This is a genomic window from Arthrobacter sp. 9AX (genome assembly GCF_902506095.1).
Taxonomy (GTDB): domain Bacteria; phylum Actinomycetota; class Actinomycetes; order Actinomycetales; family Micrococcaceae; genus Arthrobacter.
Genome location: NZ_LR733293.1, coordinates 1,588,221 through 1,645,891, shown reverse-complemented (window position 1 = coordinate 1,645,891; position 57,671 = coordinate 1,588,221). Strand labels below are relative to the sequence as shown.

At 67.4% G+C, this 57,671-nt stretch carries 35 protein-coding genes (2 of these 35 cut by a window edge); 16 read left to right on the top strand and 19 right to left on the bottom strand.

Going from position 1 to position 57,671, the window contains the following annotated elements:
* The 15 genes from BACI348_RS07460 to BACI348_RS07390 all read right to left on the bottom strand — a co-directional run.
* A protein-coding gene (locus tag BACI348_RS07460) for a type VII secretion EssC family protein (protein ID WP_159824639.1) crosses the window boundary here: on the bottom strand, window positions 1-1,606 show its beginning. The gene continues 2,837 nt to the left of window position 1, outside the view; only the first 1,606 of its 4,443 coding nucleotides appear in the window; it begins with the start codon at window positions 1,604-1,606; the stop codon falls past the left edge of the window.
* Window positions 1,603-2,307 (bottom strand): hypothetical protein, encoded by a 705-nt coding sequence (locus tag BACI348_RS07455; protein ID WP_159824638.1) that lies wholly within the window; start codon window positions 2,305-2,307, stop codon window positions 1,603-1,605. The genes BACI348_RS07460 and BACI348_RS07455 overlap by 4 nt, the downstream gene beginning before the upstream one ends.
* A gap of 82 nt (window positions 2,308-2,389) precedes the next feature.
* On the bottom strand, window positions 2,390-4,072 hold the full coding sequence (locus tag BACI348_RS07450; RefSeq protein WP_159824637.1) for a serine/threonine-protein kinase: 1,683 nt from the start codon (window positions 4,070-4,072) through the stop codon (window positions 2,390-2,392).
* On the bottom strand, window positions 4,069-6,270 hold the full coding sequence (locus BACI348_RS07445) for an FHA domain-containing protein (protein WP_159824636.1): 2,202 nt from the start codon (window positions 6,268-6,270) through the stop codon (window positions 4,069-4,071). The genes BACI348_RS07450 and BACI348_RS07445 overlap by 4 nt, the downstream gene beginning before the upstream one ends.
* Window positions 6,257-7,219 carry a PP2C family protein-serine/threonine phosphatase gene (locus tag BACI348_RS07440; protein WP_236557488.1) on the bottom strand — a complete coding sequence of 321 codons (963 nt, stop codon included), beginning with the start codon at window positions 7,217-7,219 and terminating at the stop codon, window positions 6,257-6,259. Before BACI348_RS07440 ends, BACI348_RS07445 begins: the two co-directional genes overlap by 14 nt.
* Window positions 7,216-8,760 (bottom strand): RDD family protein, encoded by a 1,545-nt coding sequence (locus BACI348_RS07435; protein ID WP_503487626.1) that lies wholly within the window; start codon window positions 8,758-8,760, stop codon window positions 7,216-7,218. Before BACI348_RS07435 ends, BACI348_RS07440 begins: the two co-directional genes overlap by 4 nt.
* A complete protein-coding gene (locus BACI348_RS07430; RefSeq protein WP_236557487.1) occupies window positions 8,757-11,285 on the bottom strand; it encodes a transglutaminase-like domain-containing protein in 2,529 nt (842 codons plus the stop codon). The genes BACI348_RS07435 and BACI348_RS07430 overlap by 4 nt, the downstream gene beginning before the upstream one ends.
* On the bottom strand, window positions 11,282-12,613 hold the full coding sequence (locus BACI348_RS07425) for a DUF58 domain-containing protein (RefSeq protein ID WP_159824634.1): 1,332 nt from the start codon (window positions 12,611-12,613) through the stop codon (window positions 11,282-11,284). The genes BACI348_RS07430 and BACI348_RS07425 overlap by 4 nt, the downstream gene beginning before the upstream one ends.
* A gap of 58 nt (window positions 12,614-12,671) precedes the next feature.
* A complete protein-coding gene (locus BACI348_RS07420) occupies window positions 12,672-13,643 on the bottom strand; it encodes an AAA family ATPase (protein ID WP_159824633.1) in 972 nt (323 codons plus the stop codon).
* Window positions 13,644-13,728: 85 nt separating this feature from the next.
* Window positions 13,729-19,836 carry an Ig-like domain-containing protein gene (locus BACI348_RS07415; RefSeq protein WP_159824632.1) on the bottom strand — a complete coding sequence of 2,036 codons (6,108 nt, stop codon included), beginning with the start codon at window positions 19,834-19,836 and terminating at the stop codon, window positions 13,729-13,731.
* A gap of 156 nt (window positions 19,837-19,992) precedes the next feature.
* Window positions 19,993-25,665, bottom strand: a complete 5,673-nt coding sequence (locus BACI348_RS07410; RefSeq protein WP_159829899.1) for an Ig-like domain-containing protein — start codon at window positions 25,663-25,665, stop codon at window positions 19,993-19,995.
* A gap of 620 nt (window positions 25,666-26,285) precedes the next feature.
* On the bottom strand, window positions 26,286-27,410 hold the full coding sequence (locus BACI348_RS07405) for an adenylate/guanylate cyclase domain-containing protein (protein WP_159824631.1): 1,125 nt from the start codon (window positions 27,408-27,410) through the stop codon (window positions 26,286-26,288).
* Window positions 27,400-27,999: a PH domain-containing protein gene (locus BACI348_RS07400; protein ID WP_159824630.1), complete on the bottom strand. Its 600-nt coding sequence runs from the start codon at window positions 27,997-27,999 to the stop codon at window positions 27,400-27,402. Before BACI348_RS07400 ends, BACI348_RS07405 begins: the two co-directional genes overlap by 11 nt.
* Window positions 27,992-28,900 carry a biotin--[acetyl-CoA-carboxylase] ligase gene (locus tag BACI348_RS07395; RefSeq protein WP_159824629.1) on the bottom strand — a complete coding sequence of 303 codons (909 nt, stop codon included), beginning with the start codon at window positions 28,898-28,900 and terminating at the stop codon, window positions 27,992-27,994. Before BACI348_RS07395 ends, BACI348_RS07400 begins: the two co-directional genes overlap by 8 nt.
* Before the next feature lie 49 nt (window positions 28,901-28,949).
* Entirely contained in the window at window positions 28,950-29,837 is an 888-nt protein-coding gene (locus BACI348_RS07390) for an SDR family oxidoreductase (protein ID WP_159824628.1), read from the bottom strand.
* Window positions 29,838-30,058: 221 nt separating this feature from the next.
* On the opposite strand from BACI348_RS07390, the gene BACI348_RS07385 reads away from it, so the two are divergent.
* From BACI348_RS07385 to BACI348_RS07370, 4 genes are all read left to right on the top strand, one after another.
* Window positions 30,059-31,642 (top strand): acyl-CoA carboxylase subunit beta, encoded by a 1,584-nt coding sequence (locus tag BACI348_RS07385; RefSeq protein ID WP_159824627.1) that lies wholly within the window; start codon window positions 30,059-30,061, stop codon window positions 31,640-31,642.
* On the top strand, window positions 31,639-31,887 hold the full coding sequence (locus BACI348_RS07380) for an acyl-CoA carboxylase subunit epsilon (RefSeq protein WP_159824626.1): 249 nt from the start codon (window positions 31,639-31,641) through the stop codon (window positions 31,885-31,887). The genes BACI348_RS07385 and BACI348_RS07380 overlap by 4 nt, the downstream gene beginning before the upstream one ends.
* 14 nt (window positions 31,888-31,901) lie before the next feature.
* Entirely contained in the window at window positions 31,902-33,587 is a 1,686-nt protein-coding gene (locus BACI348_RS07375) for a DUF885 domain-containing protein (RefSeq protein ID WP_159824625.1), read from the top strand.
* 197 nt (window positions 33,588-33,784) lie between these two features.
* Window positions 33,785-35,218, top strand: coding sequence for a dicarboxylate/amino acid:cation symporter (locus BACI348_RS07370; protein ID WP_159824624.1), 1,434 nt, complete (start codon window positions 33,785-33,787; stop codon window positions 35,216-35,218).
* 78 nt (window positions 35,219-35,296) lie between these two features.
* Here the strand turns inward: BACI348_RS07370 and BACI348_RS07365 are convergent, their stop codons facing one another.
* Window positions 35,297-35,863, bottom strand: coding sequence for a hypothetical protein (locus BACI348_RS07365; RefSeq protein WP_159824623.1), 567 nt, complete (start codon window positions 35,861-35,863; stop codon window positions 35,297-35,299).
* A 175-nt stretch (window positions 35,864-36,038) separates the two neighbouring features.
* Between BACI348_RS07365 and BACI348_RS07360 the strand changes: the two genes are divergently transcribed.
* The 6 genes from BACI348_RS07360 to BACI348_RS07335 all read left to right on the top strand — a co-directional run bounded on the left by BACI348_RS07360 (window position 36,039) and on the right by BACI348_RS07335 (window position 43,133).
* Window positions 36,039-36,728 carry a TetR/AcrR family transcriptional regulator gene (locus BACI348_RS07360; RefSeq protein WP_159824622.1) on the top strand — a complete coding sequence of 230 codons (690 nt, stop codon included), beginning with the start codon at window positions 36,039-36,041 and terminating at the stop codon, window positions 36,726-36,728.
* An 18-nt stretch (window positions 36,729-36,746) separates the two neighbouring features.
* Window positions 36,747-39,287, top strand: a complete 2,541-nt coding sequence (locus BACI348_RS07355) for an MMPL family transporter (RefSeq protein ID WP_159824621.1) — start codon at window positions 36,747-36,749, stop codon at window positions 39,285-39,287.
* A gap of 9 nt (window positions 39,288-39,296) precedes the next feature.
* A complete protein-coding gene (locus BACI348_RS07350; RefSeq protein ID WP_159824620.1) occupies window positions 39,297-39,941 on the top strand; it encodes a Maf family protein in 645 nt (214 codons plus the stop codon).
* A 130-nt stretch (window positions 39,942-40,071) separates the two neighbouring features.
* Window positions 40,072-41,886 (top strand): acetyl/propionyl/methylcrotonyl-CoA carboxylase subunit alpha, encoded by a 1,815-nt coding sequence (locus tag BACI348_RS07345; protein ID WP_159824619.1) that lies wholly within the window; start codon window positions 40,072-40,074, stop codon window positions 41,884-41,886.
* Between the two features lie 18 nt (window positions 41,887-41,904).
* Window positions 41,905-42,345 (top strand): YybH family protein, encoded by a 441-nt coding sequence (locus BACI348_RS07340; protein ID WP_159824618.1) that lies wholly within the window; start codon window positions 41,905-41,907, stop codon window positions 42,343-42,345.
* Between the two features lie 56 nt (window positions 42,346-42,401).
* Entirely contained in the window at window positions 42,402-43,133 is a 732-nt protein-coding gene (locus tag BACI348_RS07335; RefSeq protein WP_159824617.1) for a glutamine amidotransferase, read from the top strand.
* 158 nt (window positions 43,134-43,291) lie between these two features.
* On the opposite strand, the gene BACI348_RS07330 is transcribed toward BACI348_RS07335, so the two are convergent.
* Window positions 43,292-44,695 carry an MFS transporter gene (locus BACI348_RS07330; RefSeq protein ID WP_159824616.1) on the bottom strand — a complete coding sequence of 468 codons (1,404 nt, stop codon included), beginning with the start codon at window positions 44,693-44,695 and terminating at the stop codon, window positions 43,292-43,294.
* A 279-nt stretch (window positions 44,696-44,974) separates the two neighbouring features.
* Here BACI348_RS07330 and BACI348_RS07325 point away from each other — a divergent pair, with 279 nt between their 5' ends.
* From BACI348_RS07325 to BACI348_RS07315, 3 genes are read left to right on the top strand one after another with little or no spacing between them, the layout of a single operon-like run.
* On the top strand, window positions 44,975-46,450 hold the full coding sequence (locus tag BACI348_RS07325; RefSeq protein ID WP_159824615.1) for an MFS transporter: 1,476 nt from the start codon (window positions 44,975-44,977) through the stop codon (window positions 46,448-46,450).
* 1 nt (window position 46,451) lies between these two features.
* Window positions 46,452-48,665, top strand: coding sequence for a molybdopterin oxidoreductase family protein (locus BACI348_RS07320; protein WP_159824614.1), 2,214 nt, complete (start codon window positions 46,452-46,454; stop codon window positions 48,663-48,665).
* Window positions 48,662-50,218 (top strand): FAD-dependent oxidoreductase, encoded by a 1,557-nt coding sequence (locus BACI348_RS07315; protein ID WP_159824613.1) that lies wholly within the window; start codon window positions 48,662-48,664, stop codon window positions 50,216-50,218. The genes BACI348_RS07320 and BACI348_RS07315 overlap by 4 nt, the downstream gene beginning before the upstream one ends.
* Before the next feature lie 209 nt (window positions 50,219-50,427).
* On the opposite strand, the gene BACI348_RS07310 is transcribed toward BACI348_RS07315, so the two are convergent.
* A complete protein-coding gene (locus BACI348_RS07310; protein ID WP_159824612.1) occupies window positions 50,428-51,843 on the bottom strand; it encodes an NAD(P)H-quinone dehydrogenase in 1,416 nt (471 codons plus the stop codon).
* A 106-nt stretch (window positions 51,844-51,949) separates the two neighbouring features.
* On the opposite strand from BACI348_RS07310, the gene BACI348_RS07305 reads away from it, so the two are divergent.
* A complete protein-coding gene (locus tag BACI348_RS07305) occupies window positions 51,950-52,768 on the top strand; it encodes a purine-nucleoside phosphorylase (protein WP_159824611.1) in 819 nt (272 codons plus the stop codon).
* A gap of 55 nt (window positions 52,769-52,823) precedes the next feature.
* A complete protein-coding gene (locus tag BACI348_RS07300; RefSeq protein WP_201298395.1) occupies window positions 52,824-54,575 on the top strand; it encodes a phospho-sugar mutase in 1,752 nt (583 codons plus the stop codon).
* Between the two features lie 5 nt (window positions 54,576-54,580).
* On the opposite strand, the gene nirD is transcribed toward BACI348_RS07300, so the two are convergent.
* On the bottom strand, window positions 54,581-54,967 hold the full coding sequence (nirD, locus tag BACI348_RS07295) for a nitrite reductase small subunit NirD (protein ID WP_159824610.1): 387 nt from the start codon (window positions 54,965-54,967) through the stop codon (window positions 54,581-54,583).
* A 272-nt stretch (window positions 54,968-55,239) separates the two neighbouring features.
* On the opposite strand from nirD, the gene nirB reads away from it, so the two are divergent.
* Window positions 55,240-57,671, top strand: partial view of a nitrite reductase large subunit NirB gene (nirB, locus tag BACI348_RS07290; protein WP_159824609.1) — the 5' portion only. 199 nt of this gene lie beyond the right edge of the window; only the first 2,432 of its 2,631 coding nucleotides appear in the window; its start codon is at window positions 55,240-55,242; its stop codon lies off the right edge, out of view.

Genomic DNA, 57,671 nt, shown 5'->3' with positions numbered 1-57,671 from the left:
CCCGGTCCACCGGCGCGTCGTCCTCCACGACCACCAGAACCGCCGGCACCACCGGGGCGTCCACCTCCTCCTTCCGGGGATCCAGCCCCGGGCGGAGTTCCGGACCGGACCGCTTGCCGGCGGCCTCCCGGGCTTCCACCAGGTCTTCGAGGCGGGCCACCAGGGAGGCACCGCCGGCAGAACCGGCGGCCAGGTGGTCCCCGGACAGGGGGCTGTGCCCGGAGCCGACGTGGGGCAGCCATTGGAGCCAGTTCCACCGTTCCCGGGACTGGGCGGACGTGATGGCCGTGAGGACCACTTCGGCCGGCGAGTGGAGCCCCGCCAGCTGGAGGACCATGCCGCGCGCCACGTCATCCACCAGTCCGCGGGCACCGGCGATGCCCAGCGAGCCCGCTGACCGGAACCGGGAGACCACCGGAACGCCTTCAATGTCCCGGAACTGCTTGATGCAGTCCTGGATTTCGCGGGCGTATTCCACTTCCGTGTCGTTGTTCGCCGGTTCCTCCAGGAGGACACGCGACGGCACCGTGCCCAGGCCGAAGCGCAGGCCCAGGAAGCCGCTGTGTTCGGGGCGGTGGGTCCACAGCAGCGGACCCAGCTTGTAGATGGCGTTAACGGTGTCGCTGACGGAGGGTGCCTCCTGCAGCCGGACGGCACGCTCCACGTGCTGGAGTTCGGTGATGTCCTCCCGGAAGGCAGCCATGGAGGCCCGGAAATGCTTGAGCTGTTCCTTCTGCTGGCGCTTGGTCCGCATCCGCTGGTCCACGTAATGGCCCACCACGAACAACGGCATCATCAGGATAAACACCGCCGAGAGCGGGTTGTTGCTGATCGAAAAAATGACCGCGCCCATCAGCAGCGGGATGAGCAGCATGATGAAGGGGAAGGGCTGGTCCTCGGGCCGTTTGGGCCCTGCGGGCAGGACGCGCTTCGGTTCCTCAAACCGGGGAACCACCCGGGGTGAGCGGTTGAAGTCCACCAGGGGCGAGGTGGGTGCGGCCGCCCGGTTGTGTCCCAGGGGAACCACCGTAATGGTGGTATCGCCGAGGGTAACGGTGTCCGAGGAGTTCAGTGTGGCGCGGGTGACGGGCAGGCCATCCATCAGGAGCCCGTTGGCGGAGTTGGTGTCCACGATTTCCACGCCCTCCCCCACGCTGATGCGGGCGTGGCGTTTGGACGTCAGCGGATCGGAGAGCCGGATGTCCACGTCCCGGTCCCGGCCGATGTAGCTGGTGCCGGAAGGCAGTGAAAATTCGCGGCCGACGTCGGGCCCTGAGAGCACGCGGAGGGTGGCAGCAGCGGGGCCGCGGCCCGCGTCAGGATCACCGAAATGGGCACTGACGTGGGTCAGGGACACCACGGAGCCGGGCCGGAGGCCGGATTCGAGGAGGTTGTCCTCCCGCGCGAGGACGTTGCCGCGCATGGCCCCCACGAACGCCTCGTCGATCTTCAAGGAGAGGTTGTCCGGGGCGGGCGTGCCTTTGCGGGCAGGGTCGGCGGCCCAGAGCGTCGTGGCTACGTCGGCTACGGATGCGAGGCCGTCAACGGTAATGGCCAGGTCCTTGGCTTCGGCCGGGTCGCGGCGGAGCGTTAGCCGGATCCTCATCCTTCGTCCACGCCCCTCATCTTCTCGAGCAGGTACAGGTCATCGGCTGTGACCAGGTGCGAGGTGACGGCGTGCTCCACCAGCCGGGCGCGGCGGTTGGTGGCGAGTTTGCCGCCGCCGCCGCGCAGGCCAACGACGCCCACGCGGTCAAGTTTGTCGCAGACGTTATCCAGTTTCCGGTTGAAGCGGGTAAGCGCCCAGCCCAGCGTTTTGGCGGCGGCGGCGGAGGACGGGATGGCACTGAAACCGGTCCCTTCGCGCCTGAGCATCGGCTCGGCGAGCGCCACGATGAGTGCCTTCTGCGAGTCGGTGAACACCACCGGTCCAATGGTGGTGTCCCCGTTGCTGTCCTCCTCCCGCGACTCCTGCCGGAAGGACGGGGTCTTCAGGTGCACCGCGAATTCATACGTAGTGGGGCCCGCCGTAAAAATGATGTTGGTGTGGCTGAACACCAGCGGGATGCGGGCGCCGGGCGAGAGCCACGCCTGCATGCCGCCGGATCCGTCCGCTACCGTGGCGGAGAGCATGCTGCCCACGTTGCTGAGCCACCAGATCCCGTCGTAGCGGGCCACCTGCAGGAACTGCCGGTGGAGGTAGGGGTTGTCGTCGACTTCGAGGTCGCCTTCGCGGCCGATGTTGAAGACGTCCTCGTCTGAGGGCTCGTACCATTCACCACAGAAATCTATTGCTAGATCCCCCATGTTCTGTGCCTCCTCGTTGGGCATAACTCTGCGTATCGTTCGTGTGCTGCTGCCTGGAATGTTGTGCCTGATGCGCTGCCGGTCATGGGCCGGTGCAGGCAATGGACGCCTGCTCCATGGGCGAGAAAGCACCGTCGGTGCGGACGATCATCACCTGGACGCAGGTTTGCCCTGACGGGTTCGGTTTCACCTGGACAGGCGGCTGGTCGATGGACTGGTATTCCCCGGCGCCGCCAATCGTATAGACCCGCCACTTATAGGTGTCGCCCGGCTTGGGCTGCGGGTTGGTCCAGGTGAAGGACGCATCGCCGCCGGGAGCCAGGGTCCCGGTGAGGCCTTCGACGTCGGGCACGGTGCCGTTGTCGAGGGCATCGGCCGGCGGTTTGCTGGCTTCCAGGCTCTGCGGCGCCCTTGGTGTCTCCGGCGCGGCGTTGGCGACCACGATGCCCACCACCGCGGCGAGGGCCAGCAGAGTGCCGCCGGAGATGGCCAACCAGAGGTTGCGTTTCCCGTGGTCCGTGCCGGCCGGGGCGTCTTCGATGGGTTCGGCCACGCGCGCCGGCCGGTGGATGGTGGTGTCTGCGGCATCGCCGCCGTCGGGAGGCCCGGCACCCCTGGATGGGCCCAAGGTGTCCGGCGCGCTGCCGGCGTTGCCGCGGAGCACGGTGGACTGGCCCCAGTCCTGGGGCTGAGATGCGGGAGGGGTGGCCGGCGGTGTTGACGCTGCAGGCGGGGTAAAGCGCGGCGACGGTGCCTCCGCAGCAGGGACCTGCGGCCGGGTGCGTGCCGGGAAAGTGGGAGCGCTGCCGGTCCGCTCCGGGTCGATGGCCGCGATGCTCCGCACGCGGGTTTCTTCGGCGTCGCCGTCCGGGTGGCTGTCCTCCTGGTGCGGTTCCTCGAGTACTTCGAAGGGCGTGACCGAAAGGTTGAGCTCAGCCTGGATGCGCTGCAGGGCCAGGGCGAAGGCGTGGGCAGACGAGTACCGTGACTGCGGGGACTTGGCCATGGCCGTGGACAGGGCCAGCTCCAGGGATTCCGGGACATCGGCACGGCCAAGGCGGGGCACCGGCATGTTGCTGATCCGGCTGATCAGCCCGCGCTGGGAGTTGTCCGCGCCGGGCATCACAAACGGTGACCTGCCGGCCAGCAGCGTGTAGAGCGTTGCGCCGAGCGCCCACACGTCCACCATCACGCCGTCCACGGTGCCGTCGGTGAACTGTTCCGGCGGGGACCACGGGATGGACATGCCGGAGTCCTCGTCGCCGCCGCCGGCCAGGGTGCCGGAGATGCCGAAGTCCGTCAGGGCCGGACGGTTGTAGTCTGTCACCAGGATGTTGGCGGGTTTGATGTCGCGGTGGGCGATGCCGGCGCGGTGGGCCGTTTCGACGGCGGACGCCACCTGGATGCCGACGGCAAGGACTTCGTCCACGCTGAACCGCTGCCGGCGGTACCGGACGTCCAGGCTGGGCCGGGAGCAGTACTCCATGGCCAGGTAGGAATGCCCGGCGTCGGTGACTTCCGCCTCGAAGATGGTGACGATGTAGGGGTGCGAGGACAGCTGGGCCATGAGGTTGGCCTCGGACTCGAACCTGCGGCGGGCGCCTTCGGTCTTCAGGTCCGAAAGCAGCACCTTGACGGCCACCTTCCGCTTGGGCCTGTCCTGTTCGTAAAGGTAGACGTCGGAGAACCCGCCGGATCCAAGCGGGCTGATGTAGGTGAACCCCGGGATATGGGGTGGCGGCGCTGCCGGCCGTTTGGAACTCACGGAATCTCCTCAAAGCGCAGCGAGATGTTGTCGCCCAGTTCTGCGATGTCGCCATCGAGCAGGATGGCCATCTCGTTTTGGGCCAGCCGGCGCGGCGGCTGCCCTTCGCGCACCAGGATGGTGCCGTTGGTGGCCTTGAGATCGCAGAGCATCACGTGCCAGCCCTCCAGCCGGACTTCCACGTGGGAGCGGGAGATATCCCCGCCGGGACTGGCCACCTGGACCAGCCGGGGCATCTCCCCACCCTGCACCCGGGATACGGAGGGTTGCCGGCCGATCACCAGCGACTGTTCGAGGTCCACCACGTCCCCCGTGGAGATGCGCATCCGTCCGAGGCGTGGACGGGCCACCTGGACGGCGTCCGGAAGCAGGCCCGCGCCGCAGGTGGCGCAGGCGGGATTGGTGGGCGGGTTGGCGTGGTCCCGCGGGCACAGCCGCGCCAGCACCAGCGGCCCGGCGGCAGCGGCAGTGTCTTTCGTCCCGCGGACCGGCGCCGGTGCCATCCTGCCCAGGCTGCCCTTCATCACCGTCTGGCCGTCGTGGTCGCCGTCGTATTCTGCGGGGCCGGTTCCGGGCGTGGGCATGGCCGCTGTGGCGGCGGTTGGGGCCGGTTCGGCGGGTACGGCTGACAACATCGGCGAGGGCACCGCAGGGGGTGCGGCCGGCGTCCGCCAGGGCACGGAGTCGATGAGGCCGCCGGGCGCGGGTGCGGACGGAACGGGTGCGGACGGAACGGGTGCGGACGGAACGGGTGCGGGCCCTGATGGTGCGGGCGGACCGTCCTGCGCGACGGCGGGTGGCGTCTCCGTGATCCCCTTCCCCTTGCGGTCCACCGAGTCAGCCCCTGCCGGGGATTGGTCCAGGCCGTCAAGGGTGGCGGGTGCACCCGCTACTGCAGGGCCGCCGTCCGCATGCTCTCCGCCGGCGCCCTTAGCAGTCCTCTCCTCTTCGGTGGCCCGCTGCCCAGTGGTCCCGTGGCCCGGACCAGGGGTTTGCGCATGTGCTGTTTCCGGGTCTTCGCGGACGGCAGCGTCTTCGATGCTGCGGACCACTGTCCGCTCCCAGAGGTGGTCGTAGGAGCTGGTCATTTCGGCTGCCGCAACCTGGTCGGCTGTACTCGGCGTGGCGGGCTCCGGTGCCGCGGTGGGGGTTGTCGCCCCGGCAGCGGTTTGAGCTTCGGTGCCGGTTGCTGGCTCCGCGGCACTTCCCTCCGCGGCACTTCCCGCGTCGGTGCCTGTCCCTGCCTCGGTGTCCGTTTCTGCCGCCGCGCCAGTCCCTGTGCCGGTGCGGGTTCCTGCCAGAGCGTCGACGTCGAAGTCCTCATCGGTGACCGCGTAAACGGTCTCGGCGGAGGCCCCATGCTCGGGGGCCACGGTGATCCCGGGAGGATCCGGCTGCCGGGCCTCTTCGCCGGCGGGCGCCGGAACCGGCACGGACGCGGCGGAAGTGGCTTCCGCACCGGACGATGGTTCGATCACCGCCGGGGCAGCGGTTGCTGACGTCGGCGGCGCCGCGGCAAGAGGGACTGCGGCAAGAGGGACTGCGGCGGCTGCCGACCCCAGCGGGGCTGCGGCAGTAGGGGCTGCGGCCGCGGCCACCGGCGAAGAAACACCCGCCCGGTCTGCTGCGGGACCAGGCTCCGCAGCGGCTTTGGTCCCTGGGCCGAGGGTGAGTGCCAGGGACTGCAGCAGCACCACGCCTTCCCCGAGCGGCAATTCCGGCAGGTCACCCTGTGGCTGATCAGGACTTGGCTGGTGGACACCCGGCTGGTTGGTTCCCGGCCGGTCGACACCCGGCCGGGCCCACTCCTGCGGATAGCCAAACCCACCGGCCGCTGCGGGGATGGTCAGCCGGCACAGCCCCGGATCATTGAGCCGCCGCTCGGTCCAGGTAGTCACGTCCCGGCCGTTCAGCTCCAGCGGGCCGCCGGAGGACTGGACCGTTACATCAAGGTCACCCCGCAGGAAGACCCGGAGCGGGCCGTCGAAATCAAGGATGCCAAAGGATGGGATGTTGGCAAGGGATCCGCCGGAACTGCTGGTCACCATGTGGAGAACCTCGTGCACCTCCGGCCGGCTTTCCAACAGGTCCCAGACCGCGGCAATAAGGGCCGGCCGGGTGCCCGGCCCCAGGAGGACAGCCGTGCGGGAGCGCAGTATGCCCAGCCAGGTCCCGGGGATGTAGCTAGCGGCGCTCATCGTCCGGTTCCCCGCTCTCATCCGCCGTCCCGGTTGCCGCTGTGCCAGTTTCCGGGGTGCCTGCTTCCGGGGTTCCTGCTTCCGGCGTTGCTGGTTCGGCCGGAACAGTGCGGGGCAGTGTGATCCCGTCTTCTGCCGGTTCGGGGCGCGGTGCCGTGGTGGCTGCACCGGCGTCGTTCAGGACGTTCCGGACGTCCACCACAATGACGGTGACGTTGTCCCTGCCGCCGCTGCGGAGCGCTGCCTGGATCAGGGCGTCGACGGCGTCCTGGGGATGGCCCACGGTGCTGAGGATCCGGTGGATATGTTCATCCGTGAGTTCGCCCGTGAGTCCGTCGGAGCAGACCAGGACCCGGTCCCCCTCCTCCACCGGCAGCAGCCAGTAGTCTGCCTCGGTCTCATCGCCGGTGCCAAGTGCGCGGGTGACCACATGCCGGCGTGGATGGATGGTGGCCTGCTCCGCCGTGATCTCCCCGGCGTCAACGAGTTCCTGGACCTCGGAGTGGTCCACGCTGATCTGTTCGAACCGGCCCTGGCTCAGGCGGTAGGTCCGGGAGTCGCCGATGTTCATCACCAGCCAGTAGGGCATGCCCATCTGCTCCACGATGACGGCACCGGCCAGGGTGGTGCCGGCACGGGCACCGGTTGCTTCGCGGATCGAGTCGTCCGCCTTCACCAGGTACTGCTGCAGTACAGCTGCGGTGACGGTCCGTTCGCCGGTGGTGAGCTGGGGAATCGATGCCAAGGCCCGGACACACATCCCGCTGGCGACCTCGCCGGCTTCGTGGCCGCCCATCCCGTCTGCCACGGCGAAGACGGGATCGGAGGCGATGTACGAATCCTCATTCAACTCCCGGCGGAGTCCCCGGTCCGTCCCGTGGCCGACGCTCAGGCTGAGCTCTGCCCCCGGTTTGATGCTGGAGGGAACGCTTGCGGGCTGTTGGTTCATGCCTGTCCTAGGTAAAAGGTGCGGTCTCCAAAATGGACACTGGATCCCGGGGTGACAAATGCGGGCACACCCGGCTGCAGGGGCGTGCGGTGGCCGTCGGGGGTGGTGACGGCGCTGCCGTTGGTGGAGTTCCGGTCCGTCACCCAGATCCCGGCTCCGTCGGTCAGCAGGTGGAGGTGGGTTTTGGAGATGGACCGGCCGGGGTCGTCGACGGCGAGCAGCTGGGCCTGCTGCTCGCCGGCCTGGCCCACGGGGTTCCTGCCCACCAGCACGCTGCGGTCCAGCTGGAAGTCGCGGCCGTCGTCGAGCCTGATCCGCAGTACTGCGACCGGTGCCGGCGCAGCCGGCCCGCCGCGCACCTGGGTGCGGTCCACGTCGTCGTCCGCATGCCATTGCTGGACGCGCGGTTCCGGAACGGTCCGGACCGGAGCTGCCGCCGGCACAGCCCCGGAATGAGCGGTCCCAAACGGAACGGCCATCACAGGAGCAGCTGCAGGCCCGGCGGGGCCGGGGACCGGCGGAACCGGGTGCGGCGCAGGGTTGGGGGCGGGCGGTTGAGCGCGCATGATTTTGGGCGCGTTGGCGCCGGCCACCGGGGACACCACCTGCTGCACCGGGGGCAGGTCAAGCGGGGCGAAGCTGTAGGGCCCCTGGATGCCGCCGCTGGTGATGGGGTTCCGGCCCGCCTTGACGTCAAACGCGAGGGTTTTCGCGGCAGCATCGTGCCAGCCGCGGAGCCGGCCGTTTTTGTCCCAGCTGTTGGACACCACCACCACCACAGCCCAGGCCGCGCCCACCAGCACCAGCGGGCCGAGGACAATGAAAGCGGCGGCGAACCACTGGAACACCACCACCAGGATCGCGGCCAGCAGCGTCAGCAGGATGCCGGCACCGGTGATCAGGCCGCGCAGGAAGAGTGGAGCGGCACCTGGGGCGTAGCCGTCGTTGTCTGCACTGCGGATGCCCATCAGCACGTTGCCGGGGGTCTTGCCCGTCCGCGCTTCCCAGCCCATCACCACGAAAAGGTACACGAGGGTCAGGCCCAGTCCGATGCCGCCGAACAGCACCAGGGACCCGGTGTCGTAGATGATGAAGCCGCCGCTGCGGGTCCGCGTGATGCCGGCGAAACCGAGGGCAAACGTGATCACCAGCACTGCCAGGGGCGGAAGCCAGTCAATGACGGCAGCACCGAGGCGCTTGCCCGCGGCAGCCGGAACAAGCTGAAGATTCACTGCCATTCCCGTTCCTCCCCCTGGACCGGCACCCACCTGCGTGGTGGACCCGCCGGCGCTCCCCCGGCCTGTGCCCGCGTTGACGCCCCCGGCGGCAAATGCCTGGGGCCTTTCTACTATCGGGATAGTACCGGGAATCCCCGGCAGGTGCGCGGCATGGGAACCGGGGCGGGGATCAGCACCCGGACGGGGCTGGCCGAGGCTGCGCGCCGCCCGGTTGGGCTGCGGCGCCCCGCAGGCTGCACAAAAGGCAGCCCCGGCGCGGAGCGGTTGCCGGCAATGGGGGCAGTGCCCGGCGTCGTCTCTCACTGGCTATTGGGTCCTTGCGTCGTGGTGTCCTGTGTGGTGGTGTCCTGCGTGATTGTTCCAGGACGACGGCGGCCGAAGCCCTTCAAGGAGGACAGCGCCGGGAGTGCCGGCCCGGCGCCGCCCCGGCGCAGGAGGGTGCGCGCGTCGGAGAGCAGCGAGCGGGGCGAGAACCTCGCCTGCTGCCGGCGCCAGAATCCCACGGTGGCGGTCATTTCCTTCAGCGACCCGTCAACGATGGTCCAGTACTCCCGGACCTCGTCCTCGCTGGGCTGGCCGGCGCCGAAAATTGATGCGTCTGCCCGGCTGGCCAGCATGGTGGTGGTGCCGCCGCTGGCAGGGAACGCTTCGGCCAGTACCGCCGCGCTTTCGCGCCGCGTGGAACGTGTGTCGACGGCGGCCCCCATGTCGGTGGCGAGGCTCACCACCTCGCTCCAGCCTCCGCTGACCCGCTGCGCAGGGTCACCGTCGCGGAAACGCGACTTCCGTCGTCGTGATTTCAGCAGCGCAATCAGCAGGAGCGGCAGCGCGAGGATGGACAGCGGAATCAGGGCGACACCCAAGGCACCCAACAGGGCTCCCCAGAACAGCCAGGGGTTGTTCTTTTTCTGGTCCGCGTCCAGGGCGTCCGGCGAAGAGTCCGGCGGCAGGTCCGCGGGTTCCTGCGGCGGGGGCGGCGGCTGCAGGACCTGGGGTTTGGGCTTGGATTTGTTCTCGGGATCCGGCGGGATGGGGACGTTGTCCTTGGGCGGGGTGGGGTCGAAGCTGACCCAGCCCACCCGCTCGAACGCCACCTCAACCCAGGCGTGGACATCCTTGCCGGTGATCTTCACTTCGCCGGCCCCGTTTTCCGGGCTGGTGGGCTCGGGGTAGAAACCCATCACCACGCGGGACGGGATGCCCAGGTGGCGGAGCATCAGGGACATCGCCACGGCGTACTGTTCGTCGTCGCCCAGCATCTGCTTGGCGGTCAGGAGGTTCCTGATGCGCGCCGACCCGTGGCCGGAGACGCTGGGCAGCTGCCCCTCACTGACCAGGCCGTTGCTGAACGCGCCGGTCTTCTGGAAGTGGGCCTCGATCTGGCGGACCCGGTCGATGGCCGTGGGGGCATCCGCCGAGAGGTCGTTGGCCTGCGAGCCAACCACCGGCGGCACCTCGATGGGGGCCGGCAGGGACACCTTGGCGAAGTCGTACTGCGTCAGCTGGCCGTGTTCGAGCTTGACGGGGTCGGAGACCTGCACGCTGTAGGAGTCGCCTTTGGACAGCCCGTTGGTGGTGACTGCGGTATCGGTGCCCGAGTTGAAGTAGAGCCCGGAAGCGGCCGGGGAGGCACTTTGGGCAAAGCTGATGCCGGTGGTCTTGCGGCCGCCGGGAACAAAGAAGCCCTGGTAGTCCTCGATGGTGATGCCGATGGAGTAGTCGTTGGTGGGGACCACTCCGGAGGTGTCGGCGAGCGTGTTGATGGACTCGGTATCCCCCACCTTGCTGAAGTTGCCGGAACCGTTGGGGTCCATGGCGTAGTTGGTGCCGTTGAAGGCGTCCAGGGCGCCCAGCCGGACCCTGCCGTCGCGCGGCAGCCCCGTGACCACAAACAGGGTGTCGTCCTTTTTGTCCTTGACGAACGTGCGGAAACTCGCAAGCGGGGTGATGTAGTCCCTGGGATCGAACGGCGGGACCACCACGTTCCGGAGGACCTTCCGGTCTCCCCCGGCGGTCACCAGCGGTGCGGACACCGCGGTAACAGCCACGCTCGCGGCGATCACCCCGGCCGCCATTCCCAGCCTGCGCAGCCGGGCCCGCTGGACGCTGGCGGAGTCCGTTTGCGGGGTGTTGACGGCCACCTTCCGGGTGCTGCCCATCCGCAGGGCGTCCCGGCGGAACGTTGCCCAGGCGATGCCCAGTACTGTCAGGCCGATGCCGCGCTCGAGGGTGAGGAAGGCGGCATTGGTGCTGAAGGCGATGCCGGTGACGAAGAGGACCAGCACAGGGATCAGCGGCAAGTACGGGGTCCTGGCCCGCCAGGTCAGGATTGCTGCCACCAGTGCCGTGATCAGGGAACTGAAGAACGGGACGATCAACACGCCGCCGGCGGTTCCCACCGGCACCCCGACGGTCAGCATGTCCTTCCAGGCGAACACGATGCCCAGGAGGAGGATCCGGAGCGAGTCCAGGGTGGGCACAAAGCCGGCGATGGCCGAATCCGGTACTGCGAGCAGCGTCCCGAACACGAGGTAGGCGCCGAGGGCCAGGGCCGAGGTGATGAGCAGTCCCAGGCGCAGGTGCGCGTTGAGGACGCCGGTGGCCAGGCCCAGGATGATTCCGCCGAAGCCGGACAGGAGGTAGTACGGATCGCCGCCGAAGCTGAGCCCGAAGCCCAGCAGGCCCAGCCCCAGGAGTACGGTGAGGGCGCCGGCGTCGAGCAGGAAATGCCAGAGCGGCTGGCCGTCCTCGAAGCCGGATGGCCGGCCGCTGCGGGCCGGTTGCCGGGCGGATGTGGGGCGCGGGCGCAGGCCGGGTGCGGAGGTCATGCTGCCGCCTTCCGAAGAACGATGCCGAGGTCGGCGAGGTCGCCCAGGGTGAGCACTGTCAGGTCGGCGATGTTCGCCCTGCTGGACGCGGCGCCGGCCTCCACCCGGACCGCGAGGCTGCGCACCCCGGGCGGAACGGAGGCGGCGGCGGACCTGAGCTGGGTGGCGGTGACGTTACTGCCCACCACAAAGAACACCACGGAGGCGTTGGGAACTGTATCGGCCAGCGTCCTGGCGAGGTCGACGGCGGTGCGCCGCATGGGTGCCCCCACGATCCTGGTCATATCGTCAAGCATGTTCCGGCCGGTTTCGCAGCGCAGCGGGCCCTTCTGGGTGAGGACGTCCAGCTCGCGTTGCTCGCGGATGGCCTGCCGCCCGATGGAGGCGGCGGCGGAGATCGCCATTTCGAACTCCTCTTCCGAGGCGTATTCGTCCGTGTTGATGGACAGGGAAATGGCGAGGTGGGCGCGGCGGGTCTCTTCGAACTGGCGGACCATCAGCTTGTTGGTCCGTGCCGTTGTTTTCCAGTGGATGTGCCGTCGGTCATCCCCGGGGACGTAGTCCCGCAGGGCATGGAAGGAGACGTCGGCGCTGGACAGCTCGGTGGTGGGCATGCCTTCAAGGTCGCGGATGAAGCCGGCTGCGGATCCGGTGAGGGCCACTGTGCGGGGATGGACGAACAGGTCCTCGGGCTCGGTCCACAGGACCTGGCGGCGCAGCAGGTGCAGCGGGTCCGCGCGGACTGAGCGCACCGGTCCCACGACGATCACCGCACGGCGTGCGGTGGGGATGGTGAAGAGGTCCTCGTGGACCTGCCGGGGTTTCATCCGTGGCAGGTGGAAGACCGCGGTGACGTTGCCCACCGGGAGTTCGACGGCGGCGGGCAGCAGTGGGCGGTTGGAGGTGTTGGTGACGGCGATGCTGCCCACGGCGTTGTCGCCCACGGCGACGCGGGTCCGGGCCAGGTCGAGGACCACGCCGTAGGTGGAGCGGCCGAGGATGAAGCCGACGGCAATGACAAACATCACGAAGGCCGCCACGGCGGCGGCCTTCGCCTCCTGCCAGCCGTAAGCCTGGCCCGCGGTCCAGAGCAGGACGGCTGCTGCCAGGACCGACCAGCCCAGCACGCTGACCACCGAAAGGACGGGCCAGGCGTGCTTGAGCCAGGCCGCCTTGGCGGTTCGCCAGGCAGGGGCCAGGGCAAGGCCTGCGGTGCTGCTGGCCTCAGCCCAGACGGCGGAAGGGTGCAGGCGGGTGGGCCGGCCGTTCCGGCGGAAGGGTTGCCTGAGGTGCTCGGCGATCCGGGTCAACGGGGTGCCGGTGGACATATGTAAGCCTTCATTATGCGCTGGTGGATGGAACTTGGTGGCCGTGCGGGTATGGCGGTCAGGCGTTGGTGCGCTGCTGCGGCGCCGCCACGTCCGCCAGGATGCGGGTCAGGACCGCGTCGGCGGTGGCGCCGGAGAACTCCGCTTCGGGATCCATCACAAAGCGGTGCGTCCACACCACGGGGGCGAGTTCCTTGACGTCGTCGGGCAGGACGAAGTTCCGGCCCTGGGCGGCTGCCCAGACCTTCGCGGCGCGCACCATGGCCAGGGCGCCCCGGACCGAGACGCCAAGCCGGGTTTCGGGGGCGTTGCGGGTCTCCTCGCAGAGCCGGGAAATGTATTCCAGGACGGCGGTGTCAACGTGGGCGGTGGCGGCAAGGTCGGCCATGTCCGCCACGGCCTGGGTGGTAATGACGGCGGTGAGGTCCTGGGAGCGGTCCTTCAGGTTGGAACCGCCCAGGAGCCGGACTGTGGACGCGTGGTCCGGGTAGCCGATGGACGTCTTGATCAGGAAGCGGTCAAGCTGCGCCTCCGGCAGCCGGTAGGTGCCGGCCTGTTCGATCGGGTTCTGGGTGGCCATCACCATGAACGGGCGCCCGGCGGAGTAGGTGACACCGTCCACCGTCACACGGGATTCCTCCATGACCTCCAGCAGCGCAGATTGGGTCTTGGGCGAGGCGCGGTTGATTTCGTCGGCCAGGACGATGTTGTTGAAGATCGGTCCCTTGTGGAACTCGAACTTCTGGGTCTTCTGGTCGTAGATGGTGACACCGGTGACGTCCGAGGGCAGCAGGTCCGGGGTGAACTGGATGCGGTTGTTCGAGCCCTGCACCGTGGCTGCCAAGGCCCGGGCCAGGGACGTCTTGCCCGTGCCGGGGGCGTCCTCGAACAGGACGTGCCCTTCGGCCAGCATGGCGGTGAAGGTCAGCCGGATGACGTGTTCCTTGCCCAGGACGGCCTGCCCCACATTGGCGACGAGCTTTTCAAAGGTGTCTGCAAACCAGGCGGCCTGCTCGGTGGTCATGGTCATGGGCTTGCTCTTCCTTCTGTGGTGTTCAGGTTGGTGTGCGGGGCCCGGAGAAACCGGGCCCCGCTGGTGCGCCGGCGGTGCCGGGTCAGCCGTTGGGCATTCCGTTGGGCGGGTTGCAGCCGATGTTGCTGGTATCGCAGCGGATCCAGTTGCCGGCCGCCATGCCGGAGGTCAGGTGGTACCAGATGCCGCTGGGGTTGTTCGACGTCTTGTACCAGACCTGGTAGCGGTCCGTCTGTGCGGGTGCGCCGGCGTCCAGCCACTTACCCCCGCCCGTGCACTGTGACGGGTTCCCGGCCACAAAGCTGTCCGTGCCCTTCCGGGGTTCGGTGCAGCTGCGGACGGGGCTTGCCGTGATGGCCCACGAGCTGGGTGGCGGAGGCGTGGGATCCGCACCGGACCGTGAGTTGGCTTGCCCGGCAGGACCCGGGTCAACGGTGACTGCACGGACACGGAGGGTCCGCACCTGGTCCCAGCCGCCGGCAGGCCGGTCGTACCGGTTGGCCTTGCCCACGTTGATCCAGCCGCCGCCTTCGTAGCTCACCTCGAAGTGGCTCAGGGGCCGGCCGTTCATCGGCGGGTTGTTCCAGGTCCAGTGAACGTCGCCGTCGCCCTTTGCGGACGTGCTGCCGTCAACATTGGGAGCGTTCGGCGGCCCGTACGGGTTGCCGGTGCCGATGGCCTTGGCATCGCCGGACACGTTGTTCTTGGTGGACGTGGCGACGATGGTGACGGTGATGTCCCGGCCGTTGGTCATCCCGCCGATCATTCCGCCGCCCGCGGCGATGGCGCCGCTCCTGCCGTCGGCGTTGTAGCTGTAGGCGATCTCGCTGGCGGTGGAGCCGTTGCGCTGCGCCTCGGTCAGCGGCGTGAACGTGACCTGGAGCTGGCCGCTGGTTCCGGTGGCCGCCACCGTTCCGCTGCTGACCTGGCCCGGCTTTCCGGCCGCACGGATGGCCGCCGACTGGGGGCTGGTCCCGCTAGTGCCTGCCTTGTTCGTGGCGGAGACCGTGAACGTGTAGTTGGTCTCCGAGTTGTCCACCGTCACGTTTTGCGTAGTGCCGGCAACCTGCTGGCTGGCCACCACGGCCCCGCCCCGGAGGGTGGTCAGGGTGTAGGCCGAGACGGCGTCACCGTTGTTGTTGGGCGCAGCCCAACTCACCTTCAGCTGGCTTTGCGAACCCAGCGAACCGGCCTGCGCCGCGGTGGGCGCGGTCGGCGTTGCCGGGACACCCGCCGGAACCTCGGCGGCCGAGTACGGGCTCCACTCCGAGGGTTCCTTGGCCTCGTTGCGGGCCAGGACCCGGACCTTGTACGAGACGCCGTTCTGCAGGCCCTTCCAGACGTAGCTGACAGCGGTCAGGTTCTGGATCTGGGCGTTCTGCCCGGGCGGCGGCGGTGAGATTTCCAGGTCGTAGGACTTCACCGGCGACCCCTTGCTGGCCGGGGCCGTCCAGTTAACGGACAGCTCCTTGTCGCCGAACTTCAGCGACGGAGCCAGCGGGGTATCGGGCTTGACGTCCGGACGCACCTCTGCGGAGGCGGGCGACCGGTCAGACTCGCCGAACTCGTTGGTGGCCGTGACCTGGAAGTGGTACTTGGTGTTGTTGACCAGCCCGTTGAGGGTGCAGGTGTTGGCGGGGCAGTCCTGCTGGAACCCGCCCTCGCCGTACACGGTGTATTTGGTGATGGGTGAGCCGCGGTCCGCGGGCGCAGTCCAGTTCAGCAGCGCTGTCCGGTCCCCCACGCTCTGGGCCTGCGGGGTGGTGGGCGCCTGCGGTTTGTCCTTGACGGTGAGCCGGATGCGGGCGGTTGCCTGCCGGGATGAATCCCCCGTCTTGTCCGCCACGGTGTAGGACACCACCATGGTTCCGGTAAATCCAGGTGCAGGTGTCACCGTCACGGAATCTCCGCTGACCTCCACGTTGCCGCTGCCCGTTTCAGTGTTCGCTGCAATAATCTTCAGCGCCGTTTCCGGGAAGGGGTTGGCGTCGTTGGCCAGGACGTTGACCGTGACGGGCTTGCCGGCGGCGGCGTTGTCCTCCACGTCGTCGTTGGCCACAGGTTTGGGGCGGTTCGAGGCGGTGACCGCCAACTGGTAGGTGGCGGTGGCCTCAAGACCGCGTGGGTCCCGGGCCTTGACCTGGACGGCGGCGGTGGTTCCGGTACCAGTGGAATCGGCTGCCGAGACCTTCAGGGACTTGCCGTCGATGCTGGCGTTGAAGCCGGCCGGCGAACCTCCCACCAGCTCGTATTTCATTTTTTCGACGTCGTCCCGGTCCGGGTCCGTGGTCAGCTTCGCCAGGTCGGTGCTGGCGGAGTCGCCCTTCGGAACGTCCACGTTGGCGCCGAGGAGCTCGGGCGCGTTGTTCTTGTTGGGATCGGGCAGTACCTTGGTGCGGATGCTGAGGGTGGACTTCAGGCCGGCCGCATCGTCAGGGCCTGTTCCGTCCGTCACCTCGAAGGTCAGCGAGCCGGGGCCCACGTAGTCGGCGCCTGCCGTGTACTTGAGGCCGGTGCCGTCCCGGGTCACGGGATCGCCGCCGTCGGCGCCGATCAGTTTGATCCGGTCTGCCTGGGTCAGACGCGGCGACCAGCCCTCGCGGACTTTCACCCACTCGTCCAGGTCAACGTCCACGGACTGGCCCGCGATGACCTCCACGACTTCGTCCTTGGCCAGGGTGGGCACCTGTTGTCCCAGGCCCGGGACCCAGATGACCGCCGTCGACTGCTGGCCGTCCACGTCCTCCACGGTGTACGGAATGAGCTGCGGCTGCTCCGTCAGGTCCACCACCATGTTGCCTTCGGGGCCCGGCCGGGCGGTGGTGGCTTCGGTGCTGATTTTGAGGTTTTCGCCTACACCGTCGGGGTCCTCGTCGTTTTTCAGGACGGGGACGTCCACGGCGGTCTTGCCCAGGGTTTGGGCGGACGTCACCCTGTCATCCCGGGCAATGGGCGCCTTCAAGGGCACCTCGTTGTCTACGACCACACGAATGGCAGCCTGCGCCGAGGCGTCCCGGTCATCGGCGATGGTGTAGCGCACGTTGACGGTTCCGGCTTCGCCCGGGGCCAGCAGGATGATCCTTCCGCTTGCCTTGCTCACCGTGGCCTGAAGTTCCGGATCAGCGTCGATGCCGTCGGTCAGGATGCGGATCAGGTCCCCGTCCGGGTCGGTGTCGTTACCGGTGGCGTCGACGGCGATCTGGCGTCCCGGGCGGACCCGCACCTCATCGTCCACGGGAGTGGGCTTTTGGTTGACTTCACCGCGCGGGGCCACGCCCACCGTGACCGTGCCGGTGTTGACGGCGCCCTGCCGGTCCACCACCTTGTAGCGGAACGTGTCGGTGCCTGCGCCGTCGCCGGCGGCAGCGAAGTCGATGAAGTTGCTGCCCACCGTCGCTGTGCCCATGGCCGGGGTGCTGTCGATGCCGGTCAGTTGGACGGAGTCGCCGTCGGAGTCGATGCCATCCAGCGGCACGGGAATCCGGACGGTATCGGCGGCCACCACCCGGGCCGTGAGGTTTCGCGGCTGCGGGCGTGAGTTCTCCGCGCCCTCCAGCGGCAGGATGTGGATGGTCACGGCGGCGGCGCTTTTCTGGCCCTGCGGGTCCACCGCGTTGTAGATGGCCCGGACCGTCTTGGGCTGGCTGCCGGCGATGAACCGCAGCGTGTTTTCCGAGACGAAGCTCTTCCCGTCCGCCGGGTCCACAGCCTGCGGCAGGACGGGGTCCACAGTCAGTTCCTGGCCTTGCGGGTGGGTGTCGTTGTCGAGCACCGGGATGGTGACGACGTCGTTGACCCGGACGTTCACTTCGTCGGGTTTGGGCTGGGGTGCTTCCACGACGGCGGGGGCCGGGACCGGGACCACCGAGACGCTGCCGGTGGCTGACTTCGTCCCGTTCGACATGGTGTATTCGAAAAGGATGGGGTCCTTGGCCCCCAGGACGTCCGTAATGCGCAGGACGGCGTGGTTGATCACGCTGACGGACGCGGTGGAGTTTTCGGGCAGCTTGACGGACTGCAGCACCAGGACCCCGCCGGACGGGTCGGAGTCGTTAGCCAGCGGGTCCACCAGCACGCTGCCGCCCGTGGGCATCAGAGCAACGTCGTGGACAGCGACGGGGTTGCCGGTGTCGTCGCCGGATTCCACGTCCACCCGGATGAGGCCCTGGCTGCTTTGCGGGCCGTTACTGGCAATGTAGGTGAGGTAGACGGGGCCGGGAGTGGTGCTGCGGAACGTAAAGGTGCCACCGTCGGTGACAGGGCCCAGTTCTGCGGGGCCGTTGGCTTCCACCTGCGCCAGGCGGAGGGCTCCTCCGTTGGGATCGACGTCGTTCTTCAGCGGGGAGATGACGAGGTCCTGGCCCACCACGGCGGTGACGTGGTCGGCGTTGACTACCGGCGCCAGGGCTCCCGGCGGCTGGACGTTGACCACCACTTTCCCGGTGACCGTGGCCCGGCCGTCCCAGATGGTGACTTCGACATTCTTTTTGCCGGCGGTGGCACCGGAGTCCTGGAAGGTGAGCAGGCCGTCGCGCCGGACCTTGACCTGGTCCTGCTCGTTGTCGGCCTTGGCGTCAAGGAGTACCAGGTCGTCGCCGTCGGGGTCAATCCAGTCGGTGAGGATGTTCTGGCTGACGGCTTTGCCCTGTTCCACCAGCATGGTGGTGTTGTCGCCGCGCTTGAACTGCGGCGGCTTGTTCTCCTCCGCACCCACCACGCTAAGGGTCACCTGGCCGGCGGCGGAGAGGCCGCGGCCATCCGAGGCGTTGTAGCTGAACGTCTCCGTCCCGGGTTTCGCGCCGGCCGGGACGGAGACCTGGAACGCGGTGCCCCCGTAGATGTTCTCCAGGGTGCCGGCCTTGGGGCCGGTGTCAGTCACTGCTGCGGTGAGCACGTCGCCGTCGGGGTCGGAGTCGTTGTCCAGGACGCTGAGGATGGTGGTCCGGCCAGGGCGGACACCGACGGCATCGGGTTTGGTTTCGGGCGGACGGTTGGGTTTGGTGCGGTCCGGCAGGACGTTGATGGTGTTGTTGTCCGCCGATTCCTGGTCCTGCTCGTCGGATTCGTTCTTGGGTGGAACAACGTCGTCCCAGTTGTTGACCAGCTGCATGTTCTGGTTGACCAGCCACACATTCCCGGAATTCACATCATTGAGGACCACCAGGTCCCGGTTCACCCGGAACACATACGACGGCGACGCACTCGCCTTCGGCACATCCACATTCTTGTCATCAGCATCATTCACACAATCCCGGACATACTTGTTCGCCCCCGACCACGCCGCATGCACACACCCGCCCAACTGCACCGGCGCCGCCGGCACACCCTCACCATCAAACGTCACCGTCGTCGCCGTCGCACCATCCAACGGCTGCTTCAACAACGCCTTCTGCGTGGCGATCGCCACGAAGCCGCTGCCCGGACCGGTCTGCTGCAACTTCGCATCCCGCGCATTATCCAACTGCAGCCGCTTGCCGCCAGGAAGGAACAACTTCCCCGCCGCCGCATCCAGGACGACAGGCCTGTCCCCCACCACCGTGACCTGCAGGTCCCCCGAACCCTTCAACCCAGACCACGTCTCAGACTCCGACGACACCACCGCACCATTGGCATCCACCCCGGTCACCGACACCACACCAGACTTCGGATCCGCCGAATAAATCCGGTCATCAGCGCCCACCGCGGACACCGTACCCTCCGACCCCACCAACACCGGCTCCGACGCTTCCTCATCAAAACCATTCACCGTCGACGGCGACACCGCCCACACCTTGCCCGACGCCGCATCCGTCACCGAAATCACCGACGAACCAAAACTCACATCCGCAGCCCCCGGCAACCGCTTATCCCCACCCAAACGCATATTCGCTGGCGACACCTGATTCAACGTCGAACCAGACTCATCATCAACAAACACCTCCCCCGCATCCTGCAGGATCTCAAACGTAGTCGACGCCGGCGTCACCGCACCGTCCAGGACACGGGACGGGTAATTCAACCTGCCGACCGCGTTCTTGGACTTCGACACCACCCACACACCACCATCGTTCAACTCCACCTCAGTGGTCTTAAACCCCGGATACAACACCGCACCCGCCACCACCACAGCAACAACAGCACCAAACACAGTGGCGCTAACGAGCTTCTTATGTCGCGTCTTCAGCCCAAGCTTCCCCAGCAGACTTGTCACAGCGTTATTTTTCCCTCAGTTTGTGTGGCCGTATGGCAGCCCGTTCGCGGTACTGGCACGAGACTCTCTTTTCCCCGGCGCAAGCCTACCGAACCCCTACAGGCCCCGCGATGGGGAGCCCTCCCCTGCACCGGGCCCTGCCCCGCCCGACGCCGGCTATGGCGTGGCTCCTACCGGGAAGGTGCACAGCGGGACGCCGCTCTGTCCGGGCGTACCGATCGTGGTGTGCCTCGAATCGATCCAGCGTGTCTGGTTGGGTGAGCCACGCATGATGTAGTACCACTGGCCGTCTCCGCTGTAATACGTGCCGTGCGGCTTCCAGCACATGATGTCGAAGACATCGGCAGCGCCCATCCAGGGGCGGTTAGTGCCGCCCTGTCCGTCGCAGGTGAAATTCCCCGGCTGGCTGTTGTCGTAGGAGGTGGCGCCGGGCAGGTCTGTGCAGCTGCGGTACATGCCGGAATTCAGCCGCGTGGTCCACCGCGTCTTCTGCGCGCCGGATTGTGCGGATGCGGATGCCACCGGGCCACCCGTACCGCGGGAGTTGACGGTCTGGGCCTGGATCGTATGCGGTTCACTGAAACCACCGGTGTTGACCGTGCGGCTGCCGGAGGCGGCCACCCGCTCCCAGCCCCCGGCGTCGATCTTGATCTGGGTGTACGCCACATCGTTGGTCGAGGTGGAAGGCGAATTCCAGCTGAAGCTGAGGCTTTTCTGGTTCTCCGCCCCGTTCTGTCCCGAGGCCGAAGGCGTTCCGGGCGATCCGTACGGGTTCGCGGTTGCCGGAGCACTGGCGTCGGAGCTCGGGGCCACCGAGGAATTGGCTACCACCGTGATGGCCGTGCTGTTGCCGTTCACGAAGCCGCCCACTGTTTGCCCGGGCCTGATGGGCCCGGTCTGGCCCGTGCTGGCGCGGTAGGTGTAACTGACCTCGGCGGATGATGAACCGTTCCGTTCGGCAGCGGTGAGCTCCCGGAAGTTGATGGTCACGGAACGCCCGGCACCTCCGGTGTCGGCTTCGGTTGCGGACACGCCCGTCACCTGGCCGAGCTTGCCTGTGGCACGCCGCGGAGCCGACGCGGCGCTGACGGCACCCTTGCCGGCCTTGTTTTCGGCCTGCACGGTGAAGGTGTAGGACGCCTCGGAGTTGTTGGCGGTGAAGTTGGCGGTCCGGACGGTACCGGCCACCACCTGGGTCTGGGCTGCTCCGCCGCCGCCGCTCATGGTGACGTAGTAGTTCCGGATGGCGTCGCCGTTGGTGTTCGGCTCGTTCCAGTCAACCTTGAGCTGGTTGGAGGTACCTACCGAAGATGCCACCGATGACGTGGGGGCCGCCGGAGCAGCCGGGACGCCGGCCGGGTTGTCCTCGGCTGAGTACTGACCCCAGTCGGACGGGCCGAGCTCGTTGACGGCCTGGGCGCGCACTTTGTAGCGCACGCCGTTGGTCAGCCCGGGCCAGTTGTAGCTGAGTCCGGTCACGCCGTTCTTGATGGCAATTCCGCTGGCCGGCGGCGGGGAGATTTCCAGGTTGTAGGCCTTTACCGCTGAGCCCTCGGTCCTGGCCGCCGGCCAGGTGATCTCCATGTTCCTGTCACCGGCCTTGACGGTGGGGGCCTCCGGGGGCGACGGTTTTTCATCCGGCCGGATTTCGTTGGAGACCGGCGACGGATCGGATTCACGGACTTCATTGGTGGCGGTGACGGTGAAGACGTACTCGACGTCGTTGGTCAGGCCGGTCAGCGTGCACGTGGTGGTGGGGCAGTCCTGGCTGAAGCCGTTGCCGGAGCGCACGGTGTACTTGGTGATGACGGCGCCGTTGTCCGACGGCGGGGTCCACTTCAGCACGGCGGTCCGGCTCCGGACGTCCGTTGCCGTGGGCGCGGAAGGAGCGTCCGGCCTGTCCCGGACGGTGATGCGGATCCGGCCGTCGGTCTGCCGCGAGACGTCCCCGGTCTTGTCCATCACGGTGTAGCGCACCACCATAACGCCCTTGGAACCGCTGGCCGGGGTGACGGTGATGGAGTCGCCCGAGACGGTGGGCTGCCCGGCGGCGGAGCCGGTTTCCACCGTCGCCGAGGTGATCCGCAGCGGGGTCTCCGGGAACGGGTTGAAGTCGTTCCCCAGCACGTTGATGGTCTCGGAGGCACCGGCGTTGGCTTTGTCGAGGACGTCCTCGTTGGCCACGGGCAACGGCCGGCTGGAGGCAACCACCGTGGCGGTAACGGTGGCATGGACCGGCTCGGAGCGGCCGTCGGTGACTTTGAGCGGGATGCTTCCCTTCCAGCCCGCGTCCTTGCCGGATCCGGGGGTGACCTTAAGGGTGGCGTCGTCCACGGTGGCCGTGAAGCCCTCGGGCAGGGCGCCGTCCAGTTCGAACCTGAGCTTTTCCTGGTCGCCGGAGTCAACGTCCTTGGCGAGGTTTCCCAGCTCCAAGGTGGCGGATTCGCCCTTGGGAACGTCCAGGGTGGCGCCGCTGAAGGTGGGCGGATGGTTGGCGTTGGGGTCGGGGATGACCTTGGTGATAATGCTGAGGGTGGACTTGAGGCCGGCGGGATCGTCCGGTCCCGTCCCGTCGGTTACCTCGAAGGTGACCGAGCCCGGGCCCACATAGTCCGTGCGGGCGGCGTAGCGCAGGGCGTTGCCGTTCCCGGCCACCACGTTCTCCGGCGCGGCACCCTGGACGCGGACCTTGTCCACCTGGGTGATCCGGGGCGTTCGTCCGTCGCGGACCCGAACAAATTCGGCCAGGTCAAGCGTGACCTCCTTGCCGGACATCACCTCGACGACGTCGGTCCTTGCCAGGGTGGGGTGCTGTTCACCCTGGCCAGGCACCCAGATGACCGCCGTGGCGCTCTGGCCGTCAACGTCGGTGACGGTGCAGGGCACCAGTTGGTCCTCCGGCGCGAGCGTGACCTGCACGGTGCCGTCCCCGGTCACGCGGGCGTTGGGGTTGCCGTCAGGCAGGCTGATCTTCAGCTCTGCAGCGACGCCGTCAGGATCGGCGTCGTTCTTCAGCACCGGGACGTCCACCGCGGACTTGCCCAGCGTCTCCGCCTGGGTGACCACGTCATCCTTCGCGAGCGGAATCTTCAACGCGGCGTCAGGGCTGACCCGGACGCGGATCACGGCGCCGGCCTGGTTTTTTTTGTCATCCTGGATCTTGTAGCTGACGCTTTCGTTGCCCGCGGCGGCAGGCGCCGAAAGCAATACCTTGCCGCCCTCAGCTGCTTCGACGGCCAGCTCGGGGCGGGCCTCGAAGCCGTTGGATACCAGGCTGATCGGGTCACCGTCCGGGTCCGAGTCGTTGGTGAGTGCGTCGACGGCGATCTTCCGGCCGGGGCGGACGTCCACGGCGTCGTCGATGGCGATCGGTTTCTGGTTGTTGGTCTCCTGCGGTGCGATGCCAACGATGACCGTGCCCGTGTTCTCGGCGCCGATGCGGTCCCGCGCCCTGTAGGTGAAGGTGTCGGTGCCGGCGGCGTTGCCCGCGGCGGTGAATTCGAGGTAGCCGTCCTTGACCACCGCCGTTCCCATTGCCGGGGCTTTGTCCACGCCGGTCAGCCGGACGGAATCGCCATCGGTGTCCACGCCGTCCAACGGCACGGGAATGCGGACTGTCATGCCTGCCACGACGCGCGCCGTCAGGTTCCGGGGTTCGGGCCGGGTATTGAGTTGGTCCTCCCGGGCCCGGATCCGGATGGTCACCTGCTGGGAGTCGGACTGCCCGGACTCGTTGGTGACCTTATAGATGGCGTACACCGTTTTGGGCACGTCGCCGGCGATAAAACGGACGGATTGCCCCGAGGTGAAGATGCGGCCGTCCGCGGCGTCCGGTGCCTGTGCCAGCACAGGTTCCAGGGTGAGCTTCCCGCCGTTGGGGTCGGTGTCGTTATCCAGCACGGGGATGGTGACGACGTCCCCGGCGCGGACGGTGGCTTCGTCGGGTTTGGCCTGGGGGGCCTGCAGCTTTGCGGGGGCGGGGACCACCAGCACGGAAATCTCGCCGGTGGCGGAGGACTTGCCGTTGGAGATGGTGTACCGGACGGTGAGCTGGCCCTGGGCCCGGAGGTCGGTAATACGCACTACGGAGTGGTCCAGGACCGCGACGCTGAGCGGCAGCCCGTCCGCGGCTGTCACCGACTGGACCACCAGCACCCCGCCGGAGGGGTCCGAGTCGTTGCCCAGGACGTCCACCAGCACGCTGCCACCGCTGGGCAGCAGGGCGGTGTCCCGGACCGCCACGGGGGCGGCGTCCCCGCCGCCGGGCACAACGTCCACGCGCACCAGCTGCTGGGCGCTGGCGGGTCCGTTGGTCACCAGGTAGGTGACGTAGTGGGCGCCCTCGGCGGTGGAGTTGAACGTAAACGTCTGCTGGTCCGCGCCCATCACGGCGGTGGAGTTGCCGTCCGGGGTGACCTGGGCCAGCCGCAGCGCGCCGCCCTGCGGGTCCGCATCGTTCTTCAGCGGGGCGATCACCGTGTCCACCCCGGCGACGGCCACCAAGTGGTCGGCGTTGGCAATCGGCGGGAGGGCCCCTGCGGGCCGAACGTCGACCGTGACCTTGCCCTCCGTGGTGTCACGGCCGTCCGAAACGGTGACAGTGACGGTCTTGCGTGCGGCTTCCGACCCGGAGTCCTGGTAGCTGAGCAGCCCGTCGGGACGGACCTTGACCTGGTCGCGGGGGTCGCTGCTGGACGCGCCCACCACAAAGAGGTCGTCGCCGTCGGGATCGATCCAGTCGGGAAGGATGTTCTGGCTGACCACTTTGCCTGCCTGCACCACCAGCGTGGTATTCCGGTTGGGCTTCTGCCGCGGGGCGGAGTTCTCCCCTGGCGGGATGATGTTCAGCGTGGCGTCGGCGGATGCGGAGAGGCCCCGGCCGTCGTCCACCGTGTACTTGAACCCCTCCGTGCCGGTCTTGTCAGCGCCGACGCTGACCTGGTAGCCGGTGGCGCCGTAGATGGGTGAGACGACGCCTGACTGCAGCGGGTCCGGCGTTCGGACGGTCAGGATGTCGCCGTCGGGATCGGAGTCGTTGTCCAGCACAGGCAGGATGGTGGTCTTTCCGGCGCGCACGCCGAAGGTGTCCGGGTTGGCCACCGGTGCGCTGTTGGGTTTGGTGCGGTCCGGCAGGACGGTCTGCCGTACCTCGTCCGCGGAGTCCTTGTCGGCGTCGTCCGAAGTCTGCTGCGGCGGGATGACGTCGTCCCAGTTGTTGACCAGCTGCATGTTCTGGTTGACCAGCCACACATTCCCGGAATTCACATCATTGAGGACCACCAGGTCCCGGTTCACCCGGAACACATACGACGGCGACGCACTCGCCTTCGGCACATCCACATTCTTGTCATCAGCATCATTCACACAATCCCGGACATACTTGTTCGCCCCCGACCACGCCGCATGCACACACCCGCCCAACTGCACCGGCGCCGCCGGCACACCCTCACCATCAAACGTCACCGTCGTCGCCGTCGCACCATCCAACGGCTGCTTCAACAACGCCTTCTGCGTGGCGATCGCCACGAAGCCGCTGCCCGGACCGGTCTGCTGCAACTTCGCATCCCGCGCATTATCCAACTGCAGCCGCTTGCCGCCAGGAAGGAACAACTTCCCCGCCGCCGCATCCAGGACGACAGGCCTGTCCCCCACCACCGTGACCTGCAGGTCCCCCGAACCCTTCAACCCAGACCACGTCTCAGACTCCGACGACACCACCGCACCATTGGCATCCACCCCGGTCACCGACACCACACCAGACTTCGGATCCGCCGAATAAATCCGGTCATCAGCGCCCACCGCGGACACCGTACCCTCCGACCCCACCAACACCGGCTCCGACGCTTCCTCATCAAAACCATTCACCGTCGACGGCGACACCGCCCACACCTTGCCCGACGCCGCATCCGTCACCGAAATCACCGACGAACCAAAACTCACATCCGCAGCCCCCGGCAACCGCTTATCCCCACCCAAACGCATATTCGCTGGCGACACCTGATTCAACGTCGAACCAGACTCATCATCAACAAACACCTCCCCCGCATCCTGCAGGATCTCAAACGTAGTCGACGCCGGCGTCACCGCACCGTCCAGGACACGGGACGGGTAATTCAACCTGCCGACCGCGTTCTTGGACTTCGACACCACCCACACACCACCGTCGTTCAACTCCACCTCAGTGGTCTTAAACCCCGGATACAACACCGCACCCGCCACCACCACAGCAACAACAGCACCAAACGCGGCGCCACTGATAAGGCGCCGCGATTCGGGTGCTCCCGGCCTGTTTGAGCGCGCAGGTGTGCGAAGTTTCACGGTGTTGTTTCCCCCAGTAAGGCTCCGGCTGAACCGGTGTCCGGCATGCGGCGGCCGGGCGCGTAGTCCGACTATATCGGCATTCGCCATCAAATGGATAAAACCGTTGCTTGCCTTTTCAGGCAGCGGAATCAGTCCAGGACGAGTCCCTTGCCGCGCCCCCGGGCCAGCCGGACGGGGCGGATTTCGCCGAAGCCGCGGACGTTTTCCGGCGGCTGGGGCACCAGCACGAAGCGTTCGTCGTGCTCCAGCGCCGAGGCCGTCATGGAGTCCACCAGGACGGTCCCCGGATCCGCCAGCGTCGTGAGCCGCGCCGCCAGGTTGACTGTAGGTCCGTAGATGTCCCCGAGCCTGGACAGGATCCGGCCCCACACCATAGCCACCCTGGCTTCGGGCAGGATCTCGTCCTCGGTGAACGCCTGGGCCAGCGCGAGCGAGATTTCGGCGCCGGCGGCAGGCGTTTCGGCAATGTAGAGCACTTCGTCGCCGACGGTTTTCACCAGCCGGCCGCCGCCCACGGAGATGATCTCCGCGCACTTGTTCTCAAAGCGCTGCACCAGGCGGGCGAGTGTCTTTTCGTTCATCCGCCGGGAGAGGCTGGTGTAGGAGACCAGGTCCGCAAAGCCGACGGCGCGTGCCAGCGGCAGCGGGGCGTCATCCTCGTCGCCGTCCCGGCCTTCCTCGCTTGCCTGCAGGCCGGCTTCGGCCCGGACGGCCAACCGTTGGATGCCCGCGTTGAGCTGCCGGCGCCAGGAGTAGACCAGGATTTTCTCGAGCGGATCCACCAGGCCGGGAAGTTCCTTGACCAGGCGCTTGCGGGCTACGGCGTCGGTTACGCCCTGCTCGTGCACCATGTCTTCCACCAGGGCCTCGATCTGCCAGACAACCATGCGGTCCGTCATCTGGCCGATGGCACGCGTGACGGAGATGGCTGCTTCTTCGGTCAGCTTGCCGGACCGCACCAGGTCCACCACGGTGGACAGGGCTTCCTGGTCCCGCTCGGTGAAGGCAACGTCCTCGTCGCCGAAGTTGGGGAAACCCAGGGCACGCCACAATTTGCGCGCCGACAGCAGGGACAGGCCTGCGCCTGCCGCCACTTCACGACGGCGGAGCTTTCGTTCCCCGCCCAGCAGCCGGGTCTCCAGTGCTTTCATGGCAAGCCGTTCGGCGGACATTGTGCCGGTGGCGGGGTGGCCGTCCGACGACGGTGCGGGCGCGAGGGACCCGACGTGTTCCTGCTGGTCCTCATCGGTCATCCCGTCCACCTTCTCTCTTTTCCCACGGCATAGCTCCGGCGGGGTAATCCGTTGGCCCGTCCGGCTGGTCATCCTGCTCGTCCGGCAGGTCCTCGATGGCGTCGAGGATGAAGTCCCGGAACCTGGCCACCTCCGGCACGTCCGGGAAGGTCACCATCGACTGGTATCCGGTTTCCAAGGATATATTCCCGGAGCGGAAGAGGCGTTGCAGGACCGATTCATGGACAGTGAGGTTGCGCACCGACGCCAGGTTCACCTGCCGGTCGCTCCGCTTCCACATCCCGGACCTGGCCACCAGCCTCCTGCTGGTGAGGGTGTACCGGGTGCCCTGCCACCGCAGCAGCCGGGGCAGGCAGAAGCCCAGCCACACCGCGGCGGCCGCAAGGACGCAGCCGCCCACCAGCCACGGAGTCCAGCGGCCCGAAAGCGCAGGGATGGCCCGCGCTGCCCCGCCGCGGATCACCCAGGCGGAACAAAAGGCGGCCACCGCCGGCGCGAGGACAAACGCAACCGCGGCGCCGGCAAGCTGCCGCGGCTGCGGGCGGGTGGTCACAATGACCTGCTCGCCCGGCAGGAGGTCTTTACGCATAACCGCCTTGACCGGAAGCGTCAGGGGAAGTCCACGGCCGCAGGTGCACTACGTCCCCGGCGGTGACCACGTGCTCGCGCGCGTCCTTGTCCACCACCAGCAGCGAACCGTACTCGTCCAGCCGCGAAGCGTGGCCGATGATCTCGTGGTCCCCCGGGAGCTGGGCCCGCACCTGCTTGCCCAAGGTGGCCATCACTGCCTCAACCCGCTTGTGCAGTGACGCCCCGCCCGCCATCCCTGCCGCCGGGTCGCCGTCGGCATTGCAGAAGCTGCGGTACAGCACGGAAAAGTGTGAAAGATAGCTCTTCAGGAGCACTGTCCGGTCCGCCGTCCGGGCGCCCTCCAGCACTACCGAGGTGGCGGTGGGAACAGGGAGTTCGCCGGCGGTGAGGGTGACGTTCAGGCCGGTGCCCAGGATGACGGGCGGCACGGAGCCGTCCACCATGGGGCCCAGCTGCGCCAGGATGCCGGCGATCTTCCTGCCCCGGACCAGGACGTCGTTGGGCCATTTCAGTTCGGCGGGGATGCCCGCTGTTCCGAGCAGGGTTTCGCGCAGTGCCAGTGCCGCGATCAGCGACAGCCAGGAGTAGCTGTGCGTGGGCAGCGGCCTGCCCTCGGCGTTGGCCGGGCGAAGGACAACCGATACCGAGATGGCGCTCAGCGGCGGGGCTTCCCAGTGCCTGTCAAGCCGTCCCCGTGCAGCAGTCTGGTACTCCGCGGTGAGCACGGACAAGTCAGGCCACGCCGCCGGCTCCACGGTGGCTGAGCGCAGGAGGTCGGCATTGGTGGAACCGGTGGAATCCACTACGTCGAGCCGCGGGATGCCGGTGGCGGAAAGGAAGAGCTCATCCGCCAGGTCACTCCGGCTCAGGGGCGTACCGGGGGTGTGTGCGTCATCCATAGCTAAATCCTACAGAGCCGACGCCTGCCGGTCCGAGCCGGCGCCCGGCCTAAAGGAAGATGTCCGGGACAAGCCGGTCTTCGGGCGCCCCCAGGCTGTAGGGACGGAAGTCCGTTACACCGGCCGCCGCCAGGACTTCCTCGTCGGTGTAGAAGTTGCCGCTGGCCGCGCCGCCGGCCGCAAGGTTGGCGCCGGTGAGGACGGCGTGGGCGGCATCGGCCATGATGCGTGGCCCGCGTGCCGCCTGCACCATCTGCTCTCCGTGCGGCATGTTCCGGATGGCTGCGGTGTCGATCAGGGTGCAGGGCCACAGCGAGTTGACCCGGATCCCGTCCTGCTTCAGCTCTTGCGCGAGCCCCAGCGTGGTCAGGCTCATCCCGTACTTGGCCATGGTGTAGGCCAGGTGCTTCCCGGCCCAGTGCGGGTCGAGGTTCAGCGGCGGGGAGAGGGTCAGGATCTGCCCGGCCGCAGAGGCCCGCAGCGCGGGAAGTGCCAGTTTTGACAGCAGGAAGGTCCCGCGGACATTGATGTCCTGCATGAGGTCGTACCGCTTCATGTCCACGGCATCTGTGCGGGACAGGTCAATGGCTGAGGCATTGTTGATAACGACGTCGATGCCTCCAAAGCGGTCCACGGCCGCTGCCACGGCGCGGGCCACGTCGTCATCGCTCCTGACGTCCCCCACCAGAGGCAGTGCCTGGCCCCCCGCCGCCACGAGCTCTTCCGCGGCGGTGTACACCGTGCCTGCAAGCTTGGGATGCGGCTCGCCGGTCTTGGCCATCAGCACGATGTTGGCTCCGTCCTGCGCGGCGCGGACCGCGATGGCGAGCCCGATTCCGCGGCTTCCACCGGAGATCAGGATGGTCCGCCCGCGGAGCGAACCGCCGGCCCGGTAGGGGCTTGCCGGGGAGCCCAAAGCCTCATTGCTCAAAGTCATGCAGCCACTCTAACCCAGTTATGTTACCGGCGGGTAACTTGTGGGGACGGGCTGCGGCACGGCAGAAAATTGTAGGTTTTCTACAGCAGCCGGTGTCAGAAGCGTCACTAGACTAGCCAGCAGGGTTCGTTTTTTGTGTGGATGCTACTTAACTCCCGCATCAGACCTGCCAGCACCAACAGCGCCACTGGACCAATCTGCTACAGAGCCGGAGATATTTGATGAGCCACGATCTGACAACGACAGCGGGAAAAATCGCCGATTTCCGCGACCGCCAGGCCCGTGCCGAACAGCCTTCCGGCCCCGAAGCGATCGAAAAGCAGCACGCCCGCGGCAAGAACACCGCCCGCGAGCGCATTGAGCTCCTCCTCGACGAAGACTCCTTTGTTGAATTCGACGCGCTGGCAGTCCACCGCTCCACCGCGTTCGGGATGGAGAAGAAGAAGCCGCTGGGTGACGGCCTGGTTTCGGGCTACGGCACGGTGGACGGCCGCCCGGTAGCGGTCTACAGCCAGGACTTCTCCGTCTATGGCGGCTCGCTGAGCCAGGTCAACGGCGAAAAGATCGTCAAGGTGCAGGAGTTCGCGCTCCGCAACGGTTGCCCGGTGGTGGGCATCCTGGACGGCGGCGGTGCCCGCATCCAGGAGGGTGTCGCTTCCCTGGCCATGTTCGCGGACATCTTCCGCAACAACGTCCACGCCTCAGGCGTGGTGCCGCAGATCTCCCTGATCATGGGCCCCTCCGCCGGCGGCGCCGCCTACTCACCCGCGCTCACCGACTACGTGGTGATGGTGGACAAAACCTCGCACATGTTCATTACCGGCCCGGACGTCATCAAGACCGTCACGGGCGAGGACGTGGACATGGAAACGCTTGGCGGCGCCCGCCAGCACAATGCCACCACCGGCACGTCCACGTACCTGGCCTCGGACGAAGCCGACGCCGTGGAGTTTGTCCGTGAACTGCTGGACTTCCTGCCCTCCAACAACCTTTCCGAGGCACCCGTGCTGGAGCACCAGCAGGAGCTGGACCTCGACGACGACGACCTCGCCCTGGACGCGCTCATCCCGGATTCGGCCAACCAGCCCTACGACATGCGCACCGTTGTTGAGCAGATCGTGGATGACGGCCACTTCCTGGAGATGCAGGCCCTGTACGCCCCCAACGTAATGATCGGTTACGGCCGGGTGGAGGGCCACACGGTAGGCATCGTGGCCAACCAGCCCCTGCAGTTTGCCGGGACTTTGGACATCGCCGCGTCCGAGAAGGCTGCCCGCTTTGTCCGCCACTGCGACGCCTTCAACATCCCCATCATCACCCTGGTGGACGTTCCGGGCTTCCTGCCCGGCAAGGACCAGGAGTTCCAGGGCATCATCCGCCGTGGCGCCAAGCTGCTGTACGCCTACGCCGAGGCCACCGTTCCCAAGCTAACCGTGATCACCCGCAAGGCCTACGGCGGGGCTTACATCGTGATGGGTTCAAAGAAGCTGGGCGCCGACCTGAACCTCGCCTGGCCGACGGCGCAGATCGGCGTGATGGGTGCCCAGGGAGCCGTGAACATCCTTTACCGCCGCGACCTCGCCGCCGTGGCAGAAGCCGGCGGAGACGTCGAGGCGCGCCGGGCCGAGGTCATCCGGCAGTACGAGGAAGAGCTGCTCAACCCGTACCAGGCAGCCGAACTCGGCTATGTGGACGCGGTCATCGCCCCGTCCGAAACCAGGATCCAGATCATCAAGGGCCTTCGGGCGCTGCGCGACAAGCGCGCCAGCCTCCCCACCAAGAAGCATGGGAACATCCCGCTGTGAGCATCCCCGAAAAGCCGGTGGCCGAGGCGGCCGGAGCCGAGGCACCCGCCGCGCCGCTGCTCTCTGTTGTCAAGGGCCAGCCGACTGCCGAGGAACTGGCGGCGCTCACCGCCGTCGTCCTCTCCCGGGGCGGCGACGAGCCGGCCCGGCAGGACAAGCCGTCCGTCCGGCACTGGGTGCGCCGGCAGCAGCTGCGGCTGGCCCCGACACCCGGCCCCGGGGCGTGGAAGCGAAGCCGCGGCTGAATTAGTCTCGTGGAGTGACTACAGACACTTCACCTGCCGCCCGCCCGAAAACGCGCATCGACGCCGTCGCGGACAGCTACACGGACACGCTGATCAGGCTTAATCCGTCTTTCGCCACCACCCTTGGCGTGCCCGGACACGAAACGGAATACCAGGACTTCTCCCCCGCCGGCATCGCGGAATTCGCCGAGGCTGCCCGCCACACGCTGGAAGAACTGGAAGGCCTTGAGCCCGAGGACGAGGTGGACGCCGTCACCCTCGACGCCATGCAGGAGCGGCTTGGCCTGCAGCTGCTGATCCATGCCTCCGGCTGGGAGTACGCGGACCTGAACAACATCGCCTCCCCCGCCCAGGACATCCGTGCCATCTTCGACCTGATGCCCACAGAGACCGCGGAGCACTGGCAGCACATCGCCGGCCGGGCAGCCAACGTTCCGGCAGCCCTTGCCGGGTACCGGGAATCGCTCCGGCTGGCGCGGGACTCCGGCCGGGTCTCGGCCGCACGGCAGGTCAACATCGTGATTGAGCAGGTCACAAAGTACGCTGCGGAGGACGGCTTCTTCGCGAAGCTCGCCGCAGAGGCAACCACGGCCGCCGGTCCCCTGCCCGCCGCCATCCAGGACGAGCTCGACGCCGGAGCTGCCGCGGCCCGGAGCGCCTACGCCGGGTTCGCGGACTTCCTCCGCACGGAACTGCTGCCCGCCGCACCCGCGAAAGACGCCGTGGGACGCGCCCGCTACGCCCTGGCATCCCGCTCTTTCCTGGGCGCCGCCGTGGACCTGGAAGAAACCTACGCCTGGGGCGTGGAAGAGCTGGACCGGCTCATTGCGGAACAGGAACGCGTAGCCCACAGCATCAAGGCCGGCGCGTCCATCGACGAAGCCAAGGAAATCCTGAACAACGATCCCGCCCGCCAGCTGAAAGGCAAGGAGGCGCTGCGGGAATGGATGCAGGAGCTCTCTGACAAGGCCGTGGCCGAGCTCGCCGGCGTGCACTTCGAGATTCCGGACGTTATGAAGAAGCTCGAGTGCCGCATCGCCCCCACCGATGAGGGCGGCATCTACTACACCGGCCCATCAGATGACTTCAGCCGCCCCGGCCGCATGTGGTGGTCCGTCCCGGCAGGCGAGGACACCTTCACCACCTGGGCGGAAACCACCACTGTCTTCCACGAAGGGGTCCCGGGCCACCACCTCCAGGTGGCCACGGCCACCTACCGCCGTGAACTGCTGAACAAGTGGCGCCGGAACGTCTGCTGGACCTCCGGCCACGGCGAAGGCTGGGCCCTTTACGCCGAGAAACTCATGCAGGAGCTCGGCTACCTCAACGACCCCGGCGACCATATGGGCATGCTGGACATGCAGCGGATGCGCGCCACCCGCGTGGTGTTCGACATCGGCGTCCACCTGGAACTGACCGTCCCCCCACGCTGGGGCTCCGGAACCTGGACGCCGGAGAAGGGCTACGACTTCCTGAAGCAGAACCTGCCCATCAGCGAAGGCCAGCTCAACTTCGAGTTCGCCCGGTACCTCGGCTGGCCCGGCCAGGCGCCCTCGTACAAGGTGGGCCAGCGCCTTTGGGAACAGATCCGCGCCGAGCTCGAAGCACGGCCAGGGTTCGACCTCAAAGAGTTCCACACCAAGGCCCTCAACATCGGCTCCGTGGGACTGGACACCCTCCGCCGGGCGCTGCTCGGTTAAGGTTCCGCGGGTGGAAGGCGGTCGTGTCGCCGCCCCCAGACGCGAGAGATATGCCACACCAACGCCGGGAATAAGTAACATAAAGCCTTGGAACCCTTGATTTCACGCGGATCGCGGTCGCGAGGGAAAGTCTTGCTCGTGTAATATTTCTCAATATTCGTTCGTCGTGATATGGAACCTGCCCCTAACGTATTCGGGTGAGCACTCAAACCCGTTCCCCAGAATCCGCCACGCCCGGCTTCCAGCTTCCCAAGTGGGCCGGCTCGTTCGGCGTCCAGATTATCGCCGCCCTGATCGTTGGCCTTGGCCTTGGCCTCCTGGCCAAGTACACCGGCAGCACCAAGGCCAGCCCCAACGGCCTCGGCGCCACGCTGCAGACCATCGGCTCCAGCTATGTGTCCCTGCTGCAGACCGCCGTGGTGCCCCTCATTTTCACCGCTGTGGTCAGTTCCATCTCCAACCTCCGCCAGGTGTCCAACGCCGCCAAGCTGGCTTGGAACACCCTCCTGTGGTTCGCCATCACCTCCCTGATCGCCGTGCTGATCGGGATCGGCCTGGGCGTCCTGCTGCAGCCCGGCGCCAACACCGGCATCACCGAGGAGGCCAAGTACTCCGGCAAGTCCGGTGACTGGTGGTCCTTCCTCATCGGCCTCTTCCCCAAGAACTTCCTCGGCCTGGGCGCCAGCTCCACCGTGGCCGAATCCGGCGCCGTCACCACCTCCGTGAGCTTCAACGTGCTTCAGATCCTGGTGATCGCCATCGCCGTCGGCGTTGCCGCCCTCAAGGTGGGCAAGGCTGCCGAGCCCTTCCTGAACCTGAACGCCTCCGCTCTTGCCGTAATCCAGAAGGTCCTGTGGTGGATCATCCGCATCGCGCCGCTGGGCACCGTGGGCCTCATCGGCAACGCCGTTGCCGTCTACGGGTGGGACACCATCGGCTCCCTGGGCAAGTTCACCTTTGCCATCTACGTGGGCCTGGCCCTGGTGCTCTTCGCGGTCTACCCCATCCTGGTCCGCACCCACGGCCTGTCCGTCAAGCAGTACTTCTCCGGAGTGTGGCCGGCCGTCCAGCTGGCCTTCGTCTCCCGCTCCTCGGTGGGCACCCTGCCGCTGACCCAGCGCGTGACCGAGCGCAGCCTCGGCGTCCCCCGCGGCTACGCTTCCTTTGCCGTGCCGCTGGGCGCCACCACGAAGATGGATGGCTGCGCCGCGATCTATCCGGCCATCTCTGCGATCTTTGTGGCCCAGTTCTTCGGCATCCAGCTGGACTTCAGCCAGTACCTGCTGATCGCACTCGTCTCTGTCCTTGGCTCTGCGGCAACCGCCGGAACCACCGGCGCCGTGGTGATGCTGACCCTGACGCTCTCCACGCTGGGACTGCCGCTTGCCGGCGTCGGCCTCCTGCTGGCCATCGATCCCATCCTGGACATGGGCCGCACCGCGGTGAACGTCGCCGGCCAGGCGCTCGTACCCACCATCGTGGCAAAGCGCCAGGGCATCCTGGACGAGCAGCTGTACAACGCACCCCGCAACGGCACTCCGTTCGTTGACGATTCTGCTGATGCCGCCGCCCCGTCCGACGGAATCTCCGCCGGCACCGCGCCGCGGGAACTGGCGGACGCGAAGGCCTAAGAGGCCCCTGCTCACGCCCTGCAGATCAAGAAGTCCCCGGGAAGTATCCCGGGGACTTCTTTGCCTTTCAGCCCTCGGTCAGTGGCGGCCGCCGCCGCCGATGACGCCGTTCTGCACCGCCTTGGTAACAGCGTCGGCCTCGGCCTGCGTCAGCTTTCCGTCCGTCACGGCCTGGTCAAGCCGCGTCTTCAATCCAGCTGCCTCCTCCGCCTGCCGTTCGGTGCGGAGCTCCGCCAAGGCGGCCGTGACCTTGGACTCCTCGATTCCGAGGGACCCCGCCAAGGACTTCGCCAGGGCGGCATCGCGGGTGGCCTGGTCCGGCTTCTGGCCTTCGGCCGGCGGCGTGGTGGGCTTGTTCGCATCACGGAATGCCTGGAGCGCCTCCGTGACCTTGGCCTCGTCGACGCCGAGCTTTTCCGCGAGCGCAGAGGCCTGCGCCACGCCCCGCTCGCCGCCGCGGCCGCCGTGCTTGCCCATGCCGCCGGGCGCGGTGCTGGTGCTCCCGTCCGCAGAGGCGCTGGAGCTTGCGCTGGGAGAGGGGGTTGGCGTGGTGGTGGCGGAGGCCATGCCGGCTACGCCGATTCCGGCGCCAAGGGCCAGCGCCGCGGCTGACAAGCCGAGGGTCATTTTCTTTGTGCGTGACATTCTTTGTCTCCTGGATCTGCCGTTCGGGGACGGCTGCTGGTGATTCATCCCTCCCGGGACACTCCAAGCATCCGGGACCAGGTTCTGGAACAGCTGTCGGGAACCTTTCATCTTCCTGTGAATCTGGCGCACCAGAAACTTGCCCGTCGTGCAAATTTGCACGTAGTGTAACCACATGAGCATTGACGGCACTCCGCCAGCGGCCACACCTTCCCGGCGTGAGCTGAACAAGGCAGCCACCCGGCAGGCCATCACGGACGCAGCCCTGGCACTGCTGCGCACCCGCGGGCCGGGAAGCTTCACTGTGGAGGACATCGCGGACGCTGCCGGCATTTCCCGGCGCACCTTCTTCAACTACTTCAGCAGCACCGATGCCGCCCTCGCGTCCGTCACCCACGGCTTCCTGGACAACGCCATCCAGCAGTTCCGGCTCCGGCCGGCTGACGAACCGATCCTGCAGTCCGCCCAGGCCGCCCTTATAGCGCTGGCGGACCCCATGACCGTTGCACCACTAGCCGAACTGTTTACCCTCACCCAGCAAAGCGCGCTGATGTCGCACTCGGAACTGGAAGCCTGGGAGCACTGCACCGAACAGATCATCGCCGTCGCCCGCGAACGGGTGGCGGGCCCGGAAGACAGCGAGGACGAACTCTATGTCCGGGCGCTGGCGGGCGCGGTGATCTCCTGCGGCAAGGCCGCCCTCGAGGTCTGGTTTACCCGCCGCGGCGCCGACCTTTCCCCCGCCTCCCTGGCTGAGCTCCGCCAACTCCTGATCGACGCCATGTCGCTGCTCGGTTCCGGTTTCACCGCAGGCAGCACACCTGCCCCCTTCCGTCCCGCCCCTTCCGCATCCGTTTCCTCCTGATCAGATCGGTTTCCTCTTATGGCTCTGTTCCTCTACCGCCTGGGCAAGTTCTCCTACCGCCGGCGCTGGCTGGTCATCTCACTCTGGCTGGCCGTCCTGGTGGCTGTGGGCGGCTCGGCTGCCGCGTTCCACGGCACCCTGTCCAATAACTTCCAGATCCCCGGCACCGAAACGCAGCGGATCGCGGACAAGCTGAAGGAAGAGCTTCCTGCCGCTTCCGGGGGCACGGCAACGATCGTTTTTGAGGCTCCCGACGGCGGTTTCACCGCCGAAAGCCGCGCCGCGGTCACCGATGCCCTGAAGAAGCTCGAATCCGTGCCAAGCGTCCGCGGCACTGTTGATCCGTTCGCCACCCAGGCGCAGGTGGACCAGGCCGGACAGGCCATCACCGACGGAGGGCAGCAGCTGGCTGCGGGCCAGGCACAGCTGGACGCCTCCCGCGCCCAGCTGGACGCCGGCAAGGCACAGCTGGCAGCAGCAGAGCAGCAGCTGGCCGCCGCCGGAGCCCCCGCGGCCGTCATCGAGGCACAGCTGGGCCAGCAGAAGGCAGCCTTGGCGCAGGGACAGGCAAGGCTCGACGCCGGCGCCAGCGAACTGGAAGCAAACAAGGCCAAGCTGGAGCTGGGCAAACGCCAGGCGGAAGCGTCCTCGGCCATCCGTTTTGTCTCCGAGGACGGCCGCGCCGCAGTCGCGCAGGTGCAGTTCAACACCTCCATCAACGGCCTGAGCCCGGAGGTCCGCCAGCAGGTCCAGGACATCGCCCACGAAACGTCCGTGGCCGGCGTCACGGCCTATGCCAGCAAGGAGATCACCGAGGATATCTCCGAACTCTTCGGGGCCGCCGAGATCATTGGCATTGCGGTGGCGGCCCTGGTCCTGATCATCATGCTGGGCACGCTGATCGCCGCCGGGCTGCCGCTCCTGATGGCCGTTATTGGTGTTGGCGTGGGTGTGGGAATTACCTTCGCCCTGTCCGGGCTGTTCGACATGAGCTCCATCTCCCCCATGCTTGCCCTGATGCTGGGCCTCGCCGTCGGCATCGACTACTCGCTGTTCATCGTCAACCGGCACCGTACGCAGCTGCTGGCCGGCATGGGCCTGGAGGAGTCCGTGGCACGCGCCACCGGAACCTCCGGCAACGCCGTGGTCTTCGCAGGCCTCACCGTGATCATTGCCCTCGCGGCACTGGTTGTGCCGGGCCTTCCGTTCCTCGCCGTGATGGGCCTGGCAGCGGCCGGGACGGTGGCCGTAGCGGTCCTTGTGGCCATCACCCTCACACCGGCCATGCTGTCCCTGATCGGCCGGCGCATCATCTCAAGGCGCGCCTGGGCGAAGGCCGAGGCACACAACGCCGAACCCGGCCACGAGGCCGCCGATGATGCCAAGGACCGCGAGCGCAGCACGCACGGCTGGGGCGGCCTTGTCACCCGGCATCCCGTCTTTGCGCTGCTGGCGGGGGTGCTGCTGCTGGCCACACTGGCGGTCCCGGCCACCCAGCTGCAGCTGGCTCTTCCCGACGGCGGATCGGAGCCAGTGGAGTCAGAGGCCTACCAGGCATATGACCTGACGGCCCGGAGCTTCGGCGAAGGCGTCACCGGCCCCATTGTGGCCGTGGGCGAATTCCCGGCAGGCCTCACCGAGGCCCAGGCCCAGACCCTGCAGTACGACGTCGCGGACAAGCTCCGCGCCGTGGACAACGTGGTGGCCGCCGTGCCCGTCGCCCTCAGCGAAGACCGCCGCACCGCCGTCTTCCAGGTGATCCCCGAGGAAGGCCCGGCGAGCGCCAGCACCGTCCAGGTGGTCGCCGAACTCCGTGGCCTGAACGATCAGATCCAGGCCGATTACGGCGTGGCCATGGGCCTGACGGGGCAGACGGCCGGGAACGTGGACGTCTCCACGAAGCTCGGTGACGCCCTGCCGCCGTACCTGGCCATCGTCGTCGGACTTTCCCTGATCCTCCTGCTGCTGGTCTTCCGCTCCATCGTGGTACCGCTGCTCGCCACCGGCGGCTTCCTGCTCTCGCTCGCCGCAGCGTTCGGCGCCGTGGTGGCCGTGTACCAGTGGGGCTGGCTCGGCGGCGTGTTCGACGTCGCCAACCCCGGCGCGGTCCTGAGCTTCCTGCCCATCATCCTGATCGGTGTGCTCTTCGGGCTGGCCATGGACTACCAGGTGTTCATCGCCTCCGGCATGCGCGAGGCATACATCCACGGCTCCACCGCGAAGCAGGCGGTGCGGGTGGGGTTCCGGCACGCAGCCGCTGTGGTGACGGCCGCCGCGATCATCATGGTCAGCGTCTTCGCCGGCTTCATCTTCAGCCACCTCACCATGGTGCGGCCGCTGGGCTTCGCCATGGCCTTCGGTGTCCTGCTGGATGCGTTTGTGGTGCGGATGACCATTGTTCCGGCAGTGATGTACCTGCTCGGCGAAAAGTCCTGGTGGCTGCCGCGCTGGCTGGACCGGATCCTGCCGGACGTCGACGTGGAAGGCGCCCAGCTGAACCGGCCCAAGCCCGCACCGGTGCCGGAAGCGCTGGTCCGCCAGGCGGGGCCGGTCCACTAGGCTGATTCCGTGGTCCGCCTGATTCTCGCCTCCCAGTCCCCCGCCCGCACCAAACTCCTCACCGAGGCCGGGATAAGGCATTCTGTCCTGGTCTCGGACGTCGACGAGGACGCCGTCCAGGCGCGGTACGGGGTCACCGATCCGCACGACACCGCCCTGCTGCTGGCACGCGCCAAGGCGGAAGCTGTCGCCGCGCTGCCGGAAGCCGAGGGTGCGCTGGTACTCGGCTGCGACTCCGTTTTCGAGTTCGACGGCGAGGCGCACGGCAAGCCCTACACGGCCGCCGTCGCCCGGGAGCGCATGCTGCGGATGAGCGGCAGCACCGGGGTGCTGCACACCGGGCATTGGCTGGTGGACTGCCGCGATACCGAGCCCGACGGCGACGCGGCGCCGGGCACGGGCGCCACCTTGGGGACGGTGGCCTCGGCAGAGGTTTCCTTCCTGGACATGGACCCCGCGGAGATCGACGCGTACATCGCCACAGGTGAGCCGCTGTATTGCGCCGGCTCCTTCACCATCGACGGCCTGGGCGGGGCGTTCATCCGGAAGGTCGACGGCGACCCGCACACCGTCGTCGGGCTTTCCGTGTCCACGCTCCGCGGCCTGCTCGCACAGGCAAAGGTGCGCATCACCGAACTCTGGCCGTCGTCCTAAAAGGACACGATTTCCGCGGGTCTTGTAGCTTCCCTACAAAGCCTCGGCGCTTTACACGCGGAATCCGCAAGTAATATCGGCGGAACCCTCAAAACCGCGCTAGGCTCCCTGAAGGAAAGAAGGAGACGCCTTGTCAGCAAATTTGGAGCAGTCCGCACATCCCACGCAGTCGACCCTCACAAAGGTGCTGATCGCAAACCGCGGTGAAATCGCGGTGCGCATCATCCGCGCTGCCCGTGACGAGGGGATCGCCTCGGTTGCCGTCTACGCGGACGCAGACCGGGATGCCCTGCACGTCCGCCTTGCTGACGAGGCCTTCGCGCTGGGCGGGAACACGGCCGCCGAGTCCTACCTGGTGATGGACAAGATCATCGACGCCGCCCGCCAGTCCGGCGCGGACGCCATCCACCCCGGGTACGGATTCCTGGCCGAGAACGCCCAGTTCGCAGCCCGTGTCATCGAAGCCGGCATCACCTGGATCGGCCCGTCACCCGACGCCATTTCCGCCCTGGGCGACAAAGTCCAGGCCCGCCACATCGCAGAAAAAGTCGGCGCACCCCTGGTTCCCGGCACCGCCGATCCCGTCGAGTCCGCCGAGGAAATCCTGGACTTCGTGGACAAGCACGGCCTGCCCGTGGCCATCAAGGCAGCTTTCGGCGGTGGCGGCCGCGGCATCAAAGTTGCCCGCACCCGCGACGAAATTCCCGAACTCTACGAATCCGCCGTCCGTGAAGCCACCGCGGCCTTTGGTCGGGGCGAATGCTTCATCGAGCGGTTCCTGGACGCGCCGCGCCACGTTGAAACCCAGTGCCTGGCGGACGCCCACGGCAACGTTGTGGTGGTCTCCACCCGCGACTGCTCCCTGCAGCGCCGCAACCAGAAACTGGTGGAAGAAGCCCCCGCCCCCTTCCTGACCGAAGAGCAGAACCGCCGCCTTTACGAATCCTCCAAAGCCATCCTGAAGGAGGCCGGCTACCTCGGCGCCGGCACCTGCGAATTCCTGGTAGGCCAGGACGGCACCATCTCCTTCCTCGAGGTCAACACCCGCCTGCAGGTGGAGCACTGCGTCTCCGAGGAAGTCACAGGCATCGACCTGGTGCGCGAACAGTTCCGGCTGGCGCGCGGCGAAGAGCTCGGCTACGGCGATCCCGAGGTCCGCGGCCACTCCTTCGAGTTCCGCATCACGGGCGAAGACCCGGGCCGGAACTTCCTGCCCGCCCCCGGCACCCTCCACGTCCTGAAAAACCCCACCGGTCCCGGCGTCCGCATCGACTCGGGGGTGGAACAGGGCGACGTCATCAGCGGCAACTTCGACTCCATGCTCTCCAAGCTGATCGTCACCGGCGCCAGCCGGCCGCAGGCCCTGCAGCGCGCACGCCGCGCCCTCGAGGAAATGGTGGTCGAGGGTATCCCCACGGTGATCCCGTTCGACCTCGCGGTGGTTACCGATCCCGCATTCGCTCCGGCCGAAGGCCCGTTCCGGGTCCACACCCGCTGGATCGAGACCGAGTTCGTCAACAACCTCCCGGCCTGGACCCCCGACGCCGGGGCCGGCACCGACAGCACCCCCGAGGACCGGCAGCGCGTGGTGGTTGAAGTGGGCGGCAAGCGGCTCGAGGTGGTGCTCCCTGCATCGATCGGTTCCGTGGGAACCGGCAGTGCAGCCGCTGCGGCCAAGCCTGGTAAGTCCAAGAAGCGCTCCCGCTCAGGCGGCACGGCTGCGGCCACCGGCAACGCCCTGACCTCACCCATGCAGGGCACCATCGTCAAGGTGGCCGTTGCCGAGGGTGACGTGGTGGCCGAAGGAGACCTCGTAGTGGTCCTCGAAGCGATGAAGATGGAGCAGCCACTCACGGCGCACCGCTCCGGAACCATCACCGGCCTTACCGCAGCCGCCGGCGAGACCGTGTCGGCGGGCGCCATCATCGCCACCATCGAAGACTAGCGATTCTGGGGGATTCTTATGCTCGCACCCAGCTTTGAAGAAGAAGTGGACCGCTACCACCTCGCCGTCCCCGAAATCACCCGGGGAAACCCGGAGCCCGTGAAGGACCTGTATTCGCGGCTGGACGACGTGACCCTCGCCAACCCGTTCGGCGGCATCGCCCGCGGGTGGGCGCAGGTGGAAGCCCGGCTGGACCAGGCGGCACGGCAGTTCCAGGACGGCGAAATGCTGGGCTTTGACACCGTCACGTCCTACACCGCCCCGGACACCGCCTACCTGGTGGAAACCGAGCATTTCCGTGCCCGCCTGGACGGCTCCCCCGTCGCCGAGGAATTCGCGCTCCGGGTGACCAGTATCTTCCGGCGCGAGGAAGGCTACTGGAAACTCGTGCACCGGCACGCGGACCCGGCTGCCCGCCCGCAGTCCCGCCGGTCCCTGAGCCAGCACGCCGCCGGCTGACAGGCGACACGGGCGGGAAGGCTGACAGCCCGGGACGGAAAAGGCACACTTAGCACATGTTGCCTTTCCTGCTCCTGGCGTCGAGGGCCGAGGACGCCGCAGCGGAGGACGAATATGCCGCCTACCTGCGGTACGGCGGACTGGAGCCCTCGGAGCTGCGGCGCGTCAGGCTGGAGGCCGCTCCCCTGCCCGAACTCGACCTGGCGGCATATTCGGGAATCATTGTGGGCGGCAGTCCGTTCACCTCCAGCGACCCGCCGGAGCACAAAACGCCCACCCAGCACCGCGTGGAACACGAGCTGGCCGGGCTCCTGGACGTACTGGTGGCCAGGGACTTCCCGTTCCTGGGCGCCTGCTACGGCGTGGGAACGCTTGGCACGCACCAGGGCGCGGTGATCGACAGGACCTACGGAGAGCCGCTGGGCGCCGCCCGGATCGAACTGACGGACGCCGGACTGGAAGATCCCGTGCTCGGCGGCATGCCCCGGACTTTTACCGCCTTCACCGGCCACAAGGAAGCCTGCACCGTCCTGCCCCGGCACGCGGTGCTGCTGGCGCGGTCGGCGGCCTGCCCGGTCCAGATGTTCCGGATCCGGCAAAACCTCTACGCCACCCAGTTCCACCCCGAACTGGACGCTGAAGGCCTGTGCACCCGCATCGATATTTACCGGCACGCGGGCTATTTCCCGCCGGAATCCGCCGAAGAGCTGATGGACAACGCCCGGCACTTCACCGTCACCGAGCCCATGAACATCCTCAAGAACTTCGTGGCCCGCTACGCCGGCTGAAAGCCCATCCCCGGCACCCTGCCCCCCACCCGCCGTCGCGCGTTCCTGCCCGGCTACCACCGGGATGCAAAGGAAAATGCCCGGCACCATCCCGGTTTTGCGGGGACGGCGCCGGGCATATCAGCCACGAACCGGGCCGGAATGCACGCGAAGCGGTGCTAGGCTACGTTGTTCTCGTAGTCCAGGTCGCGGGTTTCCTTGCTGACGAACAACGCGATGAGGGTCAGCACGGCCATGGCGGTCAGGTACACACCCACCAGCACCGGACTGCCGTCCGCGAGTTCCCACAGTGCCACGGCGATGAACGGTGCCACCGCAGCACCGAGGATGCTGGAGAAGTTGTAGCTGACTGCAGAGCCCGTGTAGCGGACGTTGGTGGGGAACAGCTCAGGCAACAGCGCACCCATGGGACCGAACGTCAGGCCCATCAGCGAGAAGCCGATGACGAGCAGGGCCATAGTGCCAATAAACCCGCCGCTGAACAGCGGAACAAAGAGCAGCCCGAAGACAAAGATGCCGCCGGTTACCGCCAGCAGCATCTTGCGGCGCCCGTACTTTTCGGCCAGCGGGCCCGAAACCAGGGTGAAGATGCCAAAGAAGACGACGCCGGCAATCAGCATCCAGAGGAAGTCGTTGCGGGTGTAGCCCAGGCCGGGAACGAACGCGGCGGCTGCCGCCTCGGACATCGGCTTTCCGGCCTTTTCCGCCGCGGCTTTGGCAGCGTCCAGGCTGGCGGGACGGGTGCCGAAGGTCAGGGTGAATGTGGTCATCAGGTAGAAGAGCACGTAGGTGGCGAGCATGATGAACGTGCCCAGGATCAGCTGGCGCCAGCTGGTCTTGAAGACCCGGCCAAGGGGCAGTTTGGCTACCTCGTTGGACTCGAGGACCTTGGTGAAGGCCGGGGTCTCGATCAGCTTCAGGCGCACATACAGGCCGATGATCACCATGACCGCGCTGAGCAGGAACGGCACGCGCCAGCCCCACGCCATGAAGTCTGCCGGGGAAAGGGCGTAGCTGAACACCAGGAAGATGACGTTGGCGATGATGAAGCCGATGGGCGCGCCAAGCTGCGGGAAGGTGCCGTAGATGGCGCGCTTGTTGGCCGGCGCGTTTTCGGTAGCGAGCAGGGCGGCGCCGCTCCATTCGCCGCCGAGGGCGAGGCCCTGGGCGAAGCGCATTACCACCAGAAGCGCAGGAGCCAGGAATTCCCATCCGGGTACCAGCGCCGTGGGCAGGCAGCCGATCAGGAACGTGGCGATACCCATGGTCAGCAGCGAGGCCACCAGGGTGCCCTTGCGGCCGAACTTGTCGCCGAAGTGGCCAAAGATGATGGATCCCAGCGGGCGGGCCACAAAAGCCACACCAAAGACGGCGAAGGAGCTCAGCAGCTGGGTGGTTTCGTTGGCGTTGGGGAAGAACAGCTGCGGGAACACCAGCACCGCAGCAGTCGCATAAACGTAGAAGTCATAGAACTCGACGGTGGTGCCGATCAGGCTGGCAACAATCACGCGGCCGCGTGAGTTCACCGGCTGCGACACAGTCGACGTATCGGGGGAAGACATAGGTAAACGCTTTCATGAGAACCCGCCGGACCGCGCATGGGCGCCGGCTCGGAAATAGTTAGAGTTCAATCTTAGTTCCCGCGGTCCAGTCAATGGACGAATAGTCCACTATCCGGACCTGTGCCGTACGTCTCATTTTGGTCGGCGCCTCACCGCTGCCTCACGTCCTTCCCGGGCCGCCGATAGGCAAATGTCACAGCGCGTTAACAAAGATCGTCGGTCCGTGAAACGCGGCGTCCCTACCTTGGAGGAACAACAACCCCCCAAAGGAGGTAACCCGTGACTGTTGACCGCACCGCTGATGCCGGTTCCGGCAATTCCCTTGATCTTGACGACGCCGCAAGGCCCGGAACGGCTCCCGCATCCGCCAGCGCACAGCCCGGCCCTACCCGCACCACCACTGCGCCCGCCCTTGAATTCCGCCCCGGCCGCTGGATCGCCAACTGGAACGCCGAAGACAAGGAGCAGTGGGAATCCACCGGCCGCTCCATCGCCCGCCGCAACCTGAACTGGTCCATCTTCGCCGAATTCCTCGGATTCGTAGTGTGGCAGCTCTGGTCCATCGTGGTGGTCCAGCTGCCCGCCGCCGGCTTTACCTTCTCCACCTCGGAAATCTTCTGGCTGATCTCCATGCCCAGCCTGGTGGGGGCCACGCTGCGCATACCCTACACCTTTATGGTTCCCCGCTTCGGCGGCCGCAACTGGACCATTGTGTCCGCCTTGCTGCTCCTGATCCCCTCCATCGGACTGGGGCTCTGCGTCTCCAACCCGGAAACCCCCTTCGGCGTGATGCTGCTGGTGGCGGCCCTTGCCGGCTTCGGCGGCGGAAACTTCGCCAGCTCCATGGCCAACATCACCTTCTTCTATCCGGCACGGGAAAAGGGCTGGGCCCTGGGCCTGAACGCCGCGGGCGGAAACATGGGCGCCGCCGTCGCACAGCTTGCCGTGCCGATCGTTATCACCCTCCTCGCCGCGGGCACCGTCAACCTGCCGCTGGCCGGCTGGATGTGGGTGCCGTTCATCCTGGTGGCAGCCTTCGGCGCCTTCAAGTACATGGACAACCTCACCAGCGCCAAGGGCGACATCGCCGGATCAGTGGCAGCACTGAAGGAACCGCACCTGTGGATCATGGCCCTGCTCTACATCGGCACCTTCGGCTCCTTCATCGGCTTCGCCGGTGTGTTTCCGAAGCTGATCAAGGACTACTTCCCCGCGTTCTCCTCCATCGGAGTGGGCACCGTGGCACTGTCGCTGGCCTTCCTCGGCCCGCTGGTGGGTTCCCTGGCCCGGCCGTACGGCGGACGCATGGCGGACCGAATGGGCGGCGCCCGGATGACCGTCACCGCATTCGCTTCCATGGCCGTCATCACCCTGACCATGATCTGGACCCTGCCGCTGAAGAACTTCTGGCTGTTCCTGGTCCTCTTCCTGATGCTCTTCACCGCCAGCGGCTTCGGAAACGGCGCTACCTACCGGATGATCCCGGTGATCTTCGCGACCTCCAGCCGCGCGGCCCGCAAGGGCGCCAACTCGGTGGCCACCCAACGCCTGGCGTCCTCGGCGCTGGGTCTGATCTCCGCCATCGGCGCCTACGGCGGGTTTGTGATCCCGCAGGTACTGAACGCCTCCAACACGGCCACCGGCTCCTACACGCCGGCCTTCTACGGCTTCGTCGGAGCGTACGCCCTGATGCTGGCCGTCTGCTGGTTCTTCTACATCCGCAACGCCAACCGAAACGCGATGGGACACGTCTAACATGACCAAAAGCGCCGACACGCACTGCCCTTACTGCGCCTTGCAGTGCGCCATGACGCTCACGCCTCCAGCGGAACTGGCCCCGGCTTCCCAGCCGGGGCCGGTCCCCGTGTCCGGACCGGCCACCGGGGAACGGCCGGTCCCCAAGGCCCCTCTCGAGGTCAGCGGACGCGATTTCCCCACCAACCGTGGCGGCCTGTGCCGCAAAGGCTGGACCTCGGCCACGTTGTTGAACCACCCGGGCAGGATCACCGAGCCGCTGCTGAAAGGGCCTGACGGCGTCCACCGCCCCATCGGATGGGACCAGGCCCTGGAGCTCGCCGCCGGCGCAGTGAAGGACGCCCGCGCACGCTACGGACGCGATTCCGTCGGCGTTTTCGGCGGCGGCGGCCTCACGAACGAAAAGGCCTACATGCTGGGCAAGTTCGCCCGGCTCGCCCTGGGAACCTCCCGCATCGACTACAACGGACGCTTCTGCATGTCCTCCGCGGCGGCGGCCGGCATGCGCGCCTTCGGCGTGGACCGCGGCCTGCCGTTCCCGCTCGAAGCCCTGGACACTGCAGGCACCATCCTCATGCTGGGCTCCAATGTTGCCGAAACCATGCCGCCCTTCGTCCAGCACCTGAAGGGAACCCGCGACGCCGGCGGGCTAATTGTGGTGGATCCCCGCCGTTCGGCCACGGCTGCTTTTACGGCGGACGGCGGCGGCCTCCACCTCCAGCCCCTGCCGGGCACCGACCTCGCCCTCCTGCTGGGCATCTCGCACGTGGTCATCCACGAGAACCTGGCGGACACCGCCTACATTGAAGAACGCACATCGGGCTACAGCGCGGTGGTCCGCAGCGTCAACTCCTTCTGGCCCGAACGCGTCCAGTCCATCACCGGTGTGCCCGCCGAGCTGATCCGGGAGACCGCCCGCAGGCTCGCCTTGGGCGCACGCGCCGGCGGCAGCTACATCCTCACCGGCCGCGGCGTGGAACAGCACGTGGACGGGACCGATACCGCCACTGCGGCGATCAACCTCAGCCTCCTGCTGGGCCTGCCGGGCTCGGCCCGCAGCGGCTACGGCACTCTCACCGGCCAGGGCAACGGCCAGGGCGGCCGCGAGCACGGACAGAAGGCCGACCAGCTCCCCGGCTACCGCAAGATCACCGATCCCGCCGCGCGGGAGCACGTCGCCAAGGTGTGGGGCGTCCCGGAGAACCTTATCCCCGGGCCGGGACTGCCGGCCGTCCAGCTGCTCAAGTCGCTGGGACAGCCCGACGGCGTCCGTTGCCTTTTTGTGCACGCCTCCAACATTGCCGTGGCCTCCCCAGACGCCAACGCCGTCATCAAGGGCCTGCGCAACCTGGATTTCCTGGTGGTCTGCGATTTCTTTATGTCCGAGACCGCTGCCGAAGCCGACCTCATTCTTCCCGTGCTCCAGTGGGCCGAGGAGGAAGGCACCCTGACCAACCTTGAAGGCCGGGTGCTGCGCCGCCGCCGCGCCCTGACCCCGCCCGCCGGAGCCCGCAGTGAGCTGTGGATCATGGCACGCCTGGCCGAAGCCCTCGACGCCCCGTCCACGTACAGCGAGCACCCGGAGACGGTTTTCGAGGAACTCCGGCTGGCCTCGGCCGGCGGGCTGGCCGATTACTCGGGCATCGACTACGCCATGCTGGACCGCGGCGAAGCCGCCTACTGGCCTTACCCCAAGGGAAGCAACGGAACCCCGCGCCTGTTCCGCGACTCCTTCGCCCACGCAGACGGCAAAGCCGTGATGGTCCCGGTGGCTCCACGCCGCCGTCGTACGCCCGCGGCAAATCCTGACCCGGCCGCCGCAACCATGACGCTCATCACCGGCCGCCTCCTGGAGCACTACCAGTCCGGCGCGCAGACCCGCCGGGTGGCCGAACTGCTCGAAACGCGGCCGGAGGCGAAACTGCAGATCCATCCTGCCGCGGCGGCATCGATGGGCATCACCGAAGGGGCACTGGTCTCGGTAGCGAACGAGCGCGGCGAGGTCCTCTGCCGGGCCGAACTAAGCACGGCAATCCGCCCGGAAACGGTGTTCCTGCCCTTCCACTTCCCCGAACTCGAAAGTGCCAACCGGCTCACCGAGGCGGCCACGGATCCGACGTCCGGGATGCCCGAGTTCAAGTTCAACAAGGTGTGGGTCCGGCCGGCCGCCGCACCCCTTTCAACCAGGATGCTGCAAACGACGGAGGCCTCATGAGCGAGCAGATTGTCATTGTGGGATTCGGCCCGGTGGCCGCCCGGCTGGTTGATGAGCTGCTGCCCGCTGTCCGGGGCGGCCAGGTGAACCTGACCGTGGTGGGCGCGGAAGAGGAAGCTGCCTACAACCGTGTGCTGGTGGCCGACCTGGGCGTGGGGCGGACCACCGCTGAAGCCCTGGCCCTTGCCGATGCCGGCGCCCTTGCTGCTGACGGCGTGGACGTCCGGCTCGGCATGCGCGTCCGCCGGGTGGACCGGGCCCGGCAGCAGGTCCTCCTGACCGACGGCTCCACGGCCCGCTACGACCGGCTGGTGTTCGCTACAGGTTCCCGGCCGGTGGTTCCCAACCTGACCGGCATCAACCCGGACCCCACGTCGCCGGTCCTGCCTGCCGGCGTCACGGCACTTCGCGACCTGCGCGACGCCGAGGTGCTGCGCCAGGCGGTGGACGGCGGAAAGCGCGTGGTGGTCCTGGGCGGCGGCGTCCTGGGGCTGGAGACGGCCCTGGCAGCGGCGGAAGAGGGCGCCACCGTCACCGTGGTCCACAACGGGCCGCACCCGCTGGGCCGCAACATCGACCGCGGCGGCGGCGCCGTCCTGGCCGCCAGCCTGCGCCGCTGCGGCGTCCGGATGGCCGGCAACGCCCGCTCCACGGGCGTGGAACACAACGCGCCCGACGGCGGATTCTCGGCTTTGCTGCTTGATGACGGGTCCGCGATCGACGGGGACCTCCTGGTCATCTCGTGCGGCGTCCGTCCCCGGACCGAACTGGCCGAGGGCTGCGGGCTCTCCACGTCCGGCGGGATCCTGGTGGACCACCGGCTGCGCGCCCACCACGAACCGCACATCTTCGCCATCGGCGACTGCGCCGAGGTGCGCTGCCCCGAGCCGGACTGCGCCCGTTGCCGGAACGCCAAGGGACCGTCCGGGCTGGTGGGGCCGGGCTGGCGGCAGGCGGAATGGCTCGCCGAATACCTGACCCTGCTGTCGTCAGGGGCAAACGACGAGGCCGGGCTGCTCCCTGAACTGCCCGCCGAGCAGACCGGCGTTATCGTGCTCAAGGCGCGTGGCATGAACATGGCCGTGGCCGGCGACAACGCGGCAGAGCCCTGGGACGAGGAAATCCTTACGGCCGGCGCGGTGAACGGGCGGGCCCGGCTGCAGATCGCCCAGTGGGCAGATCCGGAACACGGCCGCTACGTCAAGATGACCACCCGCGGCGGGGTCCTGGAGGGCCTGGTGGCCGTGGGCATGCCGCGGACCGCTGCCGAACTCGTGGGGCTCTTTGAGCGCGGCGCGGAGCTGCCCGCTGACAGGTCGCTGCTCCTCCGGCTGGACGGCCCGGACCAGCTGCCCGGCGCGGCAGCTGACCCGCAGGGTACCGTGTGCCGGTGCGCCGGGGTCAGCGGGGCAACCATCCAGGGCGCCGTTGAAGAAGGCTGCTCCACGGTGGCCGAGGTCTCCAAGGCCACCCGGGCAGGCACCGGCTGCGGCGGCTGCCACGAGGACATCAAGGGCATTATCGAACGGCACTTCTCCCCAGCCTTCCCCTAACCTCGCAAGCCCGGTCAGGGAACCCGGCGGCCGTGGCCCCAGGCGGTGGCTGCGGCCTGAGGGCACCGATGCCCCTCAGGTGCCGGGCGCCGGATGCGTGCGGCACGGGCGTGGTTGGTTGACGCCGTTATAGGACGCTTGCGACCCGTAGAGGAACGGCCGGGAACTTCATGGAAGTTCCCGGCCGTTCCTGTTCGAGGGTGACAGCCCTACATGTGGACGTGCAGGCGGCGTGCGGCCTCGGAGATCGAGCCGGTCAGTGACGGGTACACCGTAAAGGTGCTGGCGACGTCGTCCACGTGCAGCTTCTGCTTGACGGCGATGGAGATGGGGAAGATCAGCTCTGAGGCGTTGGGCCCCACCACGACGCCGCCGATGACCGTTCCGGAGCCCTTGCGGGCGAAGATCTTGACGAAACCGTCCTTGTTGTTGCGCATCTTGGCCCGTGCATTGCTGCGAAGCGAGAGCTTGACCACGTCGCCCTGGTACTTGCCGGATTCGATGTCGGCCTCGGACACGCCCACATTGGCGATTTCCGGTGAGGTGAAGATGTTGGAAGCGACCTGGTGCAGCTTCAGCGGGGTGACGGCATCACCCATAAAGTGCGCCACGGCAATCCGGCCCTGCATGGCGGCCACGGAGGCCAGCGGCAGGACGCCGGTGCAGTCGCCGGCGGCGTAGATGTTCGGAGCGGTGGTGCGCGAGACGCCGTCCACCTTGATGTGGCCGCTCTCGCTGACCGCAACACCCGCCTCTTCAAGTCCGATGCCCGCCGTGTTCGGGATGGAGCCCAGGCAGAGCAGGCAGTGGCTGCCAGTGACCTTCGACCCGTCGCTGAGGGTGACCACCACGCCGTCGTCCGTGCGCTCCACCTGCTCCGCGCGGGACCGTGACAGGACGCGTACCCCTCGGCGTTCGAAGACCTCTTCAAGCACCACGGCGGCATCCACGTCCGAGCCGGGCAGCACCCGGTCACGACTGGAAATCAGGGTGACCTTGGAGCCCAGGCCGTTATACGCGGAGGCGAATTCGGCGCCGGTTACGCCGGAGCCCACCACGATCAGGTCCTCGGGAAGCTCGTCCAGGTTGTAGATCTGGGTCCAGTTCAGGATCCGCTCGCCGTCGGGGCGGGCCGTGGGCAGCTCGCGCGGGTGGGCGCCGACGGCCAGCAGGATGGTGTCCGCCTCGACGGTCTCGGTGCCGTCTGCAGTGAGCACCTCGATGGTGTGCTCATCCAGGAGGCGCCCCGAGCCGGCCAGGATCCGCACGCCCTGCTGCGCCAGGCCATCGTGGATGTCCTTCGACTGGCTGCGGGCCAGGTTAAGCAGGCGGTCGTTGATGTGCTTGAGGTCTGCCCGCATCACCGGCACAAAGTCGCCGCCGTCGACGTCGAACTTCACTCCCAGCTCCCCCGCCTCGGCGACGCGGGTCATCAGGTCCGCAGTGGCGATAAGGGTTTTGGAGGGGACCACGTCCGTCAGGACGGCGGACCCGCCGAGGCCGGCCCGCTCGATGATGGTGACCTGCGCTCCGAGCGAGGCGGCCACCATGGCTGCCTCGTATCCGCCCGGACCACCTCCCAGGATTGCGATCCGGGGTGAACTGAAATCTGGGTGCGTAGTCACAAGATCCCATTCTCCTGCATCCTCCCCGGACCACCAAAGAAACCGTTCTCTGGGCGAAAACCGCGAAAGGGTGGGCCGCAACGGGGCGGCGGGATACCTTGTACCAGTGAGTACAACAGACTTCCTGAACACGGATCCCTTCGCTGCCGCACGTGCCGCCGCCGACTACATTGCCGCGGAAACCGGCGTTGACAGCCATGACGTGGCACTGGTGCTCGGCTCCGGCTGGGCGCAGGCCGCCGATCTCATCGGCGAAACCACCGCCACCCTGTCCGCCGAAGAGGTACCCGGCTTCCACGCCCCGGCAGTGGCAGGGCATGTGGGCACTATCCGCTCCGTCCTGACCAAGGAGGGCAAGCGTGCCCTGGTGTTGGGTGCCCGCACCCACTACTACGAGGGCAAGGGCGTGCGCGCCGTAGTCCACGGCATCCGGGCCGCCGCCGCTGCCGGCTGCAGCACTTTGGTCCTCACCAATGGCTGCGGCGGGCTGAACGAAAACTGGGCGCCAGGCACCCCCGTCCTGATCAGCGATCACATTAATCTCACCGCGGCCTCACCGCTCGAGGGCGCCACGTTTGTTGACCTGACAGATCTTTACTCTGCACGGATCCGTGCGATCGCCCGCGAAGTGGATGGCACGCTGGATGAAGGCATCTACGCCCAGTTCCCCGGCCCGCACTACGAGACCCCCGCCGAGGTGCAGTATGCCAGGCGCATCGGCGCCGACCTGGTGGGAATGTCCACCGCCCTGGAGGCCATCGCGGGCCGGCACGCAGGCATGGAAGTGTTCGGCATCTCATTGGTCACCAACCTTGCCGCGGGCATCAGCCCGCAGCCGCTCAGCCACCAGGAAGTCATCGAATCAGGGCAGGCGGCCGGCCCGCGGATCTCCAAACTGCTCGCCGAAATCATCGCCCGGCTCTGAGCCACACGCCGTGGACGGGACAGGTTCGGTGGCCAATGACGATAGCGTTGTGCCCATGACGTCTTCCGATGCCGATTTCCGCCTGCTCAGTGAGGCCCGTGACTGGGCCGCCCAAGACCCGGATCCCGAAACATCGGCATCCCTGCTGGAGTTGGTCCGGCTGGTGGAAGAGGGGTCCCCGGCGGCCCGCCAGGAACTTGAGGACAGCTTCCGCGGAACGCTGCAGTTCGGCACCGCCGGGCTGCGCGCCGCCCTGGGTCCAGGGCCTAACCGGATGAACCGGGTGGTGGTTCGCCGGGCGGCCGCGGGGCTGGCGGACTTCCTGCTCACCGCGGTGGCCGGGGCTGCGCCCGGAACCCGGCCGCGCGCCGTCGTGGGCTATGACGCGCGGTACAACTCGGATATCTTCGCTGCCGAAACCGCGGCGGTCTTCACGGCGGCCGGCATCGAAACGTTCCTGATGCCGTCAGCACTGCCCACTCCCCTGCTGGCCTATGCCGTGCGGGCGCTGGAATGCGACGGCGGCGTGATGGTCACAGCCAGCCACAACCCGCCGCAGGACAACGGCTACAAGGTCTACCTGGGACGCCATGCCGTGCCGGAGAGCGGCAACGGCGCCCAGATTGTTGCACCCTACGACGCCCTCATCGCCGAGCGTATCAGCGCCGTGGGCGCCCTGGACACGGTAGTACTGGCCCCCGGCGGCTGGACCGTGCTTGACGGGTCAGTGGCAGCCGGCTATCGAAAAGCAACTGCCGGACTGGCCCTGCCGGAGCACTTCCCCGCCAGGGACCTGCGGATCGTGCTCACCCCCATGCACGGCGTCGGCGGAGAGACCGCGCTGGCGGTGCTGAACGCCGCCGGCTTCACCGATGTCACGCTGGTGGCCGAACAGGCGCAGCCGGACCCGGATTTTCCCACTGTCAGTTTCCCGAATCCGGAGGAACCCGGGGCCCTCGACCTCGCCCTGGAGGCTGCCGGGCGGCTTGAAGCCGACCTGGTGATTGCCAATGATCCCGACGCCGACCGCGCGGCCGTTGCGGCGAAGGACCCGTATACGGGAGCCTGGCGCATGTTGCGGGGTGACGAAGTGGGGGCGCTGCTGGGCGCTCATGTGGCGGCGCGGCTGGCCGCGGCGGACGGCACTGCCGGCGGGGCAGGCCGCGAAGGCGTGTTCGCGAACTCGATTGTGTCCTCGCGGCTGCTGGCCCGAATCGCGGCGGCAGCAGGCTATGCCCACGAGGAAACGCTGACCGGGTTCAAGTGGATTTCCCGCGTGCCGGGATTGCTGTACGGCTACGAAGAGGCGCTGGGGTACTGCGTGGCCCCGGACCTGGTGAAGGACAAGGACGGCATCTCGGCTGCGGTGCTGATCGCCGAACTCGCCGCCGCTGCCAAGGCTGACGGGAAGACCGTCTTTGACACCCTGGACGAGCTATACCTGCAGCACGGCCTGCACGCCAGCGACCAGCTCAGCATCAGGGTGGCGGACCTGGGCCTGCTGGACGCGATGATGAACCGGCTCCGGGTCAGCCCGCCGGAATCGTTCGGATCGTCCGCCGTCGAGGTTTTCACGGACCTGGCCGAAGGGACTGGCAAGCTTCCGCCCACGGACGGGCTCCTGTACCTCACGCGCGACCTGACCCGCGTGATCATCAGGCCGAGTGGCACTGAGCCCAAGCTGAAGTGCTACCTCGAGGTCATCCAGCATGTGGGGACCGCGGCTGAACTGCCCGAAGCCCGGCAGGCCGCGCGCGCGGCGCTGGACGAAGTGCTCCGTGACGTCAGCGAGGCGCTGGGGCTGTAACCCTTTTACAGCGCGATCTCGACGAAGCCGTCCACAATACGGGTGCGGAACGCGGCAATGCTGAGGTTCGGGGTGCTGAAGCATTCGCCGGTTTCGAGGTCGTAGACCTCTTTGTGCAGCGGAGAGGCGATGGTGGGACGGGCACCGCGCGATCCGAGGATTCCGCGGGCCATCACGTGGGCCCCGGTGGCCGGGTCCTCCTGGGCTACTGCGAAGACTTCGCTGGCGCCGGTGCGGAAGAGGGCAATCTGGCGTCCAGCCACGAGAGCGGCCTCGCCCCAGGCGGGTTCCAGGTCGTCCACCAGGCAGACGCGCTGCCAACCGGCGGTGATGCCCGTTGCGGCCTCGGCGGTGGCTGCCGGGGGTGCCCCAAGTTCCAGTGTTGCCGTCATGTCGGCTCCTCTTCCTGTGCGTGTTTTCCTTGCGTTTGGCTGCCTCTGCGGCCGTGTTCCACGCTAGGCCGCAGGTGTTTCGAAGGGGTGCAGCGAATGTGTCCAGTGCGTAAAAGACACCTCACGCGGCCGGAAATGCGTTCGTGATGCAGAAGTTAAGTTGACGAAACAATTGGGAAACTGACGCGAAACTGCCTCTCCCTAGTCTGGATGGACACCTCGACAGAGAAGGCTGCAGGAAATATGCCTGCGGCCCATGCGAAAGGCCCACAGTGACCGAACAGACTTCAAGCACCGAGACTCCGCGCCGCATCGTCGTCGCCGGTGGCGGCCCCGCGGCCCACCGTTTTGCGGACGCCATGCATGCCCGCGGCCTCGACGGCTGGCATGTCACGGTCCTCACGGAGGAAACCCACCTCCCCTATGACCGCGTGGCGCTGAGCAAGGCCCTGACCGACACGGACTACGACCTGACCCTGGGCGAGGCGGGGATGTGGGACCACGAGGCCATGTCCCTGAAGACCGGCGAGCGCGTCGTTAAGATCGACACCGCAGGCAAGTCCGTTGAAACCGCGGCCGGCAACACCTATGAATACGACGAACTGGTGGTCGCCACGGGTTCCGATGCCGCCCGGCTCCCGCTGCCCGGCGCCGAGCGCGTGCACGTCTACCGCACCCTCGAGGATGTCTGGGCCATCAACAAGTCCATCGCCGAACTCACCGAAAAACTCGGCCGCAAGGTCAACGCCGTGACCATCGGCGGCGGCCTCCTTGGCCTCGAATCCGCGGCCGGCACCGAACAGCTCGGCGCCACCCCCGTTGTCATCAACGGCGCGCCGTGGCTCATGAACACCCAGCTCGACGAAGGCGCCGGCCAAGCGCTGGGCCGCCTTATCGAGGCGAAGGGCTTCGAAGTCCACGGCGGCGTGTTCCCGTCCGAAATCCAGGCGGACGACGGCGGCCAGGTCACCGGGGTGCTAATGGCTGACGGCCGCATCATTCCGGCCGACATCGTCATCGTGGCGATCGGCGTCAAGCCGCGCGATGAGCTCTTCCGCGCCGCCGAAGGCGAAGAGTCCCTGTTTGACCTCGGCCCCCGCGGCGGCGTGGTGATCAACGACTACTGCGCCACCCAGGTGCCCGGCATCTGGGCCATCGGCGAGGTCGCCAACTTCGAAGGCATGTGCCTGGGCCTGGTGGCCCCGGCCAACACCATGGCCGAGATCGTCGCCGACCGCCTGCACGGCGGGGACGCCACCTTCCCCGGCTTCGATACCGCCACCAAGCTCAAGCTGTCCGGCGTCGACGTTGCCAGCTTTGGTGACGCCTTCGCCAAGACCGAGCACGCCCTCGAAATCGTGTACGCCGACCCCGCCCGCGGCGTCTATCAGAAGATCGTCACCACGGACGACGCCAGGACCCTGCTCGGCGGTATCTTCGTGGGCGACGCCTCACCGTACATGAGCCTGCGCCCGCTCCTGGGCCGCGAACTGCCCGCCGAGCCCGGCGCGTTCCTCAGCGCCGCCGGCGGCGGCGATGCCCCCGAAACCGAACTGCCGGATGACGCCACGCTCTGCTCCTGCAACAACGTCACCGCCGGAACCATCCGGGACGCCATCAACGGCTGCGGCGCCTGCGAAGGCAACGCCCCCGTCCAGGAACTCGGCGAGCTGAAGGGCTGCACCCGCGCCGGCACCCAGTGCGGTTCCTGCGTACCGATGCTGAAGAAGCTGCTCGAAACCGAGCTGACCAAGTCCGGTGTCGAGGTTTCCAAGGCCCTCTGCGAGCACATCGAACTGTCCCGCCAGGAACTGTTTGACGCCATCCGGGTCCTGGAGCTGACCTCGTTCGAGGAGATCATGGCCAAGTACGGCACCGGCGCCGGCTGCGATATCTGCAAGCCCACCATCGGCAACATCCTGGCAAGCCAGAACAGCGCCTACGTGCTGGACGCCGGCCGCGGCACCCTGCAGGACACCAACGACCGCGCCCTGGCCAACATGCAGAAGGACGGCACCTACTCGGTGGTCCCCCGCATCGCCGGCGGCGAGATCACGCCGAAGAAACTGGGCGTCATCGCCGCCGTGGCCGAGAAGTACAACCTGTACACCAAGATCACCGGCGGCCAGCGGATCGACATGTTTGGTGCCCGCCTGGAACAGCTCCCGGAGATCTGGAAGGAACTGGTGGATGCGGGCTTCGAGTCCGGCCAGGCGTACGGCAAGAGCCTGCGCACTGTGAAGTCCTGTGTCGGGTCCACCTGGTGCCGGTTCGGCGTCCAGGACTCAGTGGCAATGGCCATCCAGCTGGAACTGCGGTACCGCGGCCTGCGCAGCCCCCACAAGCTCAAGATGGGTGTTTCCGGCTGCGCCCGTGAATGCGCCGAAGCCCGCGGCAAGGACGTCGGCGTCATCGCCACCGCCGACGGCTGGAACCTGTACGTCGGCGGCAACGGCGGAGCCACCCCGGCCCATGCGCAGCTGCTCGCCAAGGACCTCGACGACGAAACGCTGATCAAGTACATCGACCGCTACTTCATGTACTACATCCGCACCGCCGACCGCCTCCAGCGCACCGCGCGCTGGCAGGAAGAGCTGGACGGCGGCATCAAGCACGTTGAGGACGTGGTGGTCAAGGACACCCTGGGCATCGCCGCAGACCTTGAGGCTGCCATGGCCAAGCACGTGGACACCTATATCGACGA

What these genes read in the sequence shown, in the direction of transcription:
- BACI348_RS07455 (WP_159824638.1), bottom strand. Translation starts at nt 2,307, where the DNA reads ATGGGGGATCTAGCAATAGATTTCTGTGGTGAATGGTACGAGCCCTCA.
- BACI348_RS07445 (WP_159824636.1), bottom strand. Translation starts at nt 6,270, where the DNA reads ATGAGCGCCGCTAGCTACATCCCCGGGACCTGGCTGGGCATACTGCGC.
- BACI348_RS07440 (WP_236557488.1), bottom strand. Translation starts at nt 7,219, where the DNA reads ATGAACCAACAGCCCGCAAGCGTTCCCTCCAGCATCAAACCGGGGGCA.
- BACI348_RS07430 (WP_236557487.1), bottom strand. Translation starts at nt 11,285, where the DNA reads ATGACCTCCGCACCCGGCCTGCGCCCGCGCCCCACATCCGCCCGGCAA.
- BACI348_RS07425 (WP_159824634.1), bottom strand. Translation starts at nt 12,613, where the DNA reads ATGTCCACCGGCACCCCGTTGACCCGGATCGCCGAGCACCTCAGGCAA.
- BACI348_RS07420 (WP_159824633.1), bottom strand. Translation starts at nt 13,643, where the DNA reads ATGACCATGACCACCGAGCAGGCCGCCTGGTTTGCAGACACCTTTGAA.
- BACI348_RS07405 (WP_159824631.1), bottom strand. Translation starts at nt 27,410, where the DNA reads ATGACCGATGAGGACCAGCAGGAACACGTCGGGTCCCTCGCGCCCGCA.
- BACI348_RS07400 (WP_159824630.1), bottom strand. Translation starts at nt 27,999, where the DNA reads ATGCGTAAAGACCTCCTGCCGGGCGAGCAGGTCATTGTGACCACCCGC.
- BACI348_RS07395 (WP_159824629.1), bottom strand. Translation starts at nt 28,900, where the DNA reads ATGGATGACGCACACACCCCCGGTACGCCCCTGAGCCGGAGTGACCTG.
- BACI348_RS07390 (WP_159824628.1), bottom strand. Translation starts at nt 29,837, where the DNA reads ATGACTTTGAGCAATGAGGCTTTGGGCTCCCCGGCAAGCCCCTACCGG.
- BACI348_RS07385 (WP_159824627.1), top strand. Translation starts at nt 30,059, where the DNA reads ATGAGCCACGATCTGACAACGACAGCGGGAAAAATCGCCGATTTCCGC.
- BACI348_RS07365 (WP_159824623.1), bottom strand. Translation starts at nt 35,863, where the DNA reads ATGTCACGCACAAAGAAAATGACCCTCGGCTTGTCAGCCGCGGCGCTG.
- BACI348_RS07360 (WP_159824622.1), top strand. Translation starts at nt 36,039, where the DNA reads ATGAGCATTGACGGCACTCCGCCAGCGGCCACACCTTCCCGGCGTGAG.
- BACI348_RS07355 (WP_159824621.1), top strand. Translation starts at nt 36,747, where the DNA reads ATGGCTCTGTTCCTCTACCGCCTGGGCAAGTTCTCCTACCGCCGGCGC.
- BACI348_RS07340 (WP_159824618.1), top strand. Translation starts at nt 41,905, where the DNA reads ATGCTCGCACCCAGCTTTGAAGAAGAAGTGGACCGCTACCACCTCGCC.
- BACI348_RS07335 (WP_159824617.1), top strand. Translation starts at nt 42,402, where the DNA reads ATGTTGCCTTTCCTGCTCCTGGCGTCGAGGGCCGAGGACGCCGCAGCG.
- BACI348_RS07330 (WP_159824616.1), bottom strand. Translation starts at nt 44,695, where the DNA reads ATGTCTTCCCCCGATACGTCGACTGTGTCGCAGCCGGTGAACTCACGC.
- BACI348_RS07320 (WP_159824614.1), top strand. Translation starts at nt 46,452, where the DNA reads ATGACCAAAAGCGCCGACACGCACTGCCCTTACTGCGCCTTGCAGTGC.
- BACI348_RS07315 (WP_159824613.1), top strand. Translation starts at nt 48,662, where the DNA reads ATGAGCGAGCAGATTGTCATTGTGGGATTCGGCCCGGTGGCCGCCCGG.
- BACI348_RS07300 (WP_201298395.1), top strand. Translation starts at nt 52,824, where the DNA reads ATGACGTCTTCCGATGCCGATTTCCGCCTGCTCAGTGAGGCCCGTGAC.
- nirD (WP_159824610.1), bottom strand. Translation starts at nt 54,967, where the DNA reads ATGACGGCAACACTGGAACTTGGGGCACCCCCGGCAGCCACCGCCGAG.